The 55679-nt window shown below is 72.8% G+C and carries 56 protein-coding genes (2 of these 56 cut by a window edge); 25 read left to right on the top strand and 31 right to left on the bottom strand.

Annotated features, from left to right (window positions below):
* Positions 1-1499 carry the 3' portion of a putative bifunctional diguanylate cyclase/phosphodiesterase gene (locus RIU97_RS05500; RefSeq protein ID WP_404962765.1) on the top strand. Its footprint begins 643 nt before the window's first position, so the window shows 1499 of its 2142 coding nt (coding positions 644-2142); the start codon falls outside the window, past its left edge; it ends in the stop codon at positions 1497-1499.
* An 87-nt stretch (positions 1500-1586) separates the two neighbouring features.
* Here the strand turns inward: RIU97_RS05500 and RIU97_RS05495 are convergent, their stop codons facing one another.
* A complete protein-coding gene (locus RIU97_RS05495; protein WP_404953698.1) occupies positions 1587-2654 on the bottom strand; it encodes an FAD-dependent monooxygenase in 1068 nt (355 codons plus the stop codon).
* A 106-nt stretch (positions 2655-2760) separates the two neighbouring features.
* Between RIU97_RS05495 and RIU97_RS05490 the strand changes: the two genes are divergently transcribed.
* Positions 2761-3405 (top strand): TetR/AcrR family transcriptional regulator, encoded by a 645-nt coding sequence (locus RIU97_RS05490; RefSeq protein ID WP_404953696.1) that lies wholly within the window; start codon positions 2761-2763, stop codon positions 3403-3405.
* A 26-nt stretch (positions 3406-3431) separates the two neighbouring features.
* On the opposite strand, the gene RIU97_RS05485 is transcribed toward RIU97_RS05490, so the two are convergent.
* On the bottom strand, positions 3432-4310 hold the full coding sequence (locus RIU97_RS05485) for a LysR family transcriptional regulator (protein WP_404953694.1): 879 nt from the start codon (positions 4308-4310) through the stop codon (positions 3432-3434).
* Positions 4311-4405: 95 nt separating this feature from the next.
* Between RIU97_RS05485 and RIU97_RS05480 the strand changes: the two genes are divergently transcribed.
* The 5 genes from RIU97_RS05480 to RIU97_RS05460 all read left to right on the top strand — a co-directional run bounded on the left by RIU97_RS05480 (position 4406) and on the right by RIU97_RS05460 (position 9650).
* Positions 4406-5110: a succinate dehydrogenase gene (locus tag RIU97_RS05480; protein ID WP_361759310.1), complete on the top strand. Its 705-nt coding sequence runs from the start codon at positions 4406-4408 to the stop codon at positions 5108-5110.
* Positions 5111-5112: 2 nt separating this feature from the next.
* Entirely contained in the window at positions 5113-7062 is a 1950-nt protein-coding gene (locus tag RIU97_RS05475; RefSeq protein WP_404953691.1) for a fumarate reductase/succinate dehydrogenase flavoprotein subunit, read from the top strand.
* Complete coding sequence (locus tag RIU97_RS05470) at positions 7059-7805, top strand: succinate dehydrogenase/fumarate reductase iron-sulfur subunit (RefSeq protein ID WP_401605612.1); 747 nt, start codon at positions 7059-7061, stop codon at positions 7803-7805. The genes RIU97_RS05475 and RIU97_RS05470 overlap by 4 nt, the downstream gene beginning before the upstream one ends.
* 151 nt (positions 7806-7956) lie before the next feature.
* On the top strand, positions 7957-8607 hold the full coding sequence (locus tag RIU97_RS05465; protein ID WP_404953689.1) for a hypothetical protein: 651 nt from the start codon (positions 7957-7959) through the stop codon (positions 8605-8607).
* 104 nt (positions 8608-8711) lie between these two features.
* Positions 8712-9650, top strand: coding sequence for an endonuclease/exonuclease/phosphatase family protein (locus tag RIU97_RS05460; RefSeq protein WP_404953687.1), 939 nt, complete (start codon positions 8712-8714; stop codon positions 9648-9650).
* A gap of 56 nt (positions 9651-9706) precedes the next feature.
* Here RIU97_RS05460 and RIU97_RS05455 read toward each other — a convergent pair whose 3' ends face one another.
* The 4 genes from RIU97_RS05455 to RIU97_RS05440 are packed head-to-tail and all read right to left on the bottom strand — an operon-like array spanning position 9707 to position 17992.
* Complete coding sequence (locus RIU97_RS05455) at positions 9707-12100, bottom strand: ABC transporter (RefSeq protein ID WP_404953685.1); 2394 nt, start codon at positions 12098-12100, stop codon at positions 9707-9709.
* A 35-nt stretch (positions 12101-12135) separates the two neighbouring features.
* Complete coding sequence (locus RIU97_RS05450; protein ID WP_404953683.1) at positions 12136-12939, bottom strand: serine peptidase; 804 nt, start codon at positions 12937-12939, stop codon at positions 12136-12138.
* On the bottom strand, positions 12936-16895 hold the full coding sequence (locus RIU97_RS05445; protein ID WP_404953681.1) for a hypothetical protein: 3960 nt from the start codon (positions 16893-16895) through the stop codon (positions 12936-12938). The genes RIU97_RS05450 and RIU97_RS05445 overlap by 4 nt, the downstream gene beginning before the upstream one ends.
* 17 nt (positions 16896-16912) lie before the next feature.
* Complete coding sequence (locus RIU97_RS05440) at positions 16913-17992, bottom strand: LLM class flavin-dependent oxidoreductase (protein ID WP_404953679.1); 1080 nt, start codon at positions 17990-17992, stop codon at positions 16913-16915.
* A gap of 129 nt (positions 17993-18121) precedes the next feature.
* Between RIU97_RS05440 and RIU97_RS05435 the strand changes: the two genes are divergently transcribed.
* Complete coding sequence (locus tag RIU97_RS05435; RefSeq protein ID WP_404953677.1) at positions 18122-18616, top strand: hypothetical protein; 495 nt, start codon at positions 18122-18124, stop codon at positions 18614-18616.
* Between the two features lie 42 nt (positions 18617-18658).
* On the opposite strand, the gene RIU97_RS05430 is transcribed toward RIU97_RS05435, so the two are convergent.
* On the bottom strand, positions 18659-18874 hold the full coding sequence (locus tag RIU97_RS05430) for a dodecin (RefSeq protein ID WP_030663252.1): 216 nt from the start codon (positions 18872-18874) through the stop codon (positions 18659-18661).
* A gap of 165 nt (positions 18875-19039) precedes the next feature.
* On the opposite strand from RIU97_RS05430, the gene RIU97_RS05425 reads away from it, so the two are divergent.
* Entirely contained in the window at positions 19040-20302 is a 1263-nt protein-coding gene (locus RIU97_RS05425) for an extracellular solute-binding protein (protein ID WP_404953674.1), read from the top strand.
* Here RIU97_RS05425 and RIU97_RS05420 read toward each other — a convergent pair.
* A complete protein-coding gene (locus RIU97_RS05420; RefSeq protein WP_404953672.1) occupies positions 20286-20465 on the bottom strand; it encodes a hypothetical protein in 180 nt (59 codons plus the stop codon). The two genes, RIU97_RS05425 and RIU97_RS05420, sit on opposite strands and share 17 nt — an antisense overlap.
* 87 nt (positions 20466-20552) lie before the next feature.
* Between RIU97_RS05420 and RIU97_RS05415 the strand changes: the two genes are divergently transcribed.
* On the top strand, positions 20553-21395 hold the full coding sequence (locus tag RIU97_RS05415) for a GNAT family N-acetyltransferase (protein ID WP_404953670.1): 843 nt from the start codon (positions 20553-20555) through the stop codon (positions 21393-21395).
* The gene (locus RIU97_RS05410) at positions 21392-22330 is read left to right on the top strand and encodes a lysophospholipid acyltransferase family protein (RefSeq protein WP_404953668.1); all 939 of its coding nucleotides are present in this window, start codon (positions 21392-21394) and stop codon (positions 22328-22330) included. Before RIU97_RS05415 ends, RIU97_RS05410 begins: the two co-directional genes overlap by 4 nt.
* On the opposite strand, the gene egtD is transcribed toward RIU97_RS05410, so the two are convergent.
* From egtD to egtA, 4 genes are read right to left on the bottom strand one after another with little or no spacing between them, the layout of a single operon-like run.
* Positions 22213-23187: an L-histidine N(alpha)-methyltransferase gene (egtD, locus tag RIU97_RS05405; protein WP_404953666.1), complete on the bottom strand. Its 975-nt coding sequence runs from the start codon at positions 23185-23187 to the stop codon at positions 22213-22215. The two genes, RIU97_RS05410 and egtD, sit on opposite strands and share 118 nt — an antisense overlap.
* Complete coding sequence (gene egtC, locus RIU97_RS05400) at positions 23184-23942, bottom strand: ergothioneine biosynthesis protein EgtC (RefSeq protein WP_404953664.1); 759 nt, start codon at positions 23940-23942, stop codon at positions 23184-23186. The genes egtD and egtC overlap by 4 nt, the downstream gene beginning before the upstream one ends.
* On the bottom strand, positions 23942-25252 hold the full coding sequence (gene egtB / locus RIU97_RS05395; RefSeq protein ID WP_404953662.1) for an ergothioneine biosynthesis protein EgtB: 1311 nt from the start codon (positions 25250-25252) through the stop codon (positions 23942-23944). Before egtB ends, egtC begins: the two co-directional genes overlap by 1 nt.
* Entirely contained in the window at positions 25249-26595 is a 1347-nt protein-coding gene (egtA, locus tag RIU97_RS05390) for an ergothioneine biosynthesis glutamate--cysteine ligase EgtA (protein WP_404953660.1), read from the bottom strand. Before egtA ends, egtB begins: the two co-directional genes overlap by 4 nt.
* A gap of 106 nt (positions 26596-26701) precedes the next feature.
* On the opposite strand from egtA, the gene RIU97_RS05385 reads away from it, so the two are divergent.
* A complete protein-coding gene (locus tag RIU97_RS05385; RefSeq protein WP_404953658.1) occupies positions 26702-27553 on the top strand; it encodes a TIGR02452 family protein in 852 nt (283 codons plus the stop codon).
* Positions 27554-27729: 176 nt separating this feature from the next.
* On the opposite strand, the gene RIU97_RS05380 is transcribed toward RIU97_RS05385, so the two are convergent.
* The 7 genes from RIU97_RS05380 to RIU97_RS05350 form a co-directional block, all read right to left on the bottom strand.
* On the bottom strand, positions 27730-28194 hold the full coding sequence (locus RIU97_RS05380; protein WP_404953656.1) for a type II toxin-antitoxin system PemK/MazF family toxin: 465 nt from the start codon (positions 28192-28194) through the stop codon (positions 27730-27732).
* A 54-nt stretch (positions 28195-28248) separates the two neighbouring features.
* Complete coding sequence (locus tag RIU97_RS05375; RefSeq protein WP_404953654.1) at positions 28249-28686, bottom strand: hypothetical protein; 438 nt, start codon at positions 28684-28686, stop codon at positions 28249-28251.
* Between the two features lie 123 nt (positions 28687-28809).
* Positions 28810-30219, bottom strand: a complete 1410-nt coding sequence (locus tag RIU97_RS05370) for an amidase (RefSeq protein ID WP_404953652.1) — start codon at positions 30217-30219, stop codon at positions 28810-28812.
* Positions 30220-30340: 121 nt separating this feature from the next.
* Positions 30341-30664 carry a hypothetical protein gene (locus RIU97_RS05365; RefSeq protein ID WP_404953650.1) on the bottom strand — a complete coding sequence of 108 codons (324 nt, stop codon included), beginning with the start codon at positions 30662-30664 and terminating at the stop codon, positions 30341-30343.
* Complete coding sequence (locus RIU97_RS05360) at positions 30661-31008, bottom strand: hypothetical protein (protein ID WP_404953648.1); 348 nt, start codon at positions 31006-31008, stop codon at positions 30661-30663. Before RIU97_RS05360 ends, RIU97_RS05365 begins: the two co-directional genes overlap by 4 nt.
* 74 nt (positions 31009-31082) lie before the next feature.
* Positions 31083-31778: an alpha/beta fold hydrolase gene (locus tag RIU97_RS05355; protein ID WP_404962764.1), complete on the bottom strand. Its 696-nt coding sequence runs from the start codon at positions 31776-31778 to the stop codon at positions 31083-31085.
* A 117-nt stretch (positions 31779-31895) separates the two neighbouring features.
* Positions 31896-33152, bottom strand: a complete 1257-nt coding sequence (locus RIU97_RS05350; protein WP_404953646.1) for an MFS transporter — start codon at positions 33150-33152, stop codon at positions 31896-31898.
* A gap of 341 nt (positions 33153-33493) precedes the next feature.
* On the opposite strand from RIU97_RS05350, the gene RIU97_RS05345 reads away from it, so the two are divergent.
* The 5 genes from RIU97_RS05345 (at position 33494) to RIU97_RS05325 (ending at position 39613) form a co-directional block, all read left to right on the top strand.
* Positions 33494-34552, top strand: a complete 1059-nt coding sequence (locus RIU97_RS05345; protein ID WP_404953644.1) for a LacI family DNA-binding transcriptional regulator — start codon at positions 33494-33496, stop codon at positions 34550-34552.
* Between the two features lie 254 nt (positions 34553-34806).
* Positions 34807-36006 (top strand): thiolase family protein, encoded by a 1200-nt coding sequence (locus tag RIU97_RS05340; RefSeq protein ID WP_404953642.1) that lies wholly within the window; start codon positions 34807-34809, stop codon positions 36004-36006.
* 184 nt (positions 36007-36190) lie between these two features.
* Positions 36191-37630 carry an aldehyde dehydrogenase family protein gene (locus tag RIU97_RS05335; RefSeq protein WP_404953640.1) on the top strand — a complete coding sequence of 480 codons (1440 nt, stop codon included), beginning with the start codon at positions 36191-36193 and terminating at the stop codon, positions 37628-37630.
* 104 nt (positions 37631-37734) lie between these two features.
* Positions 37735-38145, top strand: coding sequence for a thioredoxin family protein (locus tag RIU97_RS05330; RefSeq protein ID WP_404953638.1), 411 nt, complete (start codon positions 37735-37737; stop codon positions 38143-38145).
* Positions 38146-38185: 40 nt separating this feature from the next.
* Positions 38186-39613 carry a dihydrolipoyl dehydrogenase family protein gene (locus RIU97_RS05325; protein ID WP_404953636.1) on the top strand — a complete coding sequence of 476 codons (1428 nt, stop codon included), beginning with the start codon at positions 38186-38188 and terminating at the stop codon, positions 39611-39613.
* 52 nt (positions 39614-39665) lie between these two features.
* Here the strand turns inward: RIU97_RS05325 and RIU97_RS05320 are convergent, their stop codons facing one another.
* On the bottom strand, positions 39666-39866 hold the full coding sequence (locus tag RIU97_RS05320; RefSeq protein ID WP_404953634.1) for a DUF5988 family protein: 201 nt from the start codon (positions 39864-39866) through the stop codon (positions 39666-39668).
* Positions 39867-40078: 212 nt separating this feature from the next.
* Between RIU97_RS05320 and RIU97_RS05315 the strand changes: the two genes are divergently transcribed.
* Positions 40079-40756 (top strand): immunoglobulin domain-containing protein, encoded by a 678-nt coding sequence (locus RIU97_RS05315; RefSeq protein WP_404953632.1) that lies wholly within the window; start codon positions 40079-40081, stop codon positions 40754-40756.
* A gap of 136 nt (positions 40757-40892) precedes the next feature.
* Positions 40893-41657 carry a metallophosphoesterase gene (locus tag RIU97_RS05310; RefSeq protein WP_404953630.1) on the top strand — a complete coding sequence of 255 codons (765 nt, stop codon included), beginning with the start codon at positions 40893-40895 and terminating at the stop codon, positions 41655-41657.
* Here RIU97_RS05310 and RIU97_RS05305 read toward each other — a convergent pair.
* The 3 genes from RIU97_RS05305 to RIU97_RS05295 are packed head-to-tail and all read right to left on the bottom strand — an operon-like array spanning position 41630 to position 43219.
* Positions 41630-41938: a DUF2087 domain-containing protein gene (locus RIU97_RS05305; RefSeq protein WP_404953628.1), complete on the bottom strand. Its 309-nt coding sequence runs from the start codon at positions 41936-41938 to the stop codon at positions 41630-41632. The genes RIU97_RS05310 and RIU97_RS05305 overlap by 28 nt on opposite strands.
* Positions 41931-42488: a nuclear transport factor 2 family protein gene (locus RIU97_RS05300; protein ID WP_404953626.1), complete on the bottom strand. Its 558-nt coding sequence runs from the start codon at positions 42486-42488 to the stop codon at positions 41931-41933. Before RIU97_RS05300 ends, RIU97_RS05305 begins: the two co-directional genes overlap by 8 nt.
* Positions 42485-43219: an SDR family oxidoreductase gene (locus RIU97_RS05295; RefSeq protein WP_404953624.1), complete on the bottom strand. Its 735-nt coding sequence runs from the start codon at positions 43217-43219 to the stop codon at positions 42485-42487. Before RIU97_RS05295 ends, RIU97_RS05300 begins: the two co-directional genes overlap by 4 nt.
* 139 nt (positions 43220-43358) lie before the next feature.
* On the opposite strand from RIU97_RS05295, the gene RIU97_RS05290 reads away from it, so the two are divergent.
* Positions 43359-44219 (top strand): helix-turn-helix transcriptional regulator, encoded by an 861-nt coding sequence (locus RIU97_RS05290; RefSeq protein WP_404953622.1) that lies wholly within the window; start codon positions 43359-43361, stop codon positions 44217-44219.
* Positions 44220-44237: 18 nt separating this feature from the next.
* Here RIU97_RS05290 and RIU97_RS05285 read toward each other — a convergent pair whose 3' ends face one another.
* The 6 genes from RIU97_RS05285 to RIU97_RS05260 all read right to left on the bottom strand — a co-directional run bounded on the left by RIU97_RS05285 (position 44238) and on the right by RIU97_RS05260 (position 48840).
* Positions 44238-44894 (bottom strand): hypothetical protein, encoded by a 657-nt coding sequence (locus RIU97_RS05285; RefSeq protein ID WP_404953620.1) that lies wholly within the window; start codon positions 44892-44894, stop codon positions 44238-44240.
* Positions 44891-45394, bottom strand: a complete 504-nt coding sequence (locus RIU97_RS05280) for a DUF6114 domain-containing protein (RefSeq protein WP_404953618.1) — start codon at positions 45392-45394, stop codon at positions 44891-44893. The genes RIU97_RS05285 and RIU97_RS05280 overlap by 4 nt, the downstream gene beginning before the upstream one ends.
* Positions 45385-46014 carry a DUF6230 family protein gene (locus tag RIU97_RS05275; protein ID WP_404953616.1) on the bottom strand — a complete coding sequence of 210 codons (630 nt, stop codon included), beginning with the start codon at positions 46012-46014 and terminating at the stop codon, positions 45385-45387. Before RIU97_RS05275 ends, RIU97_RS05280 begins: the two co-directional genes overlap by 10 nt.
* 107 nt (positions 46015-46121) lie before the next feature.
* Positions 46122-46883, bottom strand: coding sequence for a MerR family transcriptional regulator (locus RIU97_RS05270; protein WP_404953614.1), 762 nt, complete (start codon positions 46881-46883; stop codon positions 46122-46124).
* A 40-nt stretch (positions 46884-46923) separates the two neighbouring features.
* Positions 46924-48117, bottom strand: coding sequence for a methyltransferase (locus RIU97_RS05265; protein WP_404962763.1), 1194 nt, complete (start codon positions 48115-48117; stop codon positions 46924-46926).
* A gap of 369 nt (positions 48118-48486) precedes the next feature.
* Positions 48487-48840, bottom strand: a complete 354-nt coding sequence (locus tag RIU97_RS05260) for a tetratricopeptide repeat protein (RefSeq protein WP_404953612.1) — start codon at positions 48838-48840, stop codon at positions 48487-48489.
* A gap of 105 nt (positions 48841-48945) precedes the next feature.
* On the opposite strand from RIU97_RS05260, the gene RIU97_RS05255 reads away from it, so the two are divergent.
* Positions 48946-49911, top strand: a complete 966-nt coding sequence (locus tag RIU97_RS05255) for a pirin family protein (protein ID WP_404953610.1) — start codon at positions 48946-48948, stop codon at positions 49909-49911.
* A gap of 378 nt (positions 49912-50289) precedes the next feature.
* The gene (locus tag RIU97_RS05250; protein ID WP_404953608.1) at positions 50290-51864 is read left to right on the top strand and encodes a restriction endonuclease; all 1575 of its coding nucleotides are present in this window, start codon (positions 50290-50292) and stop codon (positions 51862-51864) included.
* Between the two features lie 8 nt (positions 51865-51872).
* Here RIU97_RS05250 and RIU97_RS05245 read toward each other — a convergent pair whose 3' ends face one another.
* Both RIU97_RS05245 and RIU97_RS05240 read right to left on the bottom strand, forming a co-directional pair.
* Positions 51873-53105: an MFS transporter gene (locus RIU97_RS05245; RefSeq protein WP_404953606.1), complete on the bottom strand. Its 1233-nt coding sequence runs from the start codon at positions 53103-53105 to the stop codon at positions 51873-51875.
* A gap of 8 nt (positions 53106-53113) precedes the next feature.
* A complete protein-coding gene (locus RIU97_RS05240; RefSeq protein ID WP_404962762.1) occupies positions 53114-54478 on the bottom strand; it encodes an NAD(P)-binding domain-containing protein in 1365 nt (454 codons plus the stop codon).
* A 107-nt stretch (positions 54479-54585) separates the two neighbouring features.
* Between RIU97_RS05240 and RIU97_RS05235 the strand changes: the two genes are divergently transcribed.
* The 3 genes from RIU97_RS05235 to RIU97_RS05225 form a co-directional block, all read left to right on the top strand.
* On the top strand, positions 54586-54720 hold the full coding sequence (locus RIU97_RS05235) for an FAD-dependent oxidoreductase (protein WP_404953604.1): 135 nt from the start codon (positions 54586-54588) through the stop codon (positions 54718-54720).
* 127 nt (positions 54721-54847) lie between these two features.
* Entirely contained in the window at positions 54848-55312 is a 465-nt protein-coding gene (locus tag RIU97_RS05230) for an NAD(P)-binding domain-containing protein (protein WP_404953602.1), read from the top strand.
* Between the two features lie 209 nt (positions 55313-55521).
* A protein-coding gene (locus RIU97_RS05225; RefSeq protein ID WP_385903284.1) for an ArsR/SmtB family transcription factor crosses the window boundary here: on the top strand, positions 55522-55679 show its 5' end (the start). Its footprint extends 208 nt past the window's final position; only the first 158 of its 366 coding nucleotides appear in the window; its start codon is at positions 55522-55524; the stop codon falls past the right edge of the window.

The raw sequence follows: 55679 nt of genomic DNA, 5'->3' as shown, positions 1-55679 counted from the left end.
GGGAGCTGGTGCGCGGCGAGCGCGAGAGCTACCGCGTGGAGAAGCCGTACTACCGGCACGACGGAACCGTCCTCTGGACCAACCTCACGGTGTCGCTGCTGCGCGACGCCGACGGCAAGCCGCAGTACCAGCTGGCGTTGATGGAGGACACCACCGAACGCCGGCTGCTGAACCTGCGCCTGCGCTACGAGGCCACCCACGACGCCCTCACCGGTCTGCCCAACCGGACGCTGTTCTTCGAACGGCTCGAAAAGGCCCTCGGCGGGGCCGGCGGCAGCCGCTACGGCCTGTGCTACCTGGACCTGGACGGCTTCAAGGCGGTCAACGACAGCCTCGGGCACTCGGCGGGCGACCGGCTGCTGGTGGAGGTCGCCGACCGGCTGCAGAGCTGCGCGACCGGCCCCGGCGAGGTCGTCGCCCGGCTCGGCGGCGACGAGTTCGTCGCCCTGACCACCGGCCCCGACACCGAGCAGAAGGTGACCGACCTCGCCGTCCGCATCCTCTCCGCCCTGTCCACGCCGATCCGGCTGGAGGGCCGGGAGCTGACGGTCCGGGGCAGCATCGGGATCGTCGAGGGCCCGGCCAAGGAGCGCACCCCGGCAGAGGTGCTGCGCAGCGCCGACATCACGATGTACCGGGCCAAGGCGGCCGGCGGCAACCGCTTCGAGTTCGCCGACGCCGAGGCCGACGCCCGCGCGATCACCCGCCACGGGCTGACCAACGCCCTGCCGGCGGCGCTGGAACGCGGCGAGTTCTTCATCGAGTACCAGCCGCTGGTCCACATGCGCGACGGCAGCGTGCGCGGGGCGGAGGCCCTGGTGCGCTGGTCGCACCCGCAGTACGGGGTGCTCGGCCCGGACCGTTTCATCCCGCTCGCCGAACGGACCGGGCTGATCGTGCCGCTCGGCCGCTGGGTGCTGGAGGAGTCGGTCCGCCAGGCCCGGATCTGGCAGTGCCAGAACGGCGGCGCGGCCCTGCGGGTCAACGTCAACCTCTCGCCGACCCAGCTGCACCACCCGGGCCTGGTCGCCGACACCGTCGCGGTGCTGGAGAAGTCCGGGCTCGCCCCGGGCGCCCTGTGCCTGGAGGTCACGGAATCCGCCCTGATAGGGGCCGACGACGAACTCCTTGAGCCGCTGCGCCGGCTCGCCGCCCTGGGCGTGGACATCGCACTCGACGACTTCGGCACCGGCTACTCGAACCTCGCCAATCTGCGCCGCCTTCCGGTCAGCGTCCTCAAGCTCGACCGCTCCTTCACCCAGGGGATGCAGCAGCAGCCCGCCAACCCGGTGGACGTCAAGATCGTGGAGGGGATCGTCGCCCTCGCCCACAGCCTCGAACTCGCCGTCACCGTCGAGGGAGTGGAGACCGGAGTCCAGGCCGCCCAGCTGCGCGCCCTCGGCTGCGACACCGCCCAGGGCTGGTACTATGCCCGCCCCGGAGCCCCGGACCGCATCCACGCCCTCTCCCTCTCGGACGCGGTGCCCACGCCTTCCTGACGTCACTTCCACGGACCGCCTGAGCCCGATCTGGAGCCTGAGCCGGAGGCGGCCCGGGCGGCCTCCGGTGGGCCCTGCCCCGCTCGGTCAGTCCAGGCCGGCCTCCGTCCCGCGGCCGGGTGTCCGGACGGCTTCCAGGACCCGCTCGTACCGCCGGGCCGTGTCGGCCAGGACCTCGGCGGCCACGGGCAGCCGCTGCGCCTCGTACCGGTCGAGCCCCTCCTCCCCGGCCGGCCCGCTGAGAGCGGCGGCCAGCGTCGGGCCGAGGGCGGCGGCGTCCTGGATGCCGGTGTTCATGCCCAGCCCGCCCGCTATGGGGTGCACGTGCGCGGCATCCCCGGCGAGGAAGACCCGGCCCTCCCGCATCCGCGTGGCCATGCGGACGTTGACCCGCCAGGAGGAGAGCCAGGTGGGATCCGCGAGCCGGATCCCGGGGATCCGGGCGTGCCGGTCGAAGAGCCGCTGGAAGCTCTCCAGCGAGGGCGGCAGCAGTGCGCCGTGCTCGTCCTGCTCGGGCGAGGCCTGCAGCTGGAAGGTGTCCGTCCCCGGCATGGGACAGAGCAGTATCCCGGCGCCTTCCGAGGTGAACCACTGGTGCCAGACGTCCCGGCCGAGTCCGGGTGCCCTGACGTCCCCGAGCACCATCGCGGGCTCGGCTTCCGCACTTCCCTCGAAGGGGATGCCGAGGAGCTTGCGGGTGGTGCTGTGCCCGCCGTCGCACCCGGCGAGATAGCGGGCCCCGATCACGGTGGAGTCCGCGAGCCCGGCGCTGACCCCCGCCGCGTCCTGGGTGATTCCGGCGAGCGCGGACCCCCACTCGACCCGCACGCCCAGCTCGGCGAGCCGGCCGCGCAGCGCCTCCTCGATCTGCCACTGCCCGATCAGTAAGCCCGCGTCGATGACGGTGTCGTTGACGTGTGCTCCGTCGAAGTACTTGCGCAGGACCACCTTGCTGTTGCCGGTGGAGATGAGGGGCTCGGCTGCGCCGAGTTCCCGGAAGATCTCGAGGCTGCTCGGCTGCAGTCCCTTCCCGCGCGATTCGCGGTGGGGTGCGGGCCGCTGGTCGATGACGCGCACGGCGATTCCGCGCAGCGCGAGATCGCAGGCCAGTGTCAGTCCTGTAGGGCCGGAGCCCACGATCAGTACGTCGGTCATCGGATGTCCTCTCCTCGTCGGTGTCTCAAGGAAAGCGGACCCCGCCAGAAAAAGCAACTCGGTTAAAAAAATAACCTGGTCACCAATTCGTGCTACGCTGCGAGACATGGAGAACACGACAGGTCTGCGCGAGAGCAAGAAACTCCGTACGCGCCGCCAGCTGGCGGCGACGGCACTGGAGCTCTTCCTGGAGCGGGGCTTCGACGCCGTGTCGGTGGCGGACGTCGCCGCCGCGGCCGAGGTCTCCAAGCCCACCCTCTTCCGGTACTTCCCGAGCAAGGAGGACCTCCTGCTCGACCGGTTCGCCGACCACCAGGACGAGGCGGCACGCATCGTGCGCGAGCGTCCCCCCGGTCAGACGCCGGTGGGTGCGCTGCACGCCCATTTCCTGGCCGCCCTCGCCGAACGGGACCCGATCACCGGGCTGTGCGACCACCCCGGGGTGCTCGCCTTCCAGCGGCTGCTCTACGGCACCGCCAGCCTGCAGGCCCGGCTCGGCCACTACACCGACCGGGAGGTGGAGCTGCTCGCCGCCGTGCTCGAGGCGGAGTCGGTCCCGCCGCTCACCGCCCGGCTGGCGGCGATCCACCTGGTGGCCGTCCGCCACGAGCTCGGCCGGGAGAACTGGCGGCGGCTCGACGCCGGCCGGAGCGCCGACCAGGCCCACCCGGCCGCCGTCGCCGACGCCGACCAGGCCTTCGGGATGCTGGCCGACGGCCTCGACAGGGCCCTTCCCATACCCCGGTCGTAGCCCGGCCGGGGCCCGGCCCCACGCGGTCAGCCCACCAGCATGCGCTTCAGCTCGCGGGCCGCGCGCGGGGGAGCCACATCGGTGCGGTGGGCCAGGGCCACCGTGCGGCGCAGCGGGGACCCGGCCAGCGGAGTCGCTCGCAGACCGGGACCGGCGCGGTCCACCACCATCGCCGGGACCACCGCGATGCCCAGCCCCGCCCGGACGAAGCCAAGGACCGCGTCCATCTCACCGCCTTCCACGGTGAAGACCGGCTCGAAACCCTCCGCGCGGCAGGCCGCCACGGTCAGTTCCCGCAGGTCGTAGCCATGCCGGAACATCACCATCGGCTCGTCGCGCAGGCCCCGTACGGTCAGCTCGCCGCCCCCGCCCGGCGCCGGCCGCTCCGTCGACGAGACCACCACCAGGTCCTCCGTCAGCAGTTCCACCGTGGTCAGGGCCGGAGCCGAGGGCGGCAGCGGCAGCGCGATCAGGGCGAGGTCCAGGGCCCCGCGCGCGAGCTCCCGTACGAGGTCCAGCGAACCGCTCTCCTCGATCAGCAGCTCGATCCCCGGATGCGCGGCGTGGAAGGCCCGCAGCACGTCCGGCAGCAGGCCGGTGCACACGCTCGGGGTGGCACCCAGCCGGACTCGCCCGCGCCGCAGCTGCGCCAGTTCCTGCACCTCCAGCCGCGCGGTGTCCGCGTCCGCCAGGATCCGCCGGGCCAGCGGCAGCAGCGCCTCGCCCGCGTCGGTGAGCGCGATGTTGCCCCGCGCCCGGCTGAAGAGCTCGGCCCCCAGTTCCCGTTCGAGCGCCTTGATCTGCTGGGAGAGCGAGGGCTGGGCCACGTGCACCCGCTCCGCGGCCCGCGTGAAGTGCCGGGTCTCGGCGACGGCCACGAAATACAGGAGCTGCTGGAACTGCATCAGCCCAGCGTAACCCGCCCTATAGGAAATCCCTATCGATTTGAGCTCCTTCATGTCTTGGACCTTTCGGGACCTCAGTCCCTACCGTCGGAGACATGGCTCTGGCAACGCGGACGGGTCGACGGCCGTCCACCACGCGCACACTCTGGGACTCCTCCGTCGGCAAGAAGTCGGTGATGGCCGTCTCCGGCCTGATCATGCTCGGCTACCTCGTCGTGCACATGCTCGGCAACCTCAAGATCTTCTTCGGCTCGGACGAGTTCAACGGCTACGCCCACTGGCTGCGCACCCTCGGCTCGCCCTTCCTGCACCACGAGTGGGCCCTGTGGATCGTCCGCGTGGTGCTCCTCGCCGCGGTCGTCGCGCACGCCGTGTCCGCTTACCAGCTCAGCCGGCGCGACATCAAGGCCCGCCCCGTCAAGTACGCGCACAAGCGCCGCCGCGCCAGCTACGCCACCCGGACCATGCGCTGGGGCGGCATCATCCTCGGCCTCTTCATCGTCTGGCACCTGCTCGACCTCACCACGCTCACCGTCAACGAGCGCGCCTGGGCCGGCCACCCGTACGAGAACGTCCTCGCCACCTTCTCCACCTGGTACGGGAACACCATCTACATCGTGGCGATGGCCGCGCTCGGCCTGCACGTCCGGCACGGCTTCTGGAGCGCCGCCCAGACCCTCGGCGCGGGCAACGCCCGACGCGACCGGACGCTGAAGTCCCTCGCCAACGCCCTCGCCCTCGTCCTCTTCGCGGGCTTCGTCTCCGTGCCCGTCGCCGTCATGACCGGAGTGGTGAACTGACCGTGAACAGCTACGCGAACCACACCACCGGTGCGCCCGTCGCCGACACCAAGGCCCCCGAAGGCCCGATCGCCGACCGCTGGGACCGCCGCCGCTTCGAGGCCAAGCTGGTCAACCCGGCCAACCGCCGCAAGCACACCGTCATCGTCGTCGGCACGGGCCTCGCGGGCGGCGCGGCCGGCGCGACCCTCGCCGAGCAGGGCTACCACGTCGTCCAGTTCTGCTTCTCCGACTCCCCGCGCCGGGCCCACTCCATCGCGGCCCAGGGCGGCATCAACGCGGCCAAGAACTACCGCAACGACGGCGACTCCGTGCACCGCCTCTTCTACGACACCGTCAAGGGCGGCGACTTCCGCGCCCGCGAGTCCAACGTGCACCGCCTCGCCCAGATCTCCGTCGAGATCATCGACCAGTGCGTGGCCCAGGGCGTCCCCTTCGCCCGCGAGTACGGCGGACTCCTCGACACCCGCTCCTTCGGCGGCGTGCAGGTCTCCCGCACCTTCTACGCCCGCGGCCAGACCGGCCAGCAGCTCCTCCTCGGCGCCTACCAGGCCCTCTCCCGGCAGATCGCCGCGGGCAACGTCGAGATGCACGCCCGCACCGAGATGCTCGACCTGGTCGTCGTCGACGGCGTGGCCCGCGGCATCGTCGCCCGCGACCTGATCACCGGCGAGATCTCCACCCACTACGCCGACGCGGTGGTCCTGGCGAGCGGTGGCTACGGCAACGTCTTCTACCTCTCCACCAACGCCATGAACTCCAACGCGACCGCCGTCTGGCGGGCGCACCGGCGCGGCGCGTACTTCGCCAACCCCTGCTTCACCCAGATCCACCCCACCTGCATCCCGCGCACTGGCGACCACCAGTCCAAGCTCACCCTGATGAGCGAGTCCCTGCGCAACGACGGCCGGATCTGGGTTCCCAAGGCCAAGGGCGACACCCGCCCCGCGGCCGAGATCCCCGAAGCGGAGCGCGACTACTACCTGGAGCGGATCTACCCCTCCTTCGGCAACCTCGTGCCCCGCGACATCGCCTCCCGCGCCGCCAAGAACGTCTGCGACGAGGGCCGCGGCGTCGGCCCCGGCGGCCAGGGCGTCTACCTCGACTTCGCCGACGCCATCCGCCGCATGGGCCGGGACGAGGTCGCCGAGAAGTACGGCAACCTCTTCGAGATGTACGAACGGATCACCGCGGAGAACCCGTACGAGGTCCCGATGCGGATCTACCCAGCCGTGCACTACACGATGGGCGGCCTGTGGGTCGACTACGACCTCCAGACCACCGTCCCCGGCCTGTTCGCGATCGGCGAGGCCAACTTCTCCGACCACGGCGCCAACCGCCTCGGCGCCTCCGCCCTGATGCAGGGCCTCGCCGACGGCTACTTCGTACTGCCGTCCACGATCAACGACTACCTGGCGCGGCACCCGCACCGGTCCACGGTGGACGACGGTCACCCCGAGGCGGTGGCCGTCGTACGCGAGACCCGCGAGCGGCTCGCGCGGCTGCTCGCCGTCGACGGCGACCGCACCCCCGACTCCTTCCACCGCGAGATCGGCGAACTCATGTGGGAGTACTGCGGGATGGCCCGCAGCGAGGACGGGCTGCGCAAGGCGCTCGACCGCATCCCGGAGATCCGCGCGGAGTTCTGGCGCCGGATCAAGGTCCCGGGCAGCGGCGAGGAGTTCAACCAGTCGCTGGAGAAGGCCAACCGCATCGTCGACTACCTCGAACTCGCCGAGCTGATGTGCCTCGACGCGCTCCACCGCGCCGAATCCTGCGGCGGCCACTTCCGCGAGGAGTCCCAGACCCCGGACGGCGAGGCGGCCCGCCAGGACGAGGCCTTCTCCTACGCCGCCGCCTGGGAGTTCAGCGGCACCGGCGCCGCCCCCGTCCTGCACCAGGAAGACCTCGTCTTCGAGTACGTCCACCCCACCCAGCGGAGCTACGCATGAAGCTCACCCTGCGCGTCTGGCGCCAGCGCGGCGCCGACGCCCCCGGCCACATGGCCTCCTACGAGGTCGACGGGATCTCCGAGGACATGTCCTTCCTGGAGATGCTCGACACCCTCAACGAGGACCTCATCCTGCGCGGTGAGGACCCGGTCGCCTTCGACCACGACTGCCGCGAGGGCATCTGCGGCGCCTGCAGCCTCGTCATCAACGGGGACGCCCACGGCCCGGAGCGCACCACCACCTGTCAGCTGCACATGCGGTCCTTCACCGACGGCGACACGATCGACGTCGAGCCCTGGCGGGCCGCGGCCTTCCCGGTGGTCAAGGACCTCGTCGTCGACCGCGGCGCCTTCGACCGGATCATCCAGGCCGGCGGCTACATCACCGCCCCGACCGGCGCCGCCCCCGAGGCCCACGCCACCGCCGTGCCCAAGGCCGACGCCGACTTCGCCTTCGAGCACGCCGAGTGCATCGGCTGCGGCGCGTGCGTGGCGGCCTGCCCCAACGGCTCGGCGATGCTCTTCACCTCCGCCAAGGTCAACCACCTGAACGTCCTCCCGCAGGGCTCGCCGGAGCGGGAGACCCGGGTGCTGGACATGGTGGCCCGGATGGACGACGAGGGCTTCGGCGGCTGCACCCTCACCGGGGAATGCGCCACGGCCTGCCCGAAGGGCATCCCGCTGCCGTCGATCGCGGCGATGAACAAGGAGTGGCTGCGGGCGGTGCGCAAGGGCCCCCGCTGAGCGTCCCGGGACGCAGGGCCGGGGCCCCGCGGCCGCGGTCAGCCCCCGTACGGGCGCCCGCGGGGGCCGTCCCTGCGCCGATCGGCTGACCGGCGCAGCCCAGCTCGCGCCGCGCCCCGGCGGCGCCCGGGCGATGGGGGACAGTGGCCCCATGCCAGAAGCCCCCACCGGGTCCGGACCGCGCCGTCGAGCCGTACTGGCCGCCGCCCTCGCCCCGCTGGCCGCGGCCGGCTGCTCCGGCGGGGAAGACCCCCGCACCCCCGCGGCCGGCCCGGAAGCCGGGCCCAAGGACGCCCTGATCATGGTGATCCGGCACGCGGAGAAGCCGTACGCCGGTGACTCCGGCTGGGACGAGGAGGGCGAGGACGATCCCGGCTCGCTGGCCGGCCGTGGCTGGCGCCGGGCCGAGCAGCTCCCGCGCCTCTTCCCGCCGGCCAAGGGCTCCTCGCTGCCCCGCCCCGCCGCGGTCTTCGCGGCCGGCGGCAAGGGCCGCGCCCCCGCGCGGTGCAGGCAGACCGTGGCGGCGCTGGCCACCGCGCTGCGCACCCCCGTCCGCGGAGAGTTCGCCGTCGGCGCCGAACCGGCCCTCGTCCAGGCCGTGTTGGCCGCGCCCATGCCCGTACTCGTCTGCTGGGAGCACAGCGGCGTCCCCCGCCTGATCCGGGCCCTCGGCGCCCACCAGGTCCCCGGCATCCCTGCGACCTGGCCCGACCGCTACGACCTGGTCTGGGAGTTCACCCGGCGCCGGGGCCGGTGGAGCTTCCGCGAACTGCCGCAGCACCTGTTGTCGGGGGACGTCTAGACCTGCGGCCTCCGGTGACCCGCGGAGGACTTCCGTGGAGGTCATCTGCCCCACGAGCAGCCGGTGTTGGGGTAGCGGTGGCGCCCGCGGGAAGGATCACGGGTGTGCGCCGAACCCCTGCCGCCCTGGCCGTCCTCGCCGTCACCGTCACCTCCGCCTTCTGCGTCCTCGTCGCGCCCGGACCTCCCGCTGCCGCGGCCCCCGCCACCAAGACCGCCACCAAGACCGGCACCGCTGCCGGCACCGTCCGGCTGACCAGCTACAACATCTGCGGCAACATGTGCTCCGGTCCGACCTACGACGCGGAGCGCCGGATCGCGGCCGTGGCCGCCGAGACCGACCCCGGGAGCTGGGGTGCCGACCAGCTCTTCCTCCAGGAGGTGTGCGAGCACCAGTACGACGCACTCCTCGACCGCCTGGGGCCGCTCGGCTACGAGGGGTTCTACTCCGCCACCCTGCCGGCCGGGAACCCGGCCATCTGCGAGGGACACGCGTACGGGAACGCCGTGCTCGTACGCGGCCCGGTCTCGGACACGGCCGACCTCGACCTGACCGTGGGCGGCGAACGCGAACCGATCACGGTGCCCTGCGCCCTGGCCTCCCTCTCGGACCGGCCCACATGGTCCTGCTCGGTCCACCTCTACTGGGACGACGGGACCCTCGCCGTGCCCGAGGCCGACCGGCTGGCGGAGCAGGCCCGCAAGTGGCTGGACGACGGATTCGCCGTCGTCCTCGGCGGGGACTTCAACCACTCCCCGCGCACCGCCACGCTGTCGCGCTTCTACCTGCCGGAACGGGGGGACGGCGCCCACGGATCCTTCGTCGAGGCCGACGAGAGCGACCCCGAGTTCTTCGATCCCGCGGTCTGCCCGCCCGCCTCCACCTCCGCGTGCCGGTCGGGCGAGACGACCTTCGGCGCGAAGAAGCTCGACTACCTCTTCCTCAGCGCCCCGCACTTCCGGGCCGCGAGCGCCGACGCCCTCCCGCTCGACACGAAGGTCTCGGACCACAACCTGCTGCGCGTCTCGGCCACCGCCACCTGACCGCCCCACCCGACCGCCTTCCGGGCGTCCCGGCCGGCCCGGAGCCCGCCCGCCTCCTACCCGTCGAGCGCCCGCGCCAGGTAGGACGCCGTGCGGCCCCGGCCCGCCGCCGCCACCTGCGCCGGGGTGCCCTCCGCGACGACCCGGCCGCCCGCCGTACCGCCGCCCGGACCCAGGTCGATCACCCAGTCCGCGCCCGCCACCACCTCCATGTCGTGCTCCACGACCACCACCGAGTGCCCGGCGTCCACCAGCCCGTGCAACTGCCGCAGCAGCACCCGTACATCGGCCGGATGCAGCCCGGTCGTCGGCTCGTCCAGCAGGTACAGCGTGTGGTCCCGCCGCAGCCGCTGCAGCTCCGTGGCCAGCTTGATCCGCTGCGCCTCGCCGCCCGACAGCTCGGTGGCCGGCTGTCCCAGCCGCAGGTAGCCCAGCCCGATGTCCTCCAGCGCGCGCAGGCTGCGCGCCGCCGCCGGGACCTCCGCGAAGAAGCCGACCGCGGACTCCACCGTCAGCGCGAGCACCTCCGCGATGTTCAGGCCCTCGTAACGGACCTCCAGGGTCTCGGAGTTGTACCGGGCGCCGGCGCACTCGGGGCACGGGGCGTACGTACTGGGCAGGAACAGCAGCTCGACCGACACGAACCCCTCGCCCTGGCAGGTCTCGCACCGGCCACCGGCCACGTTGAAGGAGAACCGGCCCGCCTTCCAGCCGCGGGCCTCCGACTCCGGGGCCGCCGTGAAGAGCCGCCGCACGACGTCGAACAGGCCCGTGTAGGTCGCCAGGTTGGACCGTGGGGTCCGGCCGATCGGTTTCTGGTCCACCTCCACGAGCCGTCGTACGGGAAAGTCCGGCTCGGCGAGCCGCTCGCCGACCTCGCGGGCCAGCACCTGCCCCACCAGCGTGGACTTCCCCGATCCCGACACCCCGGTCACGGCCGTGAACACCCCGAGCGGGAAGCGCGCGTCCAGGTCCCGCAGGTTGTGCCGGTCCACCCCGGTCAGGCGGACCGCCCCCACCGCCGTGCGCACCGGCCGCGGCGCCGCGGCCGGCTCCCGCGCCGCGAACAGGTGCCGGGCCGTCGCCGACCCCTCCACACCGGCCAGCTCCTGCGGCGGCCCGCTGTGGAGCACCTGCCCGCCGTGCTCCCCGGCCAGCGGCCCCACGTCCACCAGCCAGTCCGCGTGCCGCACCACATCCAGCTGGTGTTCGACGACGAAGACGGTGTTCCCGGCCTCCTTCAGCCGGTCCAGTACGCCCAGCAGCGCCTCGGTGTCGGCCGGGTGCAGCCCCGCCGACGGCTCGTCCAGCACGTACACCACGCCGAACAGGCCCGACCTCAGCTGCGTCGCCAGCCGCAGCCGCTGCAGCTCGCCCGCGGAGAGGCTCGGAGCGGTCCGGTCCAGGCTCAGATAGCCCAGTCCCAGCTCCGTGACCGGCCCGATCCGGGAGCGCAGGTCCTCGGCGAGCACCCGGGCGGCCTCCCCGGCCGGGGGCGCGGCGGCGAGTACGCCGTCCAGGTCGGTCAGGGGCATCGCGGCCAGGTCGGCGATGCCGTGTCCCGCGAAGGTCACGGCCAGCGCCTCCGGACGCAGCCGCCGTCCTTCGCACACCGGGCAGGGCGAATCGGCGAGGAACCGTTCGGCGCGCGTCCGCAGCGTGGCGCTCTTGCTGTCGGCGAAGGTCCGCATGACGTAGCGGTGGGCGCTCATGTACGTGCCCTGGTAAGGCCGTTGGATCCGCTCGGCCTCCCGCACCGGGTGCACGGTCACCACGGGCTGCTCCTCGGTGAACAGGATCCACTCGCGGTCCTTCGCGGGCAGCTCCCGCCAGGGCCGGTCCACGTCGTGGCCGAGCGTCTCCAGGATGTCCCGCAGGTTCTTGCCCTGCCAGGCGCCGGGCCAGGCGGCGATGGCACCCTGACGGATCGACAGGCCCGGGTCGGGCACGAGGAGTTCCTCGCTGGTGCGGTGGATCCGGCCCAGACCGTGGCACGAAGGGCAGGCGCCGGCGGCGGTGTTGGGCGAGAAGGCGTCGGAGTCCAGCCGCGGCGCGCCGGGGGGATAGGTCCCGGCGCGGGAGTACAGCATCCGCAGCGAATTGGACAGCAGGGTCACCGTGCCGACGGAGGAGCGCGAGCCGGGGGAGGAGCGGCGCTGCTCCAGCGAGACGGCCGGCGGCAGCCCGGTGACCGAGTCCACCTTCGGGGCGCCGATCTGGTGGATGAGGCGGCGGGCGTACGGGGCCACCGACTCGAAGTAGCGGCGCTGGGCCTCGGCGTAGAGCGTGCCGAAGGCGAGCGAGCTCTTGCCGGACCCGGACACCCCGGTGAACACGGTCAGCGCGTCGCGCGGGATGTCCACGTCGACGCCGCGCAGGTTGTGCTCCCGGGCGCCCCGGACCCGTACGAAGGGGTCACGGGGGGCCTGAGGATCGGTGAACTGGTGCATTCACCCCAGTTTAGGGCCTTGCCCGCCCGGCCTCCTCAGCGAGGGCGGTCGGTGAGGAGGCCGGACACCGCTGGATGCTTCAGGTAGTCGAGCACACTGTGCGGCCACAAAGGGGCGATGCGGATCTCCGGCCGCTCCTCCACCCCGGCGAACGCGCGGGCCAGCGCACCCTTCGGGACGGCCACGAAATCTCCGACGTCGGCGATGTTGACCCAGCGCCGTACGCCAGGCGGCCGCGTGCCCCGGCCCTCCTGCGGGCCGGGATCGAGCCGATGGAAGATCGCGTTCGGCAGCGCCAGCGGGGAGCCCAGCGTCAGGAGGAGCTCCACGTCCAGCTCACCGGCCAGATCGTGCAGGGCCTCGTAGGCGACCACGCTGCCCAGCGAGTGCGCGACGACGACGTCGGGCCGGTGCCGGACCAGTGCCGCCCTTACCCGCTCGCGCACGGCGGCCCGCCCGGTGGCGAAGTACCGAGTCACTTCGGGGAAGAACAGCTTCACGCTCTTCTCGACGACCGCAGGCCGCTCGCCCGCCCGCTCGGCGACCTGCCCGCAGATCCACCGCAGCCAGCCCGTGGCCCGGCCCTGGGCCCCGCTCGGGTCGACGCCCCAGGCGCGCGCCCACTGCTCCACCAGCGCCAGCTCCTCGTCGGCCGGGTCCTCGCCCTGCTTCTCGCTGCGCAGCAGGTCGGCGTAGTAGGCCGTCTCCAGGTCGAGCCCCGGGACAGCCGCCCCGATCGCGGCGAGCCAGTCGGAGCGCAGGCGGGCGCTGCCGAGGTGGGGCGTGCTGTCGGCGGCCTTGTAGTTGCGGACGCCGTGGATGCCGAGGACGCGGGTCATGCGGGGGACTCCTCCGATTCGGTCTCGCCGCAGTCGTAGACCGCGAGGGCTCCGTTGATGGTGACGAACAGCTTCCCCGGTCCTGCGAACCCGAAGTTGTCCGGCTGGTCGGGCAATGGAATGCGCCTGACGAGGCACAGACCGTGGGAGGCCCAGATCTTGATCACCGAGGTCTTCGAATGTTCCACGACCGCGAGGGCGAACCATTTGCTGTCGGGGGAGAAGGCAAGGCGAGGCAGAGCGTACGTGTGTCCGCCGATGCGGAGGGTCTCGGCGGGCGGAGGGGGGATCGATCCTGTGCGGACGACCTGCAGGGATCCGGAGTAGCCCGCGGCGATCAGGAGTCGACTGTCGGGCGAGAAGAGGAAGTGGGAGCCGCTTCTCCCGGGCACCTCTGCGAGCGTTTCCCCGGTGGCCGGATCGCGGAGTTCGAGACATCCTTTGGTCCTGTTGAGGACGGCGAGCAGGCGCCCGTCGGGCGAGCCGGCGGCACTGGACGAGGCGAACTGCGTCAACTTCGGCGCCTGAGTCCCCTCTCCCAGCCCGCTCCAAAGGCGCAGGCGCCCCTCCGCGTGACCGGTGATCAGCAGCGACGGATTCGAGGGGTGGAACGCCACGCAAGTGTTGTAGGCGCCTCTTTCGGCAAGGCGGCTGACCGTTTGCCCCGAGGAGACCTCGACGACGTGCAACGAACTCCAGCTACCGATCGCCAGGAGTGCTCCGTCGGACGAGAAGCAGAGGCCACCGCCGACGGCGATGGTCTTCTGACCCACCCGGCGCGTCCATTCGAGCGTCTCGCAGCACCAGAGACTGACCCCCTCGCTGTCGAGTGCGGCGAGCAAGCGGCCATCCGGCGAGAAGGCGATGGCCCGGGCCTTCTCCGTGCTGAGGGACACGGGGTTCCAGTCGTTCGTCGTCCAGACGGCCAACCCGCGTCCACCACACACGGCCAGCAGTTCCCCATCAGGGCTGAACTGCACGTCATCGACACCTTCGCTGTGCTGGAGGCGCACCTCCTCGACCGGATGGCCGCCGGTCACATCCCAGACGGAGGCACCGAGACCGTCGCGTCCGACCGCGAGCCGACGGCCGTCGGGGGAGAACGCAAGGGAGCTGACCCTTCCGGTCACGTGCTGCCAGGGCTCTCCGACAAGAGTGCGCTTCTCGACGTCCCAGAACTGAAGGCTCCGTGTCCAGGCGTTCGTCACGAACGCGAGCAGTCGGCCGTCCGGCGAGAAGGCGACGCCGGTGACCGGGTCCTGCGAATTGCCGAGGAAGTGTGCGATTTCGCGCCATGTATCCGTCTCGACGATGTGCACGCCTTGACTCGTGCCGGCCGCGACGAGGCCACCGTCCGGTGAAACCGCCACATCCTGCACCGCCGAGCTCACACGTTCGATGAAGCGGGTGCTGGCGTCCACCTGGCCACCCTCAGCCCAAAGCAGGGAATGGGCCTCTTCCGGCTGGAAGGCCACCATCCCCGCGATGCGGGCGAACTGCTTCCGGCGCTGCGGAAGGTTCAACCGATGGGCGTCGAAGGCGCACACCGACGCGCGGTCGGACGCCTTCCTGATCTGCGCGTGCGCGGACCACGAGGCACTCAGGAGTCGAACGTACTCCGCGGCCAGCTCGGACCGCGTCATGTCGATCGCCCGGTGATCCTGCCGAGGATCGAAGCGGATGAGGAAGTAGGGGTCGGTCAGGAGCAACTCCGCGGACTCGGCCGCATCGGCCGCGGCGACGTGCCCCAGCGCGTGCCGCAGTACGTACGGTTCTGCGGAGTACCAGTCGTCGCGGGACTCGGCGGCACCCGCTGTGAAGGGCCCGACGATTTCCGAGAGCAGCCTCCGTTCGAGGTCCAGGCTCTGGGCGGCGTCCACCGCATCCGAACTCGCCGGGTGATCGCGCAAGTAGTCCGCCAGGCCCTGGTGGAAGATGCGGTAGAGGGCCACGTCGCTCTCCGGGTCGACTCCGGTACGGAGGAACGGCGAAGCCTCCCGCAGCGTGTCGAGGAACTTCTTGTCGGTGATGTCGTCGGCATCCATGGCCTTGAGGCAGCGACGCAAGGTCGTCAGCGGCATTCCGTCCCCGTGCGACCGGGCGAGGATCGAGAGAACCGCGCGCAACGAGGGGAACTCGTCGTGCCTGGCGAGGAGGACGGCCTCCATCAGGTCCGGCAGGTCCGCCGATGCCTCCCGGGCGTAGGCCCGTGCCGCGGTCTCGTCCTGCGGGGGGTACTTCAGGGTCACCAGGTAGTGGACGTACAGACCGGCGAGCAGGAACGGCCCCCACAGGCTGTCCGGCCGCAGGTGACGGACGATGCCGCTCGCCCCTCGCTTGGCGAGGGTGTCGACGAACTCCGAGGCGGTGCCGGTGGCGTAGGGCTTGCCGGCACGAAGCAGCCGCGCGACGTAATGGCGTACGTCTTCCTCCAGAGCGACCGGATCCGCGGTGTCCAGATCGATCTGATCGGCGGCGATCTCCGCGAGCTCCTCGGCGCAGGACAGCCCGTCCACCACCTCGCGCCGTCCGCCCAGCAGGACCCTGCACGGTGCCTTCGCCAGCGCGCCGTCCCGCCGTTCCGGCGCGAGGAGGCCGCTGATCAGTCGCAGGACCGCGGGAGGATCGGTGCTCTCGTCCACGGCATCCACCACGATGAGGCGGTGCTTCCGCTCCTGGGCGAGGGCCTTGCGCAGGAGGCCGGCGGTCCATTGGACGGGGTCGGCGCCCCCCGTTTCCCTTTCGCGGGCCTCGCCCTCCGGAGTCTCCTCGTCCTTGGGCAGTTCGAGTCCCGTCTGCTCGACGATGATGTCGATCACCTGTTGCACCGAGCGCTGACGTGCGTGCAGGGCGACGATGTCCGGGACCTCCGGGAGATCGTGCGCGGCGGACTCCCACAGCTCCCGGACGCCCCGTCGAAGCTTCGGGGCCGCCGCGCACACGACGAGGCCCAGCAGCCCCGACTTTCCGGCGCCGGCGGCGCCCGTAACGGTCAGCAGGGGACTGTCGCCCGCCAGCCATGTCTGGTAGCGCTTGAGCTCCGCGGCGCGGCCCGAGAAGAAGCCCGTCCTGTCGTCGGCGGAGATGAGACCACGTCCGGACGCGCGGTCGATGAAGTAGAGGCTGTCGCTGATCTCCTTGCCGGCCGCGACCTGGGTGGCGAGGTCCCCCAGGTCCTCGCCGGGGACGAAGCCCAGGGAGCGGCGCTGCAACTGCATCTGTTCCGGGGTGTGTTCGGCCGTCAGGGGGTTCGGTAGGAACGGCCACTCGCCGTCGCCCTGCTCCACGCTGAAGCCGAGGGACATGCGCCAGGTGGTGTCCGCCTTGACCTCGGCGATCAGAGCCCGCACGAACCGGGTGAACCCGATCGACTCGACGTCCAGGGCGAAGTCGGTGAAGAACAGCGCCTCCAGCGCCTTCGCGACCCATCCGCTGAACCGGCCGCTTTCCGTCGGCGAGCTGCTGATGGACGCGCCGAGCGACCAGACGCCGCGTTCGCCGTCGAGTTCGGAGATGGGCTGCCGTCCTGTCGCGGTGCCCGCCCCGCAGGTGTCGACCAGGAACACCACGCGCTGGCGGTCCCCGCCCCGCTCGGCCTCCTGCTGCGCCTTCTCGATCCACCGGTCCACGTCGACCTCGCGGTCGTCGCGGGCCACGAAGGAGAGCCGGCCGCTGCGGTCGGCCCGTCCGTGTCCGATCACATGGATGACGACGACATCTGCGGACTTCCGCTCATCGACGATCCACTTCCGTAACAGGGCGTCGATCTCGCCCTCGGTCCCGTCCAGCGAGGTCTCCACCACCGCCCCGAACTGCTCGAAGGCCTTGCCGACTTCCTCGATCCGATCAGGAACGAAGCCGAGCTCCTCCATGTCGGAACCGTCGCGGAAGCTTCCCACCCCGATCGACAGCACCATGACCCGGGGCGCGCCCTGGCCGCCTGATCTCCTGTCCAACACCACTCCCGCACAGTTCAGTTGCCCCCGCACCGCAGACGCGACCGGCGCAGTTCACTGACGCTACCCGATGCCGGAGCCGGCCGAAGCACGTCCGGGGGACGCCCCTGGGAACGGGCCAGGCGGGCCAGCCGTGCGTACGAGTCCAGGAGCGCCGTGCGGTCGTACGTGGAGGTGGTGACCAGGAGTTCGTCCGCACCCGTCAGGGCGGCGACCTCGGAGAGCTGGGCGGCGACCTGGTCCTCCGTGCCGTGGATGTGGCCGGCCAGGGCGCCCCCGTACAGCTCCCGTTCCTTCGGGGTCATCTCCAGGGCCTCGATCTCCTCCGCCGGGCGGAGCGGCGGGAAGCTGCCCCGGGTGCGGGAGTACGCGAGGGACCAGGCCTCCGGGACCAGGATGCGGCGGGCCTCTTCCGCCGTGGCGGCGACCGCCACCGTTCCGGAGACGACCACGTACGGTTCCATGGCCCGGGCGGAGGGCCGGAACTCCTTGCGGTACGCCTCCACGATCTCACTCACCCGGCTGCGGGACCGCAGGTCGCCCACCACCAGCGGCAGTCCGGCCCGGGCGGCGATCCCGGCTCCCTCACCGGTGGCCAGGACGTACGCCGGTATCCGCAGCCCTTCGGCGGGGCGGGCGTGCACGTCGGGGTGCGCCCGCTGGGTGCCGTCGAGCCAGCCCAGCAGCTCGGCCAGCTGCTCCTCGAAGCGGTCGGCGTCCCCGGTGTCCCGGCCGAGCGCGCGCCGGATCCCGTTGGTGAAGCCGACCGAGCGGCCGAGCCCCATGTCGATCCGGCCGGGGAACAGCGACTCCAGCACCCCGAACTGCTCCGCGACCACCAGCGGCTGGTGGTTGGGCAGCATCACCCCGCCCGTGCCGACCCGGATCCGGCGGGTCGCGCCGGCGACGGCCGCGGCCAGTACGGTCGGCGCCGAGCCCGCGACCCCGGGCACGCTGTGGTGTTCCGACACCCAGAAGCGGTGGTAGCCGAGCTCCTCGGCCGCCCGGGCCAGCTCCACGGTGTCGCGCAGGGCCTGCGGGGCCGGGTGGCCCGCGCGGGTGCGGGACCGGTCGAGTATCGAGAGTTTTCGGATCACAGAGGAGTCAACGTCCGAGCGCCGCCAGGATTCCCCCCCCACCCGATGCCCCACCCGATGCCACCACCCGCTTCCCCACGCCCTCCGCCGGGCCGCACCTGTGTCCGTGCCCGGCCCTAGGCTGGCCGGATGAGCGAGAAGAGCACCTCTCGGCCGCTGGCCGTCTTCGACATCGACAACACCCTGGCGGACACCGGCCATCGCCAGCACTTCCTGGAGCGTCGCCCCCGCGACTGGACCGGCTTCTTCGGCGCGGCTCCGGCCGATCCACCGCTCGCGCGCGGGGTGGCGCTGGCGGTGGAGAGCGCGGCCGACTGCGAGGTGGTGTACCTGACCGGGCGCCCCGAGCGGTGCCGGGCCGACACCGTCGACTGGCTCGCCCGGCACGGGCTGCCCGAGGGGCGGCTGTGGATGCGGGGGAACCAGGACCGGCGACCGGCCCGCACGACCAAGCTGGAGGTGCTGGGGCGGATCGCCCGCGGCCGGGAGGTGCGCATGCTCGTGGACGACGACGAGCTCGTCTGCCAGGCCGCGCGGGCCGCCGGCTTCCGGGTGGTACTGGCCGACTGGGCGGCCGACGCGCCGGAGCTCGAATCCGCGCAGGAGGTCGAGGGCCGGACGTGACGGGTCCCGGCTGAGGCCCGGGGTCGAGCCCCGGGCGGGGGCTCAGTCCTCGCCCTCGAGGCGGAAGCCGACCTTGAGGCCCACCTGGTAGTGGGCGATCTCCCCGTTCTCGATGTGGCCGCGTACCTGGACCACCTCGAACCAGTCCAGGTTCCGCACGGTCTGGCCCGCCCTGGCGATCCCGTTGCGGATGGCCTGATCGATGCCCTCGTGGGAGGTGCCGACGATCTCGGTCACCCGGTACGTGTGATTGGACATGGGGGTCTCCCGACAGTGGGTGGCTTTTGCCTGTTTCTACGGTGCCCCAGTAAGTCCGGCTCCGCGAACTTTGCGCCAACAATCCCGAGCGAAAGGCCCTTGACCAGCCTATTGGTCTATGCCAATTTCGAGCCATCTCGGATCGAGCCCCAGAAGGTGACCCTCTTGAAGATGCGCTTCCCCGCCCTGTGCGCCGCCCTCGCGGCCACGACCGCCCTCACGGGCTGCAGCCAGTCGGCCGACTCGGCCGCAGGGCCGCAGAAGGTGACGCTCTGGCTGATGAAGGGCAGCGCCTCGGAGGACTTCGTCGACAGGTTCACCGCGTCGTTCGAGAGCGAACACCCCGGCGTCGACCTGGACGTCCGGATCCAGGAGTGGACGGGCATCGGCGACAAGGTGAACGCCGTGCTCGACGGCACGGGCAAGGAGACCGCCGACGTCATCGAGGTCGGCAACACCCAGGTGGCCCAGTACATCGAGAAGGGCGGCCTCGCCGAACTCACCCTCGAGGGCCTGCGCGAATGGGGCAGCAAGGACTGGCTCAAGGGCCTCGCCGAGCCGGGCAGCATCAACGGCGCCCAGTACGGCGTCCCCTGGTACGCCGCCAACCGGGTGGTCATCTACCAGAAGGACCTCTTCGCGAACGCGGGAATCAAGACCCCGCCCAAGAACCGCCAGGAGTGGATCCAGGCCACCCAGAAGCTCGACAAGGGCGACCAGCAGGGCATCTACCTCGCGGGCCAGAACTGGTACGTCCTCGCCGGCTTCATCTGGGACGAGGGCGGCGAACTCGCCGTCGAGACCGGCGGCAAGTGGGTCGGCACCCTCGACGACGCGAAGGCCCTGGCCGGCATGGACTTCTACAAGCAGCTCCAGGCCCTCGGCGACGGACCCAAGGACGCCGACGAGGAGACGCCCCCGCAGTCGCAGGTCTTCGCGCGGGGCCAGACGGCGCAGATCATCGCCCCGCCCGGCCAGGCCGCCGAGATCGAGGCGGCCAACCCCGCCCTGAAGGGCAAGCTGGGCTTCTTCCCGATCCCCGGCAAGACCTCGGACAAGGCGGGCGCCGTGTTCACCGGCGGCTCCGACCTGATCATCCCGGAGCGGACCGGACAGCGGAAGCACGCCGTCGACGTGATCACGGCCCTGGTCAGCGAGAAGTGGCAGACCGAACTCGCCCGCACGATGAGCTACGTGCCGAACAAGACCACCCTCGCGCACGTGGTCGAGGGCAACGAGGGCGCCGCCAACATGGCCCCCGGCGCCGCCCAGGGCCGGGCCACCCCCACCTCCGCCCGCTGGGCCGAGGTGGAGGCGAAGAATCCGATCAAGCCCTTCATGACGGCCGTGCTCACCGGCCGGGACCCCAAGCAGGCGGCCCGGGCGGCCTCCGAGGAGATCGGCACGGTCCTCAGCTCCGACCGCTGAGCCGGGCCGCCACCGCGGTCACCGGCGAGGCCGCCGGCGCGGTCACCGGCGAGGCCGCCGGCGCGGTCACCGAGGAGGCCGCCACGGCGGTCACCGACGAGGCCGCCGGCGCGTTCACCGCCGAGTTCAGCGTCCGCACATCCAAGGGCCGCTGAGCGGTCATGTCGAATCCAGCCGGTCACGGAAGAAGTAAAGGAGCCAGGCCACGCACCTGCCGGCCTGGCCCTCCGTGCCCGGATCAGGAGCCGCCATGACCATCGCACCCCTGTCCCCGTCCCCCCTTTCCTCCCCCTCCCCGCTCACCGTCCCCGGCGCCCCCGCCCCCCTCACGCCCACCGCGCCCCGGGGCACCGCGCCGGCCGCCGGCCCCCACTACGCCGTACGCCTCGCCCGCGACGAGTCCGAGGTGCGCGCCGCCCAGCGCCTGCGCCACCGCGTCTTCGCCGGCGAGCTCGGCGCCCGCCTCGACGGGCCCGAGCCCGGCCTCGACTCCGACGCCTTCGACGCGTACTGCGACCACCTCCTCGTCATCGAGGAGGAGACCGAGCAGGTCGTCGGCACCTACCGGCTGCTGCCCCCGGAGCGCGCCGCCGTCGCCGGCCGCCTCTACTCCGAGGGTGAATTCGACCTCTCCGCCCTCGCCCCCATCCGCCCCGACCTGGTCGAGGTCGGCCGCTCCTGCGTCCACCCCGACCACCGCAACGGCGCCGTCATCGCCCTCATCTGGGCCGGCCTCGCCCACTACATGGACCGCTCCGGGCACAACTGGCTCGCCGGCTGCTGCTCGATACCGCTCGCCGACGGCGGGGTCCTGGCCGCCGCCACCCGCGAGGCCGCCCTGACCCGCAGCCTCGCCCCCGAGGAGTACCGGGTCACCCCGCACCTCCCCTGGAACCCCGAGGGCATCACCTTCCCCGACCGCATGGAGCTGCCCCCGCTGCTGCGCGGCTACCTGCGCCTGGGCGCCTGGGTCTGCGGCGAACCCGCCCTCGACGCCGAGTTCGGCTGCGCCGACCTGTACGTGCTGCTCTCGCTGCGCCGCACCAACCCGCGCTACCTGAAGCACTTCCGCTCGCTCGTCCCGGGCGCATGAGCGTCTGGCTGCCCACCTCGCCCTGCACCCCCGAGGCCTGTGCCGGCCACGAGGGGAGCACCGCGAGCGCCCCGCGGGCGGTGCTCAGGCTCATCGCCGCCGTAGCCCTGATCCTGCTGGGGATCCTGGGCGCCCCGCCGGCCCGGCTGCTGCCGGCCGGCCCGCGGTACACGGTCGTACGGGCCTGGTCGACCGCCCTGGTACGGGCCTTCGGCATACGGATCACCGTGCACGGCAGCCCGGGCCCGGACGGCGGCCGCCTCCTCGTCCCCAACCACATCTCCTGGCTGGACATCCCGCTCGTGGCCGCCGCCATGCCCTGCCGGATGCTGGCCAAGAGCGACATCCGCGCCTGGCCGGTCCTCGGCCGCCTCGCCGGACGGGCCGGGACCCTGTTCATCGAGCGCGACCGGATCCGCGCCCTGCCCGCCACCGTCGAGACCGTCACCGGCGCGCTGCTGGCCGGCGACCGGGTCACCGTCTTCCCCGAGGGCTCCACGTGGTGCGGCCGCGCCCAGGGGACCTTCCGCCGGGCCGCCTTCCAGTCGGCGCTGGACGCGCGGGTTCCCGTACAGCCCGTGCGGCTCGCGTACCTGCTGTGCGACGGGAGCCCGGCCTGGGCGCCCGCCTTCGTCGGGGACGACCCGCTGACCGCCTCGCTGTGGCGGATCGCGCGGGCCCGCGGGGTACGGGCCGAGGTCAGGCTGCTGCCGCGGATCCCGCCGGGCCGGTACGCGGACCGGCGGGACCTCGCGGCAGCCGCTCAGCAGGCCGTGCTCGGAGCCTCAGCCCCGGCCCTGCTGCCGGGCATCCCCGCTCAGCCGGCCGCGCCGTCGGCGACCGACAAGGACAGCGCGAACCGGCCCGCCGCGTCCGTCCACCACTGGGTCAGCTCCAGTCCCGCCGCCGCCAACTCCTTCCGCACGCCCTCCTGACGGAACTTCGCCGAGACCTCCGTCAGGATCTCCTCACCCGCCGCGAACGGCACCACCAGATCCAGCGCCCGGATCTTCACCCGCAGCTCCGACCGGGCCCGCAGCCTCATCTCGATCCACTCCTGCTCCCTGTTCCACACCGCCACGTGCGCGAAGTCGGCGGTGTGGAAGTCCGCGCCCAGCTCCCGGTTGATGACCGCCAGCACGTTCTTGTTGAACTCGGCCGTCACACCCCGCGCGTCGTCGTAGGCCGACACCAGCACGGCCTCGTCCTTCACCAGGTCCGTGCCCATCAGCAGCGCGTCCCCGGGCGACAGCATCGCCCGTACGGACGCCAGGAACACCGCGCGCTCCGGCGGCAGCAGGTTCCCGATCGTGCCGCCCAGGAACACCACCAGCCGGGGCCCGGGGGAGTCCGGCAGCTGCAGCGCGCGGGTGAAGTCCGCCAGCAGGGCGTGCACCCGCAGCCCCGGATGCGCCGCGAGCAGGATGTCGGCCGCCCCCCGCAAGGCGCTCTCGCTCACGTCCACCGGGACGTAGGTGTCCAGCGCGGGCATCGCCTCGATCAGGTGCCGGGTCTTCTCCGAGGACCCGGAACCCAGCTCCACCAGGGTGCGGGCACCGCTCTCGGAGGCGATCTCCCGGGCCCGCTCCAGCAGGATCTCCCGCTCCGCGCGGGTCGGGTAGTACTCGGGCAGCCGGGTGATCTCCTCGAAGAGCTCACTGCCCCGCGCGTCGTAGAACCACTTGGGCGGCAGCACCTTGGGGAGGTGGGTGAGCCCGTGCAGCACGTCCGTGCGCAGTGCGGTCTCCGCCGCGTGCTCGTCGAGGGTCCGGGTCAACTGGAAGTTGGTCACGGGGAGTTCTCCTTGAGCGGGGTCAGTTCGACCCGCGTGCGGGTGGCGGTCAGCAGGGTCCGGTCGGGCACTTCGCACCACCGGGGGTCGTGGTCGTACGGCTCGGAGGCCACCAGGGTGCGCCGGGCGCCCGCATCGGCCAGGTACCAGAGCGAATCCCCCCATGCCGTGGCGGCGATCGCGGCGCCGTCCGTCACCAGCAGGTTCAGCCGCGAGCCGGGAGCCGCCGTGGCCAGGTCCCGGACCGGCTCGGCCAGCGCCGTGCCCAGGTCGTCCCCGGCCCGCAGCCGGTGCAGGACCAGCGCCCACACCAGCGCCGAATCCGTGCGCGCGGCCAGCCGGAGCAGCTCCTCGGGCGGCAGCCCGGCCGCGAGCGGGGCCGCCACGTCCGGCCAGCCCCGTATCGCGCCGTTGTGGCTGAACAGCCACGGCCCCTCCGCGAACGGTGCGGCCGCCGCCTCCCCGTCGGCCCCGGGCCGCGTGGCGTCCCGTACGGCGGCCAGCACGGCCCCGCTGCGCACCACCCGGGCGAGATCGGCGAAGCCCAGGTCGGACCAGACCGGCCCGGACCGCCGGTAGCGGGCGGGTACCGGGTCGCCCTCCGCGTACCAGCCGATGCCGAAGCCGTCGGCGTTGACCGTGCCGGACCGCTGCCGGCGCGGCTCCCAGGACTGGCGCACCAGCGAGTGCTCGGGCTCGCTCAGCAGCCTCCGGAGCTCCACCACCGGTCCCAGATAAGCGAGATGACGGCACATCAGACGTCCCTCGCGGTCCGGAAGCCGGAGAAGATCTGCCGCCGTACCGGAAGGTCCCAGTTGCGGAAGGTGCCCCGGCAGGCCACCGGGTCCACCGCGAAGGAACCGCCCCGCAGCACCTTGTGCTCCGGGCCGAAGAACACCTCCGAGTACTCCCGGTACGGGAAGGCCCGGAACCCCGGGTACGGCAGGAAGTCGGAGGCGGTCCACTCCCACACGTCGCCGATCAGCTGGCGCACCCCGAGCGGGGAGGCCCCGGCCGGGTAGCTGCCCGCGCGGGCCGGGCGCAGGTGGCGCTGCCCCAGATTGGCCAGGGCCGCGGTCGGGTCCGCGTCGCCCCACGGGTAACGGGCCGAGCGACCGGTCGCCGGATCGAACCGGGCGGCCTTCTCCCACTCCGCCTCCGTGGGCAGCCGCCGGCCCGCCCAGCGGGCGTAGGCGTCCGCCTCGTACCAGCTGACGTGCAGCACCGGCTCGTCCTCCGGCACCGGTTCGGTCACCCCGAAGCGGCGGCGCAGCCACTGGCCGGCCTCCCGGTGCCAGAACAGCGGTGCCTCGATGGAGTGTTCGCGGATCTGCTGCCAGCCCGGCGCCGCCCACCAGCGGGGATCGCGGTAGCTGCCGTCCGCGATGAAGGCCAGGTACGCGGCGTTGGTCACCGGCACCGTGTCGATCCAGAAGGGGGCGGTGTCCCGGACGTGCGCGGGCCGCTCGTTGTCCAGCGACCACGGCTCGGTGGAGGTGCCCATGGTGAACGGGCCCGCGGGGACGAGGACTTCCGCGACGAGTGGCGGATCGTACGGGGCGTCCGGATCGGGCGCGGTCAGCACGGGCGCGCCCTGCCGCAGCTGATGGGTGATCAGCATCGTTTCGTCGTGCTGCTGTTCGTGCTGGGCGATCATGCCGAAGGCGAAGCCGTCGTCAAGGAGCGCGCTGCCCTCCAGCGGGGTGCGCTCCAGCAGGTCGAAGACCCGGCCGCGCACCTCGGACGCGTACCGGCGGGCCTCCTCGGGCCCGAGCAGCGGCAGCCCGGGCCGCTCGGCACGGGGATGCTCGAACGCGTCGTAGAGCGGATTGATCTCGGGGCGCATGGACTCGCGCCCGGCGACGTTGCGCAGCAGCCAGAGCTCCTCCTGGTTCCCGATGTGCGCCAGGTCCCAGACGAGCGGGGACATCAGCGGCGAGTGCTGGGCGGTCAGGTCCGCGTCGCTCACGGCGTCGGTGAGCCCGGCCGTACGCACGCGCGCGGCGGTCAGGGCGGCGGCCGCCCGCTCCCGCAGGGCTTCCCGGGACGGGTACGAGGTGGTCACCGGCGGGCCTCCTTCCGGGCGGGCTCCAGGGGGGACGCCTCGTCGGCCGGGCAGCGGCCGCGCAGCACGAAGCGTTCGGTGAACGCACCGACCGTCTCCTGGACGTGCTCGCTCGCACCCAGCCGGGGCAGCGCCTCGGCGGCGGCCAGGAAACAGGCCGTCGCGGCCGTCCGCAGCTCCGGATCGGCCAGGCCGTGCCGGGCGGCGGACCGCCACAGCGGATTGCGGGGCGAGGGCCGCGGGCCGTGCGCGTCGGACAGCGCCTTGGTCGCGCGGTACGCGGTCTCGGCGGCCTCCGGATCGTCGAACAGCGCGTGCACGACGGCCACCGGGACCAGCCAGCCGTCGTCGCCGGGCTGCGCGTCGATCATCCGCAGTTCCAGGTGGCCGCGCGGCCGCACCGGTGGGAACAGCGTGGTGAGGTGGTACTCCAGGTCCTCGGTGGTGGGGCGCCGCAGTGCGGGGCGGCCCGCGGGAGCGGAGCGCGCCGGCTGCTCGGGGTCGCCGCCCGTGCGCAGCCAGTCGCGGAAGGTCGTGCCGCGCGGGATCTCCCACGCCTCGCCCTCGTACGACCGGACGCACATCACCTCGGTGTCCAGCGCCTGCCGCGTCCACCCGGCCCGCGGCTCCACGTCCAGCGGCGGGGCGAGCGCGCGCCGGCTGTCGATGTCGCTCCAGACCCCCTGGCGGGCACAGCGCCAGCCGGCGTACGGGCCGTCGTGCGCGGGGGAGTTGGCGAAGGCGGCCACCAGGACCGCGCCCAGCAGGTGCGCGAGCCGCCAGCGCCGGCCGTGGCCGAGCACGCCCGGCTCCTCGTACCCGGCGTCCACGCAGACCTGTACGGAGGCGGAGGCGCACATCATGACGCGCCCGGCAGGGCCCGTGCGGTCGAAGTAGGCCTCCATCGCGTCGTAGCGCGGGCTGTTCAGCAGCCGGCGGTAGGGGCGCCGGGGATCGCGGCCGAGACCGCGCAGGACCAGCCCGCGGGCCAGCAGGGCGCCGCGTACGGCGGTGAGGTCGGCCTGCAGGCCGTCCACGCATCCGCTGAGCGAGGCGGCGGGGGCCGAGCTGAGTTCGAGCTGGCCACCGGGTTCGACGGTCAGCCGCGAGTTCAGGGACAGGGCGCGGGCGGCGGCGTGCGCGGCTCGCAGCCGCTCGGGGGACAGGGGCTGTTCGGGCCGTTCGGCATCCACGACCAGCCATTCGAGCTCGGCGCCGATGAGGCGGGGCGGGCCGGTCTTGAAGCAGATGCCGTGGATCAGCTCCTCCGCCTGGGTCTCGGTGAGGGAGGGGGCGGGGGGTGTGGCGGGCGCGCGTGGGGGAGTGGGTGAATCCTGGGGCATACCGGGTCCTCGTCTCCTGTCGTCGGCCGTGACATCACCCGTGCCTACCCCTCCCTGGGGCACAAATTCCTTTGCCGCCGGCGGCCGGGGTGCGGAGGATGGCGGCGTGAGCAGCAGATTGCGCGAGATCGCGCGGGAGAACGCGGAAATCCTGGCGGCCGGTGGCTACCGGACGCGGTCGGGACGGCAGGTCTCCCTCGCCGCCGCCCTGGCGGACGCCAAGGCCGGAACCAGGATATATGGACCAAACCGGGTCGTTCCAGACGAAGAGGTCGTCCGTGGGGGCGGGCCGACGGCCGTCGAGGTCACGGGGGAGAGCACCACGGTCGCGGCCCGCAGGCTCGCGACGGGCGGACCGGACGCCGCGGCAGGCCCGGACGAGGCCCCGGTGGCGGCCCTGAACTTCGCCTCGGCCCGCAATCCCGGGGGTGGTTACGTCCGCGGGGCCAAGGCCCAGGAGGAAGCGCTGTGCCGCGCCTCGGCCCTCTACGAGACGCTGCTGGAGGCCCCGGAGTACTACGAGGTCCACCGAGCGGAGCGCAGCACCTTCTACACCGACCGGGTGATTCACTCGCCCGGGGTGCCCGTCTTCCGCGACGACCGGGGCGCACTGCTGGAGACCCCGTTCCGGATCGGTTTCCTCACCTCGCCCGCCCCGAACGCGGGCACGATCCGGCGCCAGGAGCCGCAGCGGGTGGCCGAGATCCCCGCGGCGCTGGTCCGGAGGGCCGAGCTCGTACTGGAAGTGGCGGTGCTGCACGGCTACCGGCGGCTGGTGCTGGGGGCGTGGGGCTGCGGGGTGTTCCAGAACGACCCGGCGGAGGTGGCCGAGGCCTTCCGGGGGCTGCTGGCGGGCCGGTTCGCGGGGGTCTTCGAGCGGGTGGTGTTCGGGGTGCTGGACCGCAAGCCCGAGACGCGCGAGGCGTTCGAGCGGGCCTTCGCCGGTTTCGGGGCCTGAGGGCGGGCGCGGGGGCCACCGGGTGACCGCGGCCGTCCAGCCCGCGCGGTATACCGGCGCGCCCGTCCGCCCTACGCCCGTCCGCCCTACGCCCGTCCGCCCTACGCCCGTCCGTCCTACGTCTGCCTGTCCGCCCTACGTCTGCCCGTCCCGCCCTGTGCCCGTCCGTCCGCGCCCTACGACCAGCCGTAGCGCTCGCGCAGCCGGTCGACGACCAGCCCGAAGCGTCCGCGGTCCAGCGCACAGGCCTCGCGCCGCATCCCCGACTCGTGCACCCGGAGCACCCGGTCGACGTCCACCCAGGACTCCCGGCCCGAGCTGTCCCACGGGCCGGTCCCGATCGGCACCCACTCCCGGTCGTGGTCGTGCCGCTTGCTGGACAGCTGTACGGCGAGCAGGGTCCGCCCGCCCGCCTCCCGCGCGACGACCAGCACCGGGCGGTCCTTCCCGCGTCCGTCGTTCTCCTCGAAGGGGACCCAGGTCCACACGATCTCACCGGGATCGGGGTCCCCGTCGGGGTCGGGCGCGTACTCGGTGCGTACGGGGCCGATGGCGCGGGGATCGGCCTCGGTGGTCGCCGTGTCCCCGTCGCGGCCGGGCTGGTCCGTGTAGCCGTTGCCGTGATGCGAAAGTGCCGCCATCCCGCCGAGATTACCGGGCCCGGAAGCACGACCCGGTGCAGCCGGGGCCGGCGGTCAGGTCATGTCCGACTCCCGGTGCGCGCCCGTGCACAGCGCCCAGACGACGAAGAGGTTGACGACGACCAGCACCAGGGCCCACCAGGGGTAGTACGGGATCCAGAGGAAGTTGGCGATCGCGCCCAGGCCGGCGACCATGATGCCGAAGTAGCGGCCCCACAGGGCTCCGGCGAGGACGGCGCAGCCGGCGACGACGAGGGCGATGCCCAGAATGAGGTGGATCCAGCCCCAGCCGGTCAGGCTGAACTCGAACACGTAGTGGCGCGTCACGACGAACAGGTCGTCGCTGGCGACGGCAGCGATCCCTTCGAGGAACGCCATCGCCCCTCCGAAGATCATCAGCACTCCCGCCAGGAGGGTGGTACCTGACGTGGGCGCGTGCCAGGGGCGCGGTTGCCCGTGGCCTGCCTGGGGCCTGCTGGCGTCACTGGCCATTTCGATCTCCTTGGGTGCAGGGCCGGCCGAGTGGCCGGACCGGCGAGATCCCCCCGTTCAGCGTGTCACGCAGGCTCACTGTCGGCACTCCGGCCCGCGGCCCCTACGTGCGCGCCCATGCCCTCACACGCCGGCCCGGACCGGGTCCGGCCGCCGCGCCGCCCAGCCGCGCGCCGCCTCCACCTGCGCGGCCAGCGCCAGCAGCAGCGGCTCCGAGTCCGCCGGACCCAGCAACTGGGCGCCCATCGGCAGCCCCTCGCCCGTGAACCCCGCCGGGACGTTCACCCCCGGCCACCCCAGGACGTTCCACGTCCAGGCGTACGGACAGGCGGCTATCATCGCCCGGTCCGTGGCCATGGCCCCCAGTCCCGCCAGCGCTCCGACGCGCAGCGGCGGCGTGGCCGTCGTGGGGGTCAGCACGACATCGAAGCGGCCGAAGATCTCCCCGACCCGGTGCCGCAGCGCCGCCTCCGCCCGCCGGGAGACCCGCAGGGCGAGCCCGCCCAGGATCCGGCCGGTCCGTACCGCCTCGTGCGTGCGCGGGTCCAGCAGTGCCGTATCCGGCACCCGCGCCGCCCAGTCCCGTACGCCGCTGGTCGCGCGCGGTACGAAGGTCAGGCCGATCGGGCCGTACCGCGGGTCCTCCGGGACCACCTCGTGCCCCAGCGACTCCAGCAGCCCGGCCAGCCGCTCGACCGCGGAACGCACCTGCGGGTCCAGCGACTTGGGCGTGGCCGTGAAAGGCATCCCGAAGGAGAGGGCGATCCGCAGCCGGCGCGGGGTGCGCCGGGCAGCCTCGACCGCCGAGATGCGGGCCGGGCGGTGCAGGTCCTCGGGGTGCGGGCCGCTCGCCGCGTCCAGCAGGAGCGCCGCGTCGGCGACGGTGCGGGCCAGTACGCCGTTGACCGTGAGCCCGTGGAAGGACTCCGGCTCCGGCCAGGTGGAGATGCGCCCGCGCTGCGGTTTCACGCCGACCAGGTGGGTCCAGGCCGCCGGGATCCGGACCGAACCGGCTCCGTCCGAGCCCAGCGCCGCCGGGACCAGGCCCGCCGCCACGGCCGCCGCCGAGCCGCCCGAGGAGCCGCCGGGCGAGTAGGCCGGGTTCCACGGATTGCGGGTCTCGCCGAAGGCCTCGCCCTCGGTGAAGGGCCACTGGCCGAGCTCCGGCGTCTGGGTCTTGCCGACGATGACCGCACCGGCCGCGCGCAGCCTCCGTACCGCCTCGCTGTCGGCGGTCTTCGGGGCGAAGGTCCCGGCGCAGCCGAAGGCGGTCGGCTCCCCGGTCACGTCCATGTCGTCCTTCACCGCGAGCGGTACGCCCAGCAGCGGCAGCCGCTCTCCCGCGGCCAGCCGCCGGTCCGCCGCGTCCGCCTCGGCGAGCGCGGCGTCGGCGCGTACGGTCCGGAAGGCGTTCAGCTCCGGCTGCGCCGCCGCGATCCGGCGCAGCGCCCCCTCCGTCAACTGCCGCGCCGACACGCTGCCTTCGGCGAGTGCGGCGACCATCTCGACCAGGCCGGCTGAAGAATCCGACATCGCGAACCATCCCCCTATTACCGTTCGGTAGGAAGACGGTAAGGGGGACCGCCGCGAGCGACTACCCGTGAAGGCCCCGATGTTGGGGACGGGGACGGGGACGGGGACGGGGCGGGGGCGGTCAGAGCAGGGACGAGACGTCCTCGCCCCAGGAGGAGAGCGTGTCGACGGCACGCCAGCGGTGCGGGCCTTCGCCGAAGGCCGCGGCGAGGGCCTGGTCACGGTGGGCTGGACCCCGGTCGGCCAGAGCGGGCAGCCGGAGCAGCGGCAGGAGCGCGCCGAGGGCCGCCTCGCGTATGCCGGGGGAGCCGGAGGCGAGGAAGGGGCGCACGGCCTCGTAGAACTCCGGCGCGAGGTCGAGGAACGCGTCGAGGTCCTCCTCGTCGCCGTAGGGCCGCCCGTGCTGGGCGATCGCGTCGACGATCGACTCCCCCAGCCAGGTCATCGGCCGGCGCGCAGCGGGAACGGGGTCTGCGGACCCAGGTCGTACACCTCGTGCTCGCTGCGGTCGGTGACCTGCGCCAGGGTCCGCGGGTCCCCCAGGATCGCGGCCACGTACCGGGCCGCGGGAGCCGTGGCGGTGTAGAAGACGTTTCCGCGGATGAGGGCTTCGGCCAGGCACCGGAAGGCGTACCCCTGGACGCGCGGGTCGTCGTCCAGCAGTTCCCGCAGGATCACGGGCGTCTCCGGTGCCACGTCCGGGCAGCAGTGCTCCACCGCGTTCCAGTCCGTCCGCAGCAGCAGGGCCCCCGGGTCCACCCGGCCGTCGTGTTCGGCGTCATCGTTCATCGCACCAGTCTCGCAACAGCCTCTGACACCGGGGGATCCCCGCCGCCGGCGAAGACCGCCCGGTGCCGGCAGTCCTAGATCCACCCCTCCAGGGAGGCCATGAACCCGTCGAAGTCGTCGCGGTGGATGGTGTGTCCGGCCCCGGCGACCGAACGCACCTGGAAACCGCGGTTCTTGAGCAGCTGTGCCCGCTCCTGTGAGATCAACTGGCTGGGATCGGCGAGCTGCACCAGCGACGGGACCACCGGCGCGGCCGGCATCAGGTCGGCGCCGAGCAGCGGGGCGAGGCTCAGGGCCGTCTGCTCGTCCCACAGCGCCAGGGTCGCCAGTTCGATGTCGACGTCCACGTCCTCCCAGCGCGGACTCATCGCCCGGATGTCCTCCCTGGTCGCCGTCTTGAACCGGGCCAGCAGCTCCGGTCCGAAGCCCTCCGAGGGAGCGGCCAGGTGCCAGCCGGGGTCGGAGTACACCGCCCGCCGCGGCTTCAGCCGGTCCACCGCCAGCGACAGGGTCAGGCCGCCGAGGGAGTGGCCGATGGCGAGCTCGGCGCCGGCCGGCAGCGTCTCGACCACGTCGTCCGCGTACAGCTCCGGGCTGTACGCGCCGCGGCCGCTGGCCCCGTGGCCCCGCAGGTCCACGGCGATGACGCGGTAGCCGTGGTCGGCGAGGGCGGGGCCGACCCGGCGCCACGTCCGGTGGTCGGCCATGATGCCGTGGATCAGGAGGGCGATGCGGTCGCCCTCGCCCCAGGTGTGGGTGTGCAGGTGCACGGTGGTGCCCTTCTCTCTGGTGTGAACGGTGTGAACGGTGTGCTGGGAGTGGCCGGTCGGAGATACGGGCGCCGACGGCACGGGCCGATGGTGCGGAGCAATGGTGCGGGCTCGCGGTCAGCGCACGCTGCGGATCGGCTTCACCGCCAGCGCCCCCGCCACCGCCAGCACCGCCGCCACGACGAACAGCGCGGTGTACCCGCCGCTGAGCGAGACGATCACCGAGGCGATGAACGGCGCGACGATCTGCGGCCCGGCATTGGCGATGTTGAGCACGCCCATGTCGCGGGCCGCGTCCTCGGCCTTGGGGAGCACCATCGTCACCAGCGCGGTGTCCACCGCCATGTAGCAGCCGAACGCCAGCCCGTTGACCACGGAGAAGGCCAGCATCGCGGTCCAGCTGGTCGACACGGCCGGAATGACGAGCGCGACGGCCGACAGCAGTGCGGAGGCGCCGACGAAGAGCTTGCGGCGGTCGAACCGGTCGGAGAGGTATCCGCCGAGGACCGTGGAGATCACCATCGCCACACTCGTCAGCGGCATCATCACCGCCACCGCGGCCTCCGGCTTCATGCCGTCGGGCAGCACGGTGTGGTCCTGCAGGATGTAGAGCTGGTAGCCGGTCACCGCGAAGTACCCGAGGACGAGCAGCGCCCGCCCGATGAAGGCCCACCGGAAGTCGTGGTGGCGCAGTGCGCTCGCGAAGGCCCCGAGCTGGGCCCGTACGAGCATCGGGACGCGGGCCGGGAGCCGCTCCTCGCGGCTGCAAGCGGTGAAGAGGACGGCGGCCCCCGCCACGAGCGCGCCGAACACGAGGTACCCGGTGCGGTAGTCCTCGGAAAAGGCCGCGCCGAGCAGCGCGCCGACGGTGGAGCCGAAGGGCAGGCCGAGGCCCACGGCCGCCGAGGCCTTGCCGCGGGCGCTCAGGGGCACCCGGTCGGGCACCACGGAGGTGATGGCCGCCTGGTAGACGTTCATGACTGCCTGGCCGAGGCACCAGGCGATCGTGATCAGCAGGATCGTGTCGGCGAAGCCGAGCAGGAACATCGCCGGGGCGGCGGCCAGACCGCCGCCGAGGATCCAGGGGTTGCGCCGTCCGCTGCGGTCGGACAGGGCACCGGCGACGGGGTTGAAGACCGTGGCGAAGATCGCCGATACCCCTGCGATCAGGCCGAAGTTGGACACCTTGTTCGCCGGGTCGATGTCCTCGACCTGGAGCGCGAGCAGAACGCCGGCCACGCCGACGTAGAGGGCGTACATGGCGCTGTTGCCGACGAGCAGCAGGGGGAGCAGGCCGCGGCGTGCGGGGCCGGGCCCGGAGGGCGCGTCGGTGGTGGTGGCGGTGGAACCGGTGCCGGGGGAGGAAAGGGCCACGGTGCCCTCCTGGGCGGTTGCGTGCGGACGGGGGGCGGGGGCGGGGCGGGGGCGAGGGGAGCGGCGAGAGGGGACGGGACGAGGGGAGAGCCGGGGACGCAGGGCCGAAGGGTGCGCGCCGCCCCGTCGCGACGGCGGGGGTGCGACGGAGCGCGACAGGGCGGCGGCACGGCGGACCACGTGCCGGGGCACGTGCGGTGACACGTCCGTCGTCACGTCCGTCGACGAGGATGTGCCACCGTGGTTACACGTGTCAATGACTCGTGTAACCACTGTGTAGCATTCGTTTCCGGCCATCCGCTAGCCCCTGGGCCCAACCGGTCTGGAAAGATGCCACGGCAATGTCTCAGTCATCGAAATCGCCGAAGCCGCAGACCCCGGCCTCCGGATCGACCACGCCGCCGCCCCCCGTTCCGACCAGCGCCGACGTGGCCCGCCTCGCGGGCGTGTCGCGCGCGACGGTCTCGTACGTGCTGAACAACGCGGAAGCCGTACGCATCAGCGAGCCGACCCGCCGCAAGGTCCGCGAGGCCGCCGAGGAACTGGGTTACGTCCCGCACGCGGCCGCCCGCAGCCTGCGCGCCGGGCACACCCGGATCGTGCTGCTGCCCACCCCGAGCGTGCCGATCGGCCCGCTCTACAGCGCCTTCCTCAACGAACTGCAGTGGGCGCTGCGCCGCCTCGACTACACCGTGGTCCAGTACGGGAGCCTCGGCCTCAGCGGCGACGAGGCCGTGCGGGCCTGGGCGGAACTGCGGCCGGTGGCGGTGATATCCCTCGGCGAGATCGCCCTCTCCGCGCACAACGTCGCCACCCTCAAACGGGCCGGGGCCCGCGCGGTCATCACCATGGGCCCGGCCGGCGTGCCCGGGGCGCACGCGCTGGTCATGGACCAGCAGGAGGTCGGCGCCCGGGCCGCGGCCCATCTCGTCGAGCGGGGCCGGCGGCGGATCGGTGTGGTCGTCCCCGAGGAGGAGGGGCTGGAGCTGTTCTCCGCGCCCCGGCTGGCGGGCGCACGCTCCGTGGCGGACGCGGCAGAGGGCGTGCGGGTCGAGCCCGTCCCGATGGCCTACTCCGAGGAATCGGCCGCGGCGCTCGCGGCCCGCTGGCGCGGCCTCGGGCTGGACGCGGCCTTCGCGTACAACGACGAGTACGCGATGCTGCTGATGCGGGCCTTCCAGGACGAGGGGCTGCGCATCCCCGAGGACGTCGCCGTCATCGGCGCCGACGACCTGCTCATCGGGCGGCTGCTGCGGCCCCGGCTGAGCACGGTGCGGATCGAGATGCCGACCGGTGACCACCTGGCGTCACTGGTGGACCACGCGGTGCGCGAGCCGTCGGAGGTCACCGAGCGGCACGACCTGATGGCGGCCGAGGCCGTCCACCGCGAGTCGACCTGACGGAGGCCCCGCCGGGCCGGGCCCGGCCCGGCGGGTTGCGGGTCGCGGGTCGGGTCGCGGGTCGCGCGGGCGGGATGGCCTGCAGGGGGCCGTTGACAGGCGGTGACGTGCGGACGGAGACTGCGGGCGCGCCCCACCGGGCGCGCCCGGCGGCGTGTCGCGATGCCCACACGGGCGTCGTGCCCACACCGGCATCGATGCCCACCCGGCACCGATGCGCCACCGCCCGTACGGATCCGCCCAGGAGAGACCCCATGAGCATCCGCACCGTCCGCGACGTCTACGTCGTCGACGCCGTCCGCACCCCGATCGGCAAGTTCGGCGGAGCCCTCGCCGGCGTCCGTCCGGACGACCTGGCCGCGCACGTGGTGCGCGCGCTGGTGGACCGCACGCCCGATCTCGATCCGGCCCGCATCGACGACGTGGTCTTCGGCGACGCCAACGGCGCGGGCGAGGACAACCGCGACGTGGCCCGGATGGCCGTCCTGCTCGCCGGCCTCCCGGTGAGCGTCCCCGGGGTCACCGTCAACCGGCTGTGCGGGTCCGGCCTCGAAGCCGTGATCCAGGCCGCCCGCGCCATCGCGCTGGGCGACGCCTCCGTGGCCATCGCGGGCGGCGTCGAGTCGATGAGCCGCGCCCCCTGGGTGGTCCAGAAGCCCGAACGGGCCTTCCCCGCCGGACACCAGCAGATGTGGTCCACCACCCTCGGCTGGCGGATGACCAACCCGCGGATGCCCGCCGAGTGGACCGGCTCGCTCGGCGAGGGCGCCGAACTCGTCGCCGACAAGTACGCCGTCACCCGCGAGGCGCAGGACGCCTTCGCCCTGGAGAGCCACCGCAAGGCCGCGGCCGCCTGGGCCGCCGGGCTGTACGACGGCGAGGTCGTGCCGTACGAGGGAGTGGACCTGGTACGGGACGAATGCATCCGGGAGGGTTCCACCCCCGAGGCCCTGGCCCGGCTGAAGCCAGCCTTCCGGACGGACGGGCGGGGCACGGTCACGGCCGGCAACGCCTCCCCCCTCAACGACGGCGCCGCCGCCCTGCTGCTGACCGACGAGGCGGGCCTGGCCGCCACCGGCCGGGAGCCGCTCGCCCGGATCAGCGCCTCCGCCGTCACGGGGATCGAGCCCCAGCTCTTCGGACTGGGCCCGGTGGACGCGGTGCAGAGGGCACTCGGCAAGGCCGGCCGCGGGCTGTCCGACCTCACCGTCTTCGAACTCAACGAGGCTTTCGCGGCCCAGGCGTTGGGCTGTCTGGCGGCCTGGCCGGAGCTGGACCCGGCCGTGGTCAACCCGCGCGGCGGCGCCATCGCGATCGGCCACCCGCTCGGCGCCTCGGGCGCCCGGCTGGCCGGCTCGGTCGCCCACCAGCTGGCGGCGGCCGGCTCCGGTACGGGCATGGCGGCGCTGTGCATCGGCGTCGGGCAGGGCATCGCGCTGGTCCTGGAGCGCTGAGCCCGCTCCGGCACCGCTCTGGTGGCGCACCCGCCCCACCAGGGCGTCGACCATTTCCGGTCAGCGTCCGCCGTCAACTGCCCAATAACTGAACAGAAGTGGAGCCTCCGGTCTGGCACGATGACGCGTGCTGCCGCCCCCCTCGCCCGGCACCCCGCCCTTCCCCACCCGGAGGCCCCGCGCCATGCCGCTCCTCGACCCGACGCTCTGGCAGGACGGACCCACCCTCACCGGCGGCGCCGCGCCGGTCGTCGAACCCGCCACCGGACGCACCCTCGCCACCCTCGACCTCGCCGCGCCCGGCGACGTGGCGGAGGCCGCCGTACGGGCCCGGGCCGCGCAGCACGACTGGGCGCGCGCCACCCACCTCGAGCGGGCGGCCGTGCTGCGCCGCGCCGGGGACCTGTTCGCCGCCCACGCCGACGAGCTGCGGGAGTGGCTGGTCCGCGAATCCGGCTCGATACCCGGCAAGGCAGGCTTCGAACTGCACGTCGCCGCCCAGGAGTGCTACGAGGCCGCCGCGCTGGCCTCGCGCCCGGTCGGGCAGGTACTGCCGAGCGAGGCGCCGCGGCTCTCCTTCACCCGCCGGGTCCCGGCCGGGGTGGTCGGGGTCGTGGCACCCTTCAACGCCCCGCTGATCCTGGCGATCCGCTCGGTCGCGCCGGCCCTGGCACTGGGCAACGCGGTGCTGCTCAAGCCGGACCGGCGGACCGCCGTCTGCGGCGGCCTCGCCCTCGCAGCCGTGTTCGCCGCCGCCGGACTTCCCGCCGGGCTGCTGCACGTCCTGCCCGGGGGCGCCGAGACGGGCGCCGCCGTGGTCGCCGACCCGCGGGTCCGGGTGGTGTCCTTCACCGGATCCACCGCCGCCGGCCGCACCGTCGGGGAACTGGCGGGCCGCCACCTCAAGCGCGCACACCTGGAGTTGGGCGGCAACTCCGCCCTGGTCGTGCTCCGCGACGCCGACGTCGAGGCCGCCGTCGCCCAGGCCACCTGGGGCAGCTTCTTCCACCAGGGCCAGATCTGCATGACCGCCGGGCGGCACCTCGTACACGCCTCGCTCTACGACGAGTACGTCGAGCGGCTCGCCGTGCGGGCCGAGGAACTGGCCGTGGGGGACCCGTACCGCGAGCAGGTCCACCTGGGCCCGCTGATCGACCGCGTCCAGGTGGAACGCGTACACGCCCTCGTGGAGGCCAGCACCGGAGCGGGGGCCAAGCTCGTCGCCGGCGGCACCCACCGGGACCTCTTCTACCGCCCGACCGTCCTGGCGGGCGTCGGCGACGACACCCCCGCCTACGCCGAGGAGGTCTTCGGCCCGGTGGCACCCGTACGCTCCTTCGTGACGGAGGACGAGGCGGTGGCACTGGCCTCGGCGGGGCCCTACGGCCTCTCCCTCGGGATCGTGACCCGGGACGCGGCGCGCGGGCTCGACCTGGCCGAGCGGATCCCCACCGGGATCGCGCACGTCAACGACCAGACGGTCAACGACGAGGCCGTCGCCCCGTTCGGCGGAGTCGGCGCCTCCGGCACCGGCGCCCGCTTCGGCGGCGAGGCGAACCTGGACGCCTTCACGGAACTCCGCTGGACCACGGCCCGCAGCACCCCGGCCGGCCACCCCTTCTAGGCCGTCCGGGACCGGGTACGCCCAGGGTGGCGCCACCGTGCGGAATGCCCGGGGCCGGTCGTTCGTTCAAGGAGCAGTCGGCTCAATCAGGAGGTCTGGACACCGTGGCTACAGTCGAGCTCACCAAGGAAAACTTCGACCAGACGGTCAGCGAGAACCCGTTCGTGCTGATCGACTTCTGGGCGGGCTGGTGCCGGCCGTGCCTGCAGTTCGCGCCGGTCTACGAGAGGGCCTCCGAGGCCCACCCCGACCTGCTCTTCGCCAAGGTGGACACCGAGGCGCAGCAGGAGCTGGCCGGTGCCTTCCAGATCACCTCGATCCCGACCCTGATGATCGTCCGGGACCAGGTGGCCATCTTCGCCCAGCCCGGAGCCCTGCCGGAGACGGCGCTGACCGACCTCATCGGGCAGGCCCGCGCGCTCGACATGGACGAGGTGCGCGCCAAGATCGCCGCCACGCAGCAGGGCGGCGCGCAGGACGCCGGCACCCAGGGGAACGGCACGCCGGAGGCCTGAGTGCGTGACGCGGCCGCGGACCGGCGTGAGACTGGCCCGTATGACTGAAGCCGTGGAGTACGACGTCGTGGTGCTCGGCGGGGGCCCGGCCGGCGAGAACATCGTCGACCGGACCCGCGCCGCCGGGCTGAGCACGGCGCTCGTGGAGAGCGAACTGGTGGGCGGCGAGTGCTCGTACTGGGCCTGCGTGCCGAGCAAGGCGCTGCTGCGCCCGGTGCTGGCCCGGGCCGACGCCCGCCGGGTGCCGGGACTGGCGGGGGCCGTCGAGGGTCCCCTGGACTCGGCGGCGGCGCTGGCGCACCGCGACTACTGGACCGGTGACTGGAAGGACCAGGGCCAGATCGACTGGCTCGATTCCATCGGGGCCCACGTCTACCGCGGCCACGGCCGGCTCTACGGGGTCCGCAAGGTCGCCGTCACCAGCCCCGAGGGAGAGCACCACGTGCTGGCGGCCCGGCACGCCGTCGTCGTCGCCACCGGCACCCGGGCCGTGGTCCCGGACCTGCCCGGCATCACGGGAGCCCGCCCGTGGACCAGCCGTGAGGCGACCTCGGCCCAGGGGGTTCCCGGCCGGCTGCTGATCGTGGGCGGCTCGGTGGTGGCCGCCGAGATGGCCACCGCCTGGCAGGGCCTCGGGTCGCAGGTCACCGTCCTGGTACGCGGCTCCGGGCTGCTGCCGCGGATGGAGCCCTTCGCGGGAGAACTGGTCGCCGACGCGCTGCGCGAGGCCGGGGCGGTGGTCCGTACGGACGTGGCCGTCGAGGCGGTCGTACGGGACGGCTCGACCGGACCCGTCCGGGTGGTGCTGGAGGGCGGCGAGACCCTGGAGGGCGACGAACTGCTGATGGCGACGGGCCGGGCACCGCGGACCGACGACATCGGGCTGGACACCGTGGGCCTGCCCGCCGGGAAGTGGATCGACGTCGACGACACCTGCCGGGTGCCCGGCCACGACTGGCTGTACGCCGTCGGGGACGTCAATCACCGGGCGCTCCTCACCCACCAGGGCAAGTACCAGGCCCGGATCGCGGGCGCCGCGATCGCCGCCCGGGCGGCGGGCGACCCGCTGGACACCGGCCCCTGGGGAGCGCACACGGCGACCGCCGACACCCGCGCCCTCCCGCAGGCCGTCTTCACCGACCCGGAGGCCGCCGCGGTGGGCCTGACCCTGGCCGAGGCCGAACGGGCCGGCCACCGGGTGCGCGCCGTCGACTACGACCTGTCCAAGGTCTCCGGCGCCGGGCTGTACGCCGACGGCTACCGCGGCCGCGCCCGGATGGTCGTCGACCTCGACCGGGAGGTCCTCCTAGGGGTCACCTTCGTCGGCCCGGGCGCCGCCGAGCTGATCCACGCGGCCACGATCGCGGTCGCGGGGGAGGTTCCGGTCGAGCGGCTGTGGCACGCGGTGCCGTCCTTCCCGACCATCAGCGAGATCTGGCTGCGGCTGCTGGAGACCTACCGGGGGTGAGGCCGGGGCGACGCCGGAGCCGGAGGCGTCACCCGGCTCTACCCCCGGCCCGTCATTCGGCGATCTCGGTGCGTTCCCACCACTCGTAGACCGGCAGCCGCCCCTGGGGGCCGTCCTGCTGCCGCGCGGTGGGTTTGAAGTGCTCGTATCCGCCGCGGTGCGGAACCTTCAGGTCTTCTCCGGGCGAGGCGATCGGGACGATCCGGTCCGGGAGATCGTCCGGGCCGCCCTCCAAGGCTGCCTTGTTCGTCATGGCCCCAGTGTTGCCACGCGCGGGGTCGCGCGCATCACGAGGGCGGTCCGGCCGGTCGGACCGACCCGGCCCGGAACCGGAGCGAGCGGGTGCCGGCGTGCCGCCCCGCCGGCGGCCTCGCCAACGGCGCCACGGCGTGGTCCGGCGTGTGCCGATGCGGAAGTTGACGGACCTTCATGGCGGCGGTGGTGTGGGGAGGAGAGGGTTCAAGCTTGATCGAAATTAGGTTAGCCTTACCTCGCGTCTGGCGCCGGCTGGAGCGGTCCACGCCTCCGAAGATCACCCGGAGCCCGGCGGACCGGTCGGTCACCGCGGGCGCCGAGGTCGCGCTGACCGCGCAGGCCGAGGGGACCCCGCGGCCCACCGTCGCCTGGCAGGTCAGCGCGGACGCCGGGCGGACCTGGCGGGCCGTGCCGGGCGCGACCTCGCCGACCCACACCTTCACGGCGGCGGCCGCCGACAACGGCAGCCGGTACCGGGCGGAGTTCACCAACGACGCCGGGACCGCACGCACCGACGCGGCCACGCTCACCGTCACCGCGGCGGACACCACGACCGGCGGCGGCGCGTCCACCGGAGGGACGGACGACGGATCCGGCACGTCCGGGAGTACGTCCGGGAGTACGTCGGGGAGCACGACCGGAGGCCCGGGCGGCGGTTCGGACACCAGCGCCGGCGGAGGCTCGGCGGGCGGCTCGGCGGGCGGTTCGTCCGGAGGTTCGGTGGCCGGTTCGGCGGGCGGTTCGGCCGGCGGTACGGGCGTCACTCCCACCGGCGGTGCGCTCGCATCCATCGGAGCCACCGTTGCCTCCCTCGCCGCGGGCGCGGTCGTCCTCACGGCGGCCGGCTGGGTGCTGGTACGCCGCACACGCCCGCGAAGGACCGCCTGAGCTCCGGCTCGACTCCGGCTCAACTACGCCTGAATCCGACTGAATTCGCCTGAATCCATCGGAGCGCCCCCGTGGGCCGCCCTGTTGAATGGGTGTCGAACGCATCTCTTGACCAGAGACGAAGGAGACACCGCTCGTGATCGTGATCGCCCACCTCAGCGACATCCATCTCGACGGGGGCCCGCGCGCAGCCGACCGCACCCGCGCCGCCATGGAGTACCTCGACGGTCTGCCGTACGACCTGGACGCCGTGCTGGTGAGCGGGGACATAGCCGACCACGGCGCCGCCCCCGAGTACGAGGAGGCCGCCAAACTGCTGCGCTCGCGGCACCCGCTGGTGGTCTGCCCCGGCAACCACGACGAGCGGACCGCCTTCCGGCAGGGCCTGCTGGGGGAGGAGGCCCCGTCCGCGGCGCCGGTCGACCAGGTGCTGCGCGGCGCCGGCTTCGTGCTCGCCGTGTGCGACTCCTCCGTTCCCGGCGCGGACCACGGCCTGCTGGAGGAGTCCACGCTGGCCTGGCTGGACGGCGTACTGACCGACACTCCGCGGGAGACCCCGGTCCTGGTGGCCTTCCACCACCCGCCCGTCCCGCTGCACACCCCGTACGTCGACGAGATCCGCCAGTTCGGCGAGGAGCGGCTCGCGGCCCTGGCCGGACGGCACCCGCACCTCACCGCGTTCCTGTGCGGGCACGCCCACACCGCGGCCGCCACCACTTTCGCGGGGCGGCCCGTGCTGGTGGCGCCGGGCGTGGTCTCCACCCTGCGGCTCCCGTGGGAACACCCCTCGGCCGGCTCCGAGCACGTCCACCTCGACGAACCGCCCGCCGTCGCCTTCCACTTGCTCGGCGACGACGGGCGGCTGACGACCCACTACCGGGTGGTCGTCGACCGCCGGTAGCTGCGTCCGTCACGGGTCCGCGTCAGCAGGCCCGAGGTGATCAGATACCGCCGCAGCGCCGAGCAGTCCTCGTGCACGGTGCGCAGCGCGTCGTTCACCTCGGGCTCCGTGTACTCCCGGTCCACCGTGAACAGGGTTTCCGCGAGGTGGACGAGCAGCTGCTCGCGCCGGGCGACCTTGCGCGGGACGGCGATGAGCCGACCGCCCGAGAAGAGGTCGCCGACGTCGCCTCGCTCCTTGCGCGGGGCGGACGGCCGGGGATGATCGGTGCTCTCAGACATGAGGGCGAGCCTGCCCCCTCGGCTCCCCGCCGGGCAACGGAGTTTCCGGAGCGAAGGCCCCGAGCGTGTCCTCCCCGCCGGTCCACAGGACGCCGAGCTGTTGGCGGACCAGGAGCCAGCCGTCCGGCCCCCGGCGGAACTCCCATGCGTACGGGCCGCCCATGGAGTAGGTGGCGGAGGTCGTCCCGGATGCGGTGACCGCGACGAACCACATGTAGCCGATGCCGCTCGCCCGGTCGCCCTCCACCTCGAAGTGCATGTTGAGGAGGTGGTGCTGCATGCCCGGGTAGGGCGACTCCGCCTCCTCCACCGTCGCGCGGATCGCCTCCTTCCCGCGGGTCTCGCCCCACGGCCCGAACTCCAGCACCGCGTCGTCGGCCCAGCAGTCGGTCCAGGTCTGCCAGTCCTTGCGGTCCAGTGCCCGCCAGCCGCGGATCAGGAGGGTGCGCAGAGCCTCCTTGTCCTCCAGGATCCGCAGCCTCCGGACCAGGATGTCGTACTGGGCTGCCGTGGGCGGCGCCTCGGCGCCCCGCCTCCCGGCGGGGGTCACCGGGCGCTCGCGACCGGGCGGACGACGATCTCGTTCACGTCGACCTCCGGGGGCTGGGAAACGGCGTAGGCGATCGCATCCGCGACGGCCGAGGCCGGCAGAGCCACGGCGCGGTAGGCCTTCATCGCCTCCCTGGCTTCCGGATCGGAGATGCCGTCCGCGAGTTCGGACTCGGTCACGCCGGGGGAGACGAGGGTGACCCGGACGTCCCCGCCCGACTCCTGCCGCAGGCCTTCGGAGATCGCACGGACGGCGAACTTGGTGGCGCAGTAGACGGCGGCGGTGGGGGAGACCTCGTAGGCGCCGACGGAGGCGACGTTCACGATGTGCCCGCCGCCCTGTGCGCGCATCACCGGCAGGGCGGCGGCGATCCCGTGCAGGACGCCCCGCACGTTCACGTCGATCATGCGGTCCCACTCGTCGGTCCTGAGCGCCGCCAGCGGGGAGAGGGGCATCACCCCCGCGTTGTTCACGAGGGCGTCGATCCGGCCGTACTCGCGGCACGCCGCATCGACGAACCCGCGCATGTCCGCCGCGTCGGTGACGTCCAGCGTCCGGAAGTCGGCGGTGCCGCCCTCCCGGGTGATCTCCTCGACCAGGCGTTCCAGCCGGCCGGTACGGCGCGCACCGAGCAGGACCCGGTGCCCGTCCGCGGCCAGACGGCGTGCCGTGGCCTCCCCGATGCCGCTGCTCGCGCCGGTGACGGCCACGGTCATGGCGGTCTGCTTCATGTCTGTTCCTCCTTGTGGCCGGCTTTCGGCCGGCTCGCCCTCCGGAGTCTGGGCGGCGGCGGGAGGAGGGACCAGGACAGGCTGTGCCTGGGTACGGCGCACCCAGGCACGCGCCGGAGGAGCCGTCTAGCCTGGCGTGATGACAGGCAACGCCCTCGGGGACTTCCTTCGCGCGCACCGTGCACGGCTGCGGCCCGACGACGTGGGACTGGCCTCCTACGGCCCGCGCCGGGTGACCGGGCTGCGGCGGGAGGAGGTCGCCGTCCTCGCCGGCATGAACTCCGACTACTACGCCCGCCTGGAACAGGGCCGCGAGCAGAGCCCCTCGCCACAGATCCTCGACGCGATCGGCTCCGCCCTGTGCATGGACCACGAGGCACGCGACCATCTGTTCCGGCTGGCGGGCACCCTGCCGGACGGGCAGCGGACCCGGCCGAGGGAGACCGTCAGCCCCGTGCTGCGCCAATTGCTGGACGGGTACGCGCACACCCCGGCCTTCGTCCTCAATCCGGCGCTGGACCTCCTGGCGGCCAACAGCCTTGCCGACGCGCTCTTCTCGCCGTTCGAGGAGGCGGACAACCTCGCCCGCATGACCTTCCTCGACCCCGCGGGGCGATCCTTCTACGCACAGTGGCAGCGGGCGGCCGAGGCGGTCGTCGCCGCCCTGCGCCAGTCCACCGGTCTCGCACCGCACTACCCGCGCCTGCGCGAACTGGTGGGCCTCCTCACCGGGACGAGCGGGGAGTTCGCCGCGCTCTGGGCGGCGCACACCGTCTACGGAAAGACCCTCGACGCCAAGGCACTTGTGCACCCGGAGGTGGGAGCCCTGTCCCTCACCTACCAGTCCTTCGACGTACGGGGAGCACCCGGCCAGCAGGTGGTGATCTACCACGCGGAACCGGGGAGCCCCAGCTCCCACGCGCTCTCGCTGCTCGGCAGCCTGAACGCAACCGGCCCGTCCGGAACCGGAGTTCACCGGACCGGACGGGCTCGGGCGTGAGCGGAGGGCGGGGCGGGGTCAGGGGCCGACGGTGATCTGCTGCGCCGGGTCGGTGGCGTCGGCGACCCGGTAGACCGCGTTGAAGGTGGACGAGGTCGCGCTGGTGGGGCAGCCGAACCCGCCGGTGACCTTGACCGGTACGGACGCGTTGGTGAAGGTCAGGCTGGACGGGGCGCCGTTGGTCCAGGTGCCGCCGACGCTCGCCGGGGCCGTGGGGGCGGCGGTGACCGTACAGGAGGCGAGCCCGGTCGTCTTGACCACCAGGCCGCCGACCGGCAGGCCCATGGTGGCGGTGATCGGGGAGCCGTCCTGCATCGACACGGTCCAGGCGCCGGAGGTCGTGACCGTAGGGGTCACGCCCGGGATGCTGGAGGTGCAGGAGCTGTACGTCGGCGCTGAGATCGGTGAGGACACCGGCCCGGCCGGGTTGCTGTTGCCGGGGGCGGCCGGCACCGTGCCGGTGGCGACGGAGACCGTGCACGTCACCGTCACGGAACCGGCTTTGAGGGTGGCCTTCCCGGTGAGGGTGGCCTGGAACGCGTGCCCGGCCGGGGTGACGGTGGTCGACCCGGCCGCGGGTAAGGGCGCGGCGGTGACCGGTGCGGTGACCGCGCCGAGCGCGAGGGCTCCGGCGGCGGTCGCCCCGACGGCGAGCGCGGTGCGCGAACGGCTCATGGCTGTGCTCCTTGGGAATCGTGGTGCGAGGTGGGGGGAGGGGGCGCGGCGGCCGCCGCGGCGCCCACGGCGGACTCCGCGTTCCCGGTGCCCGACACGGACTCCGCCGCGGACTTCGGTTCCCCGGCGCGCGGGGCCGCGCGCGGGGCGGCGTACGGCTGCCACGCGAACATGAGGCCGCCGCCGAGAATGCCGAGCAGGGTGCCGATCAGGAAACCGCCCAGGTTCGACAGGACCAGCGCGGCCGTGGCGATCAGGGTGGTGAGGACGCCCGCGAGCGTGCGCTGAGCGGGGGAGAACCAGGTGGTGAGGCCGAGCACGATCATCACGATGCCCATCAGGACGGACGGGATGCCCGCCACCCCCTGCTGGAGCATGATCTTCAGCGGCGCCAGCGGAAGGACGCAGATCCACGCCCCGGCAAGGATCGCGAGCAGCCCGCCCCAGAAGGGTCTGCTGCGCCGCCACCGTTGCCACCGCCGCCGACGGCTCAGAAGCATTCCTTCTTGCCCTTGCTGACGTTCATGCTGAGCCCGGAGAGCTTGAAGGTGCCGGCGTTGGTCGCCCACGCCGTCTGCTGCAGACCGGTGATGCGGACCGTGTCGGCCTGCTGGGCGAAGAGGTCCTGCATCCCCTGCGCTTCGGCCGGCCCCTTGTCGAGGGTGGACGCGTCCCGCCCGATCTCGATGTTGCTGAAGACGGCGTCGCCGGCGAGCTGGGTCGCGTCGACGAACAGGTTGCTCGCCTCCACCGGAGCCCTGCTGCCGGCGGTGAGGTTGAGCGAGATGTCGCCGACCACCGGGAGCGTGGTGACCACGGACTGGCAGAGGTTGTGGAGCTTGGCCTCCCGGATGGCGGTGACGGCCACCGGGATCAGTTCCTCGCGGGCGTTGACGTCGACGCTGCCGTACTGGGCGAAGCCCTCGCCCTCCAAGCTGCTCGCCGAGACCTTGAACTGCTGGCCCGACACGGCGAAGGAGGCGGCGAGTACGCCCTGTGCGAGGGCGATGCCCAGGCCGGCGGTCACGGCGACGGCGGGGACGGTCAAGGCGGCGAACCTCCGCCAGCGCACGCGGCCGGAGTCACTGCGCTCGTCGGATAAATGGGGGGAACCGGTCATGAGATCGTCCCTTATTTCGGCTGTGCACCGTTGTTACCGACGAGTTGAATGTAAGAGTGCCAATGGAGGTTGGCAAGGTTGTGCGAGCGCACCCTTTGAGCCGACTCCTACTGCTCCGTACGCAGCAGTTCGGCGACCTCCGCGTCCACCCGCCGCGCCATCGCCCGGGCGAACTCCGTGGCCACGACCTCCCCGGCCACCGGCCGCAGGGCCGCCACCGCCGCGGTGATGTGCTGGAGCCGGGTGGCCGAAAGCCGCTCCAGCCCCTCCGCCCCCTCCGCACCGATCACATGCCGTCGGAAGAGCCCGACGAACCGGTCCGCGACCGTCGCCGCCTGCGTCTGTACGAACTCCCCGACGTCCAGGATCTCCGCCAGCGGCACCCCCAGGCGCACCAGCGTCAGCGTCGCGTCCAGCAACCGGCGGCTCGGGTGCGTGACCCGGTCCCCGTCGACCGTCACGTAGCCCAGCTCCGCCGCCCGCCGGGTGTCCGCCGCGGTCGCCGTCGGGCCGAACAGCTCCCGCAGCTCGGCCCGGGTCATCGTCACCGGCTCCTCCTGCACCCAGTCCCGGGTCATCTCCCGTTCCAGGCCCAGCAGCCGGGACAGGCCGCCGCCCTCCTCCCAAGCCTGCAGCAGCTCCGCGATCCCGTTGACCGTGTAGCCGCGCCCCAGCAGATCGCTGATCAGGCGCAGCCGGGTCAGGTGGTCCTCGGAGTACCAGGCGATCCGGCCCTCCCGGCGGGGCGGCGGCAGCAGCCCGCGCTCCTGGTAGTAGCGCAGGTTGCGCACCTTGACGCCGGCCGCCCGGGCCACGTCCTCCCGGCGGTAGCGCCCGCCACCGTTCCCGTCCTCCACCTGGCTGCTCACGGGCAGAGTGTAGGAGCTACCGGCAGGTCACATGGGCAGGTCACACGGGCCGCGGACGATCCTGCTTGACCGCCCGCAGGACCACGAACTTCGGCTCGCTCGCGACGACTTCGCTGTTGCCGAACAGCCGGCGCAGATGGGTGTGGTAGCCCATGTGCCGGTTCGCGACGATCCACAGCTCGCCGCCGGGCCGCAGCACCTTGCGCGACTGCGCGAACATGCGCAGCGCCGTCGCGTCCGTGGTGGCCTGGTGGGAGTGGAAGGGCGGATTGCTCAGCACCAGGTCCACGGACGCGGGCGCCAGCATGGCCACCCCGTCGCCGACGAGGAACTCCGCGGTCCGCCGGCCCTCGCGGACGTTCGCCCGGTACGTGGCCTGCGCCGAGGCGACCGCCTGGTACGACTCGTCGGTGAAGACGACCTCGGCGTCCGGGTCGTGGACCTGGACCGCCGTGCCGACGACGCCGTTGCCGCAGCCGAGGTCCACGACCCGGGCCCCGTCGGTGTTGGTCGGCAGGTTCTGCAGGAAGAAGCGGGTGCCGACGTCGAGCCGGTCGGCGCAGAAGATCCCGGCGTGGTTGACGACGGTCAGGCCGGAGCCCGACCCCGCGTCCTCGTCCACGGTGTACGTCAGCGGCCACGGCCCGGGGGTCGTCGGGCGGGTCGCCCCGGGGGTGCCCGGCGCGCAGAAGATCAGCCGGGCCTTCTTCTCGGCGAGCGAGGTCTTCGTGGGGCCGAGGATCTTCTCGAAGAGGCGCAGCGTGGAGGTGTGGATCTCCTTGACCATGCCGGCGCCGACCACGACGGTGCCCGCGTGCACGTGCGGGGCCAGCCGGTACAGCTGGTCCTCCAGCAGCGCCAGGCTCTTGGGCACGCGCACCAGCAGGACGTCGATCTTCCCGGGCGGCGGGTCCTGCGTGGTCAGCAGGGTCACCGTCGCCTTGGCCGTCCCGATCCCGTTGCGGTCCAGGTTGGCCGCGGTGGCGGAGCGGGTGAGGGCGGAGTCGGTGATCTGCGTCGGGCGGTACGCGGCGAGCGCCGTCGTCAGCGTCCCCCAGCGGTCCCCGAGCACCGTGATCTGGCCGGCGGAGGCCAGATCCACCGGCCCGCGCTCCCCGGTACCGGAGTCGAGGTGGCGCAGCAGGTACTCGTCGGCGGCGTCCCAGGCACGGAGCCGGTCGCGCGGATCCTCGGGGAAGCGGGTGAGCTCGTAGGAGCCGAAGGGTGTGGTCAGGCGGTTCATATGGCACCCAGGCTATCCGAGCCGACCGCCGGACCCCGCATGCGCGGGGCCGGGCGGTCGGATGTGCGGGGCCGGGCTCCCGCTCGGGGCGGGGCCGGACGTCCGCATGCCGGGGCCGGACGTCCGCATGTGCGGGCCGAGGCCTCCGCATGTGCGGGCGGGCGGTCGGATGTGCGGGGCCGGGCTCCCGCTCGGGGCGGGGCCGGACGTCCGCATGCCGGGGCCGGACGTCCGCATGTGCGGGCCGAGGCCTCCGCATGCGCCGGGCGGGCGTCCGTATGTGCCGGGCGGGCATCCGCATCCGCATGCGCCGGGCGGGCGGGCGGGCGTTCGCTCGGGGCGGGGCCAGGGTGCTGCCCGCTACTCCGGGGGGAAGTCACCCGCCATCGCGGCGGCCACCCGCAGGTACGGGCGGGCCTCGGCGGGTCGGCCCAGGCGCTCCAGCGTGCGACCGAGCATCAGCTGCGCGTAGTCCTCCACCGGCCACCGCTCCAGGATGGCGCGGAGCTCGTGCTCGGCGCGGGAGAGCTGGGCGGAGTGGTAGTAGGCGCGGGCCAGCAGCAGCCGGGGCGCCAGCTGCTCGGACACCTCGCCCGCCAGCCCGTCCAGGATGCGGGCGGCCGTCGCGTACTCCCTCGCGTCGAAAAAGAGCTGGGCGCGCGCCCAGCGCTCGGCTGCCGTTCCGTGCTCGAAGTACGTCGCCGGCGCGTTCATCGCGTCCCTTCCGCCGTTCAGGTGGTCCGTCCGGTGCCTCCAACACGCCTGGGCGGTGGAACATTCCACCCGCCGGAGCCACCGCCGCGGGGCTAGGTTGTCCGCATGAGCAATCTCGATCGCCAGCCCGCTCTCTCCGCCTGCGGTGGCCGCGGCTTCGTCGTGGCCGAGCCGGTGCGCGAGCTCCTCAGCCCGCGCACGGTCAAGCTCGGAGAGTCCACCGAGGTCCGCCGACACCTGCCGAACCTGGGCCGCCGCATGGTGGGCGCCTGGTGCTTCGTGGACCACTACGGCCCGGACGACATCGCCGACGAGCCGGGCATGCAGGTCGCGCCCCATCCCCACTCGGGCCTGCAGACCGTGAGCTGGCTCCACGCGGGCGAGGTGCTCCACCGCGACAGCGAGGGCAGCCTCGAGACGATCCGCCCGCGCGAGCTGGGCCTGATGACCTCCGGCCGCGGCATCAGCCACTCCGAGGAGAGCCCGCGCCCGCACGCCCGCTTCCTCCACGGCGCCCAGCTGTGGGTGGCCCTGCCGGACGCCTACCGGAACGTGGAGCCGCACTTCCAGCACCACGCGGAACTCCCGCACGTCACGGCCCCGGGCCTGACGGCGACGGTCATCCTGGGCACCCTGGACACGGCCACCTCGCCCGGCACGGCGTACACCCCGATCGTGGGCGCGGACCTGACCCTCACGGCAGGCACGGAGACCCGCCTCCCGCTCGACCCGGACTTCGAGTACGCGGTCCTGTCGATGTCGGGCGAAGCCCACGTCGACGGCGTCCCGGTCCTCCCGGGCTCGATGCTCTACCTGGGCTGCGGCCGCACGGAACTCCCCCTGCGCGCCTCGTCGGACGCGGGCCTGATGCTCCTGGGCGGCGAGCCGTTCGAGGAGGAGATCGTGATGTTCTGGAACTGGATCGGCCGGAGCAACGAGGAGATCGTACAAGCCCGCAAGGACTGGATGGAAGGCTCCCGGTACGGCGAAGTGAAGGGTTACGACGGCTCTCCGATCCCCGCTCCCGACCTCCCGCCAGTGCCCCTGAAAGCACGCGGACGGGTGCGCTGACCTGCGCTTTTCTGAAGTAGGTCGACCAGGCCAGATCAGCCGAGGAGAGGCCGTGTCCTGTGCGGAGATCGTTCCGGCGGGGCGGGCGACGGGGGCTCTGAGAGGCCCTCTCCGGGCCGTCGACGTTTCCCAGGTATGACCAGCTGGGGTCAGCTTTGCCAGGACCAATGCTGACTTTGGTGACGGTTCGTCAGGCTGCCGGATGCATTCCCATGGTCTCGAAGGAACCGTGGACGGGGTCCTCGGGCTCTGCGCATCAGGTTGTACGGAGCGTAGCCGTCAGAGGTTTGTTCTGCCGAAGGCTGCCGCGTGTGCAGGCGGATTGCACGACCCTGGGTCGGGGAAGTTCTGACCGGACCGGCGTGCAGGGACCTGGGGGTGGCGGTGGCGGGTGGGAGCGACGAGTACGCGCGCGAGCGGGCGCGGCAGGCGAAGGAACGTGAGCGGCGGCGGAAGGCCGCCGAGGCGGAGGCCAAACGTAAGGCGCGTGAGGGGAAGGTCGCCTACGAGGCTGCACGTGCACAGGAGGCGGTCGACAAGACGAGCGTGACCGAGCACGACGTCGAGCAGCTGGCGGGACTGTTACGTGCGGCGGTGCTGGATGGCCGGCCCTTGAGCTTCGACGGTCTCAGGCAGCACTTCGTCCCTGCAACCTTCGCGCCGTCCAAGAGCCGCACGAAGCCCGTTCCCCTCCCGCGGTGGGGCGAGTACGAGCCCGAGCCGCCGCGCGGATGGCTGGGAGCGCTCGGCTTCGGGCGCCGGTCGTACGACGCGGAGGTCGAGGCCGCGCGCAAGCAGTTCGACGAGGCGCTGCGGGACCATGCGCGCGAGGAACACAAACGGGTCGGGAAGCTGGATGTGGCGCAGGCCCGCCATGATGAGCGCAACCAGCAGGAGGCGGCCCGCGTCGAGGAGTGGAATGCCGGGATCGCGGCACGCCGCGCCGCCTATGGGGACCGCGATGTCGAGGCGGTCGAGTGGTTCATCGACCAGGTCCTGGCCGCCTCCACGTATCCCCATGGCTTCCCGAAGGCTCACCAGGTCTCCTACCAGGCGGATACGGGAGACCTACTGGTCGAGATCGACCTGCCGCTGGAAGATGTGATCCCGGCGGCCCGCGCCTATCGGTACGTGAAGTCGCGCGACGAGATCACGCCCGTCCCGAGGCCCGAGAAAGAGCGTTACGAGCTGTACGCGTCCGTACTAGCGCAGACGGCGCTGCGGACCGTCCACGAGCTGTTCGCGGCGGACACCGACGGCGTGGTGAAGTCCGTGGCGCTGAACGGGCACGTGGCGACCATCGACCGCGCCACGGGCCGCGAGGTGCACCCCTGCCTGATCACTCTCCAGGCGGGGAGGGAGGAGTTCAGCGAACTGGTGCTGACCCAAGTCGATCCGCAGGCCTGCCTGAAGCGGCTGCGATCGCTGATCTCACCGAATCCGTACGAGCTGGAGCCGGTGCGCCCGCTGGTCACCTTCGACTTGAGCAAGTACCGGCTGATGGACAGCATGGACGTCGTGGCGGGCTTGGACAGCCGTCCCGTATTGATGGATCTCTCGCCCACGGAATTCGAGCACTTGGTCCGGCAACTGTTCGAAGCTATCGGCCTGGACAGCGTCAACACACGGCCGTCGCAGGACGAAGGCGTGGACGCGGTGGCGATGAACACCGACCCCGTCATGCGAGGCCTGTGCATCATCCAAGCCAAACGCACCGCCAAGGTGGTGCCCTTCGAGTCGGTCTCCGCCCTCGCCGGTGTCGTGGAGCACAAGCGGGCGGCCAAGGGGATCCTGGTGACGACCTCTTGGTTCGGTCGGGCGAGCGAGGCGTTCGCGAACGACCACGGACGTCTGGAACTCCTCGACGGTGCCAACCTCGTCCACCTGTTCAAGGAACATCTCGACCTCGATGTCATCCCGGGCCCCGTTCCTCCCAAGCGCCGGCCCCGCTGACGACGTGCTTATGGCGTGAGCCCTGGGCGCTCCGCGGTGGACTTCGGCGCCGCGCCTAGGGCGAGTAGGACGGAGACGGCTGAGAGGGCTGCCAGGACGGCAAAGAGCGTCGGGTATCCGCCGAGGAGGCCGGCGAGGGCGGCGCCTGCCCAGGGGGCGAGGGCGGCGGCGATGTGGGCGGGGGCGCCGAGGAGGCCGGAGAGCCGGCCGTAGTGGGTGGTGCCCCAGCGGTCGGTTACCGCGGTGGCCTGGAGGAGGGTGAGGTTGCCGCGGACGATTCCCGCCAGGACCGAGAGGATGACGAGCAGGGGCATCGGGCCTGGGATGAGGGCGAGAGCGGCTGTGGTGGCGCCGCCGAGGGCGATGAGGGCGCCCGTGCGGGTCGTGACGGATGTACGCGCCGACAGGCTTGCGTACAGGGTGCGGCCGAGGGTCTGTCCTGCCCCGCCGAGTCCCAGTGCCCAGGCTGCTGTTGACGGGCTGGCGCCGCGTTCGGTGAGGAGTGGGATGAGGCCGATGACCACCGCGTACATGGCGAAGCTGGAGAGGGTGAAGGCCGAGGACAGGAGGAGGAAGGGGCGGCTTCGGGGGATCGGGGTGCGGTCCGTTGTGGGTGGTTGGGGTGGGGCGGCGGGCCACGGGGCGCGCAGGGCCAGGGCGTGTGCGGGGATGGTGATGGCCGCGAGGATCACGGCGAGGACCGCGTACGTCTGGCGCCAGGTGAGGTGTTCGGCCAGGACGGCGGTCAGCGGGGCGAAGACGGTGGAGGCCAGTCCGCCGGCGAGGGTGACGATGGTCAGGGCGCGGATGCGGTCGGGGCCCCACCAGCGGGTGAGGGCGGCGAAGGCGGGCGGGTAGAAGGTGGCGGCCATGGCAATGCCGGCCAGCATCCAGCCCAGGAAGAAGACGGGCAGGGTGGGGGCGGCCGCGATCAGCAGGAGTGCGAGCACGCCGATGACCGAGCCGGCGGTCATGACCGCGCGGGGGCCGCGTTGATCGAGGATGCGGCCGACCGGGATTCCCACTACGCCGGAGACGAGAAGGGCCATGGAGAACGCGCCTGTTGCCGCGTTTGCGGACCAGCCGGTGTCGGCGGTCAGGTGTGACAGGAGGACGGGGAACGCGTAGTAGACGATGCCCCAGCTGGTGATCTGGGTGGCGCACAGGGCGGGCAGCGCGGCGCGCGGCCGCGACCGGACCTCAGTCCCGGTCGCGGCCGCGCCGCTGTGAAGGTTCGTCACTTCGCTGGTCAGCAGCCGCCGGAAGAGGCCGGGGCGCCGATGGTGAGGGTGGTGGGCGCCGCGCAGCAGCCGCCACCGGTCTCCTCGGCGGCCTGGGGCTGGTCGAAGAGGCCCGCGCCGCCGCAGACTCCGGTCTCGGGGAGGGTGAGTTCGACGCGCTCGGCGGCCTCGTGGTCGCCGGCGAGGTGGGCCGCGATGGAGCGGACCTGCTCGTAGCCGGTCATGGCGAGGAAGGTCGGGGCGCGGCCGTAGGACTTCATGCCGACGAGGTAGACGTCCTTCTCCGGGTGGGAGAGCTCGTTCACGCCGTGCGGGTAGACGGTGCCGCAGGAGTGCTGGTTGGGGTCGATCAGCGGGGCCAGCTCGGTCGGGGCCTGGAGGCGCTCGTCGAGGCCGAGGCGGAGCTCGTCGAGGAAGCTGAGGTCGGGGCGGAAGCCGGTCAGGACGATGACCTCGTCCACCGGGTCCAGGCGGCGGCCGTCCTCGGCGACGAGGACGAGTTGGTCGGCGGACTTCTCCACGGCGGTGGTGCGGAAGCCGGTGACGGCGTCGGCATACCCGTTGTCGACGGCGGCCTTGGCCGCCAGGCCGAGGGCGCCGCGGGCGGGCAGCTGGTCGGCTTCGCCGCCCCCGAAGGTGGAGCCGCTGATACCGCGCCGCAGGATCCAGGTGGCGTGGGTGCCCTCCTCGCCCTTGGCGAGGTCCGCGAGGTCCGCGAGGTAGGCGAGCGCGGTGAACGCGGAGGCGCCGGAGCCGATGACGGCCGTGCGCTTGCCGGCGTACCGGGCGCGGACGGCCGGGTCCTTCAGGTCGGGGACGCGGTACGAGATCCGGTCGGCCGCGGAGCGCTCGCCGAGGGCCGGGAGGCCGTCACCGCCGATGGGGCTGGGGGTGGACCAGGTGCCGGAGGCATCGATGACGGCGCGGGCGATCAGCCGCTCCTCGCTGCCGTCGGCGTGCGTGATGTGAACGGTGAAGGGCTGGGTCTCGCGGTCGGCGTCCACGACCCGGTCGCGGCCGAGCCGGGAGACGCCGGTGACGCGGGCGCCGACGCGGACGTGCTCGCCCAGGACGGCGGCCAGCGGCTGCAGGTACTGCTCGGCCCAGTCACCGCCGGTCGGGTAGGTGGCCTCGTCCGGCTTGACCCAGCCGGTGGGCGCCAGGAGCTTCTCCGCGGCCGGGTCGACGACCTCGCCCCAGGTGGAGAACAGGCGTACGTGGCTCCATTCCCGCACGGCGCTGCCGACGGCCGGTCCGGCCTCCAGGACCAGGGGCTCGATGCCCTGGTCGACGAGGTGTGCGGCGGCGGCCAGGCCGATGGGGCCGGCTCCGATGACAACGACGGGCAGCTCGGTGTTGGCAGGCGCGTTCACGGTCGACTCCTCGGTGTTTCGACATCTGTCGATGGCTTGCGCGACCAGCATGGCACCTGTTTCGATGAACGTCAACATAGACATTCATCGAATCTAGAGATCGTTTAATGGAGCACATCGACGTCGCCGTGGTCGGAGCAGGCCAAGCCGGACTGGCGACGGCATACGCCCTGGTCAGGCACGGGCTGAAGCCGGTCGTCCTGGAAGCGTCCGACCAGCCGTCCGGATCGTGGCCGCGGTAATACGACAGCCTCACCATGTTCTCCCCGGCACGGTTCAGCTCTTGGAGGGCGGTGCCCCACTTTCGGCCCGGGCCGTGGTGTCGCCTCCGGCAGCTTCGGCAGCCCCTACCTGCCCGCGCTTCCCGGCTTGGATCGCTACGCCGGTGCGGTGCTGCACGCCTCCGAGTACCGCAGCCTGGAGGCGTTCGCGGGTCAGCGGGTGATCGTCGTGGGCGCGGGCAACACGGCGGTGCAGATAGCGATCGAACTCGCTTCCGTGGCCCGGGTGACGCTGGCCAGTCGCAACCCCGTGAAATTCGCTCCTCAGCGCATCATCGGCCGCGACATGCACTTCTGGCTCGTCCGCTCGGGCGTGGACTCCGCCCCCATCGGGCGCTTCCTGCGCACTCCATCGACCCAACCGGTCTTCGACACCGGCCGATACCGAGCCGCCGTCGACGCCGCCGCCCCCGACCGCCGCCCGCTCTTCACTTCCATCGCGGGCAAGCAGGTCGTGTGGTTGGACGGCGTGAAGGAGGAGGTCGACACGATCGTGCTGGCCACCGGGTACCGGCCCGATCTGCCGTATCTCGCAGACCTCAGGCGTCGCTGACGGGCGCGGACGCCCGCTGCATCGCGACGGCTTCTCCGTTGCGCATGACCGGCTTGCGTTCGTGGGGCTGGAGTGTCAGCGCAGCCTGTCGTCGAACTCGTTGCGCGGGGTCGGGCGAGACGCGGAGCGGGTCGCTCGCCGCATGGCCTCCGGCCTCCGTAGCTGAGACGTCCCTGGCTGACTAGTTCGACATGTGTCAACATAGGCGCATGTCGAATGTGAACGTGTTGCCGCTGCTGGAGCCGGAAGCCGTCGTGCCGTGCTGCCCGCCGCTCACCGAGCGTCCGCTGACCGCGGACGAGGCGGAGCGCACGGCCACGATGTTCAAGGCCCTGGGTGATCCCGTGCGCCTGCGGCTCTTCTCCGC

This window comes from Streptomyces sp. 147326 (genome assembly GCF_045000215.1).
In the GTDB taxonomy this organism is placed as follows: Bacteria; Actinomycetota; Actinomycetes; order Streptomycetales; family Streptomycetaceae; genus Streptomyces.
The sequence above is the reverse complement of the archived record's forward strand: the minus strand, read 5'-3'. Positions and strand labels throughout refer to the sequence as shown.

Bases quoted from the DNA above. Each gene is read 5' to 3' on its own strand.
- RIU97_RS05410 (WP_404953668.1), top strand. From the start codon at position 21,392: ATGAGCGTCTGGCTGCCCACCTCGCCCTGCACCCCCGAGGCCTGTGCC.
- RIU97_RS05260 (WP_404953612.1), bottom strand. From the start codon at position 48,840: ATGAACGCGCCGGCGACGTACTTCGAGCACGGAACGGCAGCCGAGCGC.
- RIU97_RS05320 (WP_404953634.1), bottom strand. From the start codon at position 39,866: ATGACGAACAAGGCAGCCTTGGAGGGCGGCCCGGACGATCTCCCGGAC.
- RIU97_RS05305 (WP_404953628.1), bottom strand. From the start codon at position 41,938: ATGTCTGAGAGCACCGATCATCCCCGGCCGTCCGCCCCGCGCAAGGAG.
- RIU97_RS05360 (WP_404953648.1), bottom strand. From the start codon at position 31,008: ATGAACGATGACGCCGAACACGACGGCCGGGTGGACCCGGGGGCCCTG.
- RIU97_RS05340 (WP_404953642.1), top strand. From the start codon at position 34,807: ATGAGCATCCGCACCGTCCGCGACGTCTACGTCGTCGACGCCGTCCGC.
- RIU97_RS05365 (WP_404953650.1), bottom strand. From the start codon at position 30,664: ATGACCTGGCTGGGGGAGTCGATCGTCGACGCGATCGCCCAGCACGGG.
- RIU97_RS05345 (WP_404953644.1), top strand. From the start codon at position 33,494: ATGTCTCAGTCATCGAAATCGCCGAAGCCGCAGACCCCGGCCTCCGGA.
- RIU97_RS05375 (WP_404953654.1), bottom strand. From the start codon at position 28,686: ATGGCCAGTGACGCCAGCAGGCCCCAGGCAGGCCACGGGCAACCGCGC.
- egtA (WP_404953660.1), bottom strand. From the start codon at position 26,595: ATGCCCCAGGATTCACCCACTCCCCCACGCGCGCCCGCCACACCCCCC.
- RIU97_RS05415 (WP_404953670.1), top strand. From the start codon at position 20,553: ATGACCATCGCACCCCTGTCCCCGTCCCCCCTTTCCTCCCCCTCCCCG.
- RIU97_RS05480 (WP_361759310.1), top strand. From the start codon at position 4,406: ATGGCTCTGGCAACGCGGACGGGTCGACGGCCGTCCACCACGCGCACA.
- RIU97_RS05280 (WP_404953618.1), bottom strand. From the start codon at position 45,394: ATGCTTCTGAGCCGTCGGCGGCGGTGGCAACGGTGGCGGCGCAGCAGA.
- RIU97_RS05450 (WP_404953683.1), bottom strand. From the start codon at position 12,939: ATGACCCGCGTCCTCGGCATCCACGGCGTCCGCAACTACAAGGCCGCC.
- RIU97_RS05470 (WP_401605612.1), top strand. From the start codon at position 7,059: ATGAAGCTCACCCTGCGCGTCTGGCGCCAGCGCGGCGCCGACGCCCCC.
- RIU97_RS05455 (WP_404953685.1), bottom strand. From the start codon at position 12,100: ATGCACCAGTTCACCGATCCTCAGGCCCCCCGTGACCCCTTCGTACGG.
- RIU97_RS05370 (WP_404953652.1), bottom strand. From the start codon at position 30,219: ATGTCGGATTCTTCAGCCGGCCTGGTCGAGATGGTCGCCGCACTCGCC.
- RIU97_RS05430 (WP_030663252.1), bottom strand. From the start codon at position 18,874: ATGTCCAATCACACGTACCGGGTGACCGAGATCGTCGGCACCTCCCAC.
- RIU97_RS05335 (WP_404953640.1), top strand. From the start codon at position 36,191: ATGCCGCTCCTCGACCCGACGCTCTGGCAGGACGGACCCACCCTCACC.
- egtC (WP_404953664.1), bottom strand. From the start codon at position 23,942: ATGTGCCGTCATCTCGCTTATCTGGGACCGGTGGTGGAGCTCCGGAGG.
- RIU97_RS05295 (WP_404953624.1), bottom strand. From the start codon at position 43,219: ATGAAGCAGACCGCCATGACCGTGGCCGTCACCGGCGCGAGCAGCGGC.
- RIU97_RS05235 (WP_404953604.1), top strand. From the start codon at position 54,586: ATGGAGCACATCGACGTCGCCGTGGTCGGAGCAGGCCAAGCCGGACTG.
- RIU97_RS05285 (WP_404953620.1), bottom strand. From the start codon at position 44,894: ATGAGCCGTTCGCGCACCGCGCTCGCCGTCGGGGCGACCGCCGCCGGA.
- RIU97_RS05495 (WP_404953698.1), bottom strand. From the start codon at position 2,654: ATGACCGACGTACTGATCGTGGGCTCCGGCCCTACAGGACTGACACTG.
- RIU97_RS05255 (WP_404953610.1), top strand. From the start codon at position 48,946: ATGAGCAATCTCGATCGCCAGCCCGCTCTCTCCGCCTGCGGTGGCCGC.
- RIU97_RS05465 (WP_404953689.1), top strand. From the start codon at position 7,957: ATGCCAGAAGCCCCCACCGGGTCCGGACCGCGCCGTCGAGCCGTACTG.
- RIU97_RS05435 (WP_404953677.1), top strand. From the start codon at position 18,122: ATGAGCGAGAAGAGCACCTCTCGGCCGCTGGCCGTCTTCGACATCGAC.
- RIU97_RS05420 (WP_404953672.1), bottom strand. From the start codon at position 20,465: ATGACCGCTCAGCGGCCCTTGGATGTGCGGACGCTGAACTCGGCGGTG.
- RIU97_RS05325 (WP_404953636.1), top strand. From the start codon at position 38,186: ATGACTGAAGCCGTGGAGTACGACGTCGTGGTGCTCGGCGGGGGCCCG.
- RIU97_RS05380 (WP_404953656.1), bottom strand. From the start codon at position 28,194: ATGGCGGCACTTTCGCATCACGGCAACGGCTACACGGACCAGCCCGGC.
- RIU97_RS05490 (WP_404953696.1), top strand. From the start codon at position 2,761: ATGGAGAACACGACAGGTCTGCGCGAGAGCAAGAAACTCCGTACGCGC.
- RIU97_RS05275 (WP_404953616.1), bottom strand. From the start codon at position 46,014: ATGACCGGTTCCCCCCATTTATCCGACGAGCGCAGTGACTCCGGCCGC.
- RIU97_RS05485 (WP_404953694.1), bottom strand. From the start codon at position 4,310: ATGCAGTTCCAGCAGCTCCTGTATTTCGTGGCCGTCGCCGAGACCCGG.
- RIU97_RS05290 (WP_404953622.1), top strand. From the start codon at position 43,359: ATGACAGGCAACGCCCTCGGGGACTTCCTTCGCGCGCACCGTGCACGG.